Annotated in this window: 50 protein-coding genes, 1 tRNA gene and 3 pseudogenes; 34 read left to right on the forward strand and 20 right to left on the reverse strand. The window is 68.9% G+C overall.

Features of this window, described 5'->3' with window-relative positions:
• A pseudogene (locus tag E3T37_RS07080) lies at positions 1-361 on the forward strand (transposase); the annotation flags it as partial.
• A gap of 142 nt (positions 362-503) precedes the next feature.
• Here the strand turns inward: E3T37_RS07080 and E3T37_RS07085 are convergent.
• Complete coding sequence (locus E3T37_RS07085) at positions 504-2,537, reverse strand: M3 family metallopeptidase (protein WP_134366107.1); 2,034 nt, start codon at positions 2,535-2,537, stop codon at positions 504-506.
• A 48-nt stretch (positions 2,538-2,585) separates the two neighbouring features.
• Here E3T37_RS07085 and E3T37_RS07090 point away from each other — a divergent pair, with 48 nt between their 5' ends.
• Positions 2,586-3,419 (forward strand): class I SAM-dependent methyltransferase, encoded by an 834-nt coding sequence (locus E3T37_RS07090; RefSeq protein WP_134366108.1) that lies wholly within the window; start codon positions 2,586-2,588, stop codon positions 3,417-3,419.
• 117 nt (positions 3,420-3,536) lie between these two features.
• On the opposite strand, the gene E3T37_RS07095 is transcribed toward E3T37_RS07090, so the two are convergent.
• The 3 genes from E3T37_RS07095 to valS are packed head-to-tail and all read right to left on the reverse strand — an operon-like array spanning position 3,537 to position 6,843.
• Entirely contained in the window at positions 3,537-3,797 is a 261-nt protein-coding gene (locus E3T37_RS07095; RefSeq protein ID WP_241994546.1) for a hypothetical protein, read from the reverse strand.
• Between the two features lie 7 nt (positions 3,798-3,804).
• Positions 3,805-4,251 (reverse strand): GNAT family N-acetyltransferase, encoded by a 447-nt coding sequence (locus tag E3T37_RS07100; protein WP_134366110.1) that lies wholly within the window; start codon positions 4,249-4,251, stop codon positions 3,805-3,807.
• Positions 4,252-4,260: 9 nt separating this feature from the next.
• A complete protein-coding gene (gene valS, locus E3T37_RS07105) occupies positions 4,261-6,843 on the reverse strand; it encodes a valine--tRNA ligase (protein ID WP_134366111.1) in 2,583 nt (860 codons plus the stop codon).
• A gap of 172 nt (positions 6,844-7,015) precedes the next feature.
• On the opposite strand from valS, the gene E3T37_RS07110 reads away from it, so the two are divergent.
• Positions 7,016-7,708, forward strand: a complete 693-nt coding sequence (locus E3T37_RS07110; RefSeq protein WP_338145000.1) for a cation transporter — start codon at positions 7,016-7,018, stop codon at positions 7,706-7,708.
• A gap of 209 nt (positions 7,709-7,917) precedes the next feature.
• On the opposite strand, the gene E3T37_RS17710 is transcribed toward E3T37_RS07110, so the two are convergent.
• Genes E3T37_RS17710 through E3T37_RS07130 form a run of 4 tightly spaced genes read right to left on the reverse strand, consistent with a single transcriptional unit; the run spans position 7,918 to position 13,331 of the window.
• Positions 7,918-9,804: an ABC transporter ATP-binding protein gene (locus tag E3T37_RS17710; protein WP_134366112.1), complete on the reverse strand. Its 1,887-nt coding sequence runs from the start codon at positions 9,802-9,804 to the stop codon at positions 7,918-7,920.
• On the reverse strand, positions 9,801-10,685 hold the full coding sequence (locus tag E3T37_RS07120) for an ABC transporter permease (protein ID WP_134366113.1): 885 nt from the start codon (positions 10,683-10,685) through the stop codon (positions 9,801-9,803). The genes E3T37_RS17710 and E3T37_RS07120 overlap by 4 nt, the downstream gene beginning before the upstream one ends.
• Entirely contained in the window at positions 10,682-11,662 is a 981-nt protein-coding gene (locus tag E3T37_RS07125) for an ABC transporter permease (RefSeq protein WP_134366114.1), read from the reverse strand. Before E3T37_RS07125 ends, E3T37_RS07120 begins: the two co-directional genes overlap by 4 nt.
• Before the next feature lie 19 nt (positions 11,663-11,681).
• Positions 11,682-13,331: an ABC transporter substrate-binding protein gene (locus E3T37_RS07130; RefSeq protein WP_134366115.1), complete on the reverse strand. Its 1,650-nt coding sequence runs from the start codon at positions 13,329-13,331 to the stop codon at positions 11,682-11,684.
• A gap of 101 nt (positions 13,332-13,432) precedes the next feature.
• Between E3T37_RS07130 and E3T37_RS07135 the strand changes: the two genes are divergently transcribed.
• The 5 genes from E3T37_RS07135 to ndk all read left to right on the forward strand — a co-directional run bounded on the left by E3T37_RS07135 (position 13,433) and on the right by ndk (position 19,988).
• Entirely contained in the window at positions 13,433-14,062 is a 630-nt protein-coding gene (locus E3T37_RS07135) for a TetR/AcrR family transcriptional regulator (protein ID WP_134366116.1), read from the forward strand.
• Between the two features lie 254 nt (positions 14,063-14,316).
• Positions 14,317-17,808, forward strand: a complete 3,492-nt coding sequence (locus E3T37_RS07140) for an isoleucine--tRNA ligase (RefSeq protein ID WP_134366117.1) — start codon at positions 14,317-14,319, stop codon at positions 17,806-17,808.
• Positions 17,801-19,177: a folylpolyglutamate synthase/dihydrofolate synthase family protein gene (locus tag E3T37_RS07145; protein ID WP_134366118.1), complete on the forward strand. Its 1,377-nt coding sequence runs from the start codon at positions 17,801-17,803 to the stop codon at positions 19,175-19,177. Before E3T37_RS07140 ends, E3T37_RS07145 begins: the two co-directional genes overlap by 8 nt.
• The gene (locus E3T37_RS07150; RefSeq protein WP_241978645.1) at positions 19,174-19,569 is read left to right on the forward strand and encodes a DUF4233 domain-containing protein; all 396 of its coding nucleotides are present in this window, start codon (positions 19,174-19,176) and stop codon (positions 19,567-19,569) included. The genes E3T37_RS07145 and E3T37_RS07150 overlap by 4 nt, the downstream gene beginning before the upstream one ends.
• Positions 19,566-19,988, forward strand: coding sequence for a nucleoside-diphosphate kinase (ndk, locus tag E3T37_RS07155; protein ID WP_134366120.1), 423 nt, complete (start codon positions 19,566-19,568; stop codon positions 19,986-19,988). The genes E3T37_RS07150 and ndk overlap by 4 nt, the downstream gene beginning before the upstream one ends.
• 301 nt (positions 19,989-20,289) lie before the next feature.
• Here ndk and E3T37_RS07160 read toward each other — a convergent pair whose 3' ends face one another.
• The gene (locus E3T37_RS07160; protein ID WP_134366121.1) at positions 20,290-20,889 is read right to left on the reverse strand and encodes a vitamin K epoxide reductase family protein; all 600 of its coding nucleotides are present in this window, start codon (positions 20,887-20,889) and stop codon (positions 20,290-20,292) included.
• Between the two features lie 296 nt (positions 20,890-21,185).
• Between E3T37_RS07160 and E3T37_RS07165 the strand changes: the two genes are divergently transcribed.
• The gene (locus tag E3T37_RS07165; protein ID WP_134366122.1) at positions 21,186-23,996 is read left to right on the forward strand and encodes an Rne/Rng family ribonuclease; all 2,811 of its coding nucleotides are present in this window, start codon (positions 21,186-21,188) and stop codon (positions 23,994-23,996) included.
• A 99-nt stretch (positions 23,997-24,095) separates the two neighbouring features.
• Here E3T37_RS07165 and E3T37_RS07170 read toward each other — a convergent pair whose 3' ends face one another.
• The gene (locus E3T37_RS07170) at positions 24,096-24,398 is read right to left on the reverse strand and encodes a DUF4031 domain-containing protein (RefSeq protein ID WP_134366123.1); all 303 of its coding nucleotides are present in this window, start codon (positions 24,396-24,398) and stop codon (positions 24,096-24,098) included.
• 192 nt (positions 24,399-24,590) lie between these two features.
• Between E3T37_RS07170 and rplU the strand changes: the two genes are divergently transcribed.
• From rplU to E3T37_RS07230, 12 genes are all read left to right on the forward strand, one after another.
• A complete protein-coding gene (gene rplU / locus E3T37_RS07175) occupies positions 24,591-24,899 on the forward strand; it encodes a 50S ribosomal protein L21 (RefSeq protein ID WP_134366124.1) in 309 nt (102 codons plus the stop codon).
• Between the two features lie 18 nt (positions 24,900-24,917).
• Entirely contained in the window at positions 24,918-25,175 is a 258-nt protein-coding gene (rpmA, locus tag E3T37_RS07180; RefSeq protein WP_104169636.1) for a 50S ribosomal protein L27, read from the forward strand.
• A gap of 115 nt (positions 25,176-25,290) precedes the next feature.
• Complete coding sequence (gene obgE, locus E3T37_RS07185; protein WP_134366125.1) at positions 25,291-26,871, forward strand: GTPase ObgE; 1,581 nt, start codon at positions 25,291-25,293, stop codon at positions 26,869-26,871.
• Complete coding sequence (gene proB / locus E3T37_RS07190; RefSeq protein ID WP_134366126.1) at positions 26,868-27,674, forward strand: glutamate 5-kinase; 807 nt, start codon at positions 26,868-26,870, stop codon at positions 27,672-27,674. The genes obgE and proB (E3T37_RS07190) overlap by 4 nt, the downstream gene beginning before the upstream one ends.
• 22 nt (positions 27,675-27,696) lie before the next feature.
• The gene (gene proB, locus E3T37_RS07195; protein ID WP_134366127.1) at positions 27,697-28,494 is read left to right on the forward strand and encodes a glutamate 5-kinase; all 798 of its coding nucleotides are present in this window, start codon (positions 27,697-27,699) and stop codon (positions 28,492-28,494) included.
• A 62-nt stretch (positions 28,495-28,556) separates the two neighbouring features.
• Positions 28,557-29,825 (forward strand): glutamate-5-semialdehyde dehydrogenase, encoded by a 1,269-nt coding sequence (locus E3T37_RS07200; RefSeq protein WP_370262498.1) that lies wholly within the window; start codon positions 28,557-28,559, stop codon positions 29,823-29,825.
• A 64-nt stretch (positions 29,826-29,889) separates the two neighbouring features.
• Positions 29,890-30,108, forward strand: a complete 219-nt coding sequence (locus tag E3T37_RS07205) for a hypothetical protein (RefSeq protein ID WP_134366128.1) — start codon at positions 29,890-29,892, stop codon at positions 30,106-30,108.
• Between the two features lie 14 nt (positions 30,109-30,122).
• Complete coding sequence (gene nadD / locus E3T37_RS07210) at positions 30,123-30,719, forward strand: nicotinate-nucleotide adenylyltransferase (RefSeq protein WP_134366129.1); 597 nt, start codon at positions 30,123-30,125, stop codon at positions 30,717-30,719.
• Between the two features lie 239 nt (positions 30,720-30,958).
• A complete protein-coding gene (locus E3T37_RS07215; RefSeq protein WP_134366130.1) occupies positions 30,959-31,744 on the forward strand; it encodes a hypothetical protein in 786 nt (261 codons plus the stop codon).
• A 40-nt stretch (positions 31,745-31,784) separates the two neighbouring features.
• Complete coding sequence (rsfS, locus tag E3T37_RS07220; protein ID WP_134366131.1) at positions 31,785-32,162, forward strand: ribosome silencing factor; 378 nt, start codon at positions 31,785-31,787, stop codon at positions 32,160-32,162.
• Between the two features lie 71 nt (positions 32,163-32,233).
• Positions 32,234-32,309 (forward strand) — tRNA-Ala (locus tag E3T37_RS07225).
• A gap of 183 nt (positions 32,310-32,492) precedes the next feature.
• On the forward strand, positions 32,493-33,881 hold the full coding sequence (locus tag E3T37_RS07230) for a phosphoribosyltransferase family protein (RefSeq protein WP_134366132.1): 1,389 nt from the start codon (positions 32,493-32,495) through the stop codon (positions 33,879-33,881).
• A gap of 31 nt (positions 33,882-33,912) precedes the next feature.
• Here the strand turns inward: E3T37_RS07230 and E3T37_RS07235 are convergent.
• Positions 33,913-34,317, reverse strand: a pseudogene (locus E3T37_RS07235) (STAS domain-containing protein); the annotation flags it as partial.
• On the opposite strand from E3T37_RS07235, the gene E3T37_RS07240 reads away from it, so the two are divergent.
• The gene (locus E3T37_RS07240; RefSeq protein ID WP_134366133.1) at positions 34,291-34,482 is read left to right on the forward strand and encodes a hypothetical protein; all 192 of its coding nucleotides are present in this window, start codon (positions 34,291-34,293) and stop codon (positions 34,480-34,482) included. The pseudogene E3T37_RS07235 and the gene E3T37_RS07240 sit on opposite strands and share 27 nt — an antisense overlap.
• Positions 34,483-34,498: 16 nt before the next feature.
• Here E3T37_RS07240 and E3T37_RS07245 read toward each other — a convergent pair whose 3' ends face one another.
• Complete coding sequence (locus E3T37_RS07245; protein ID WP_134366134.1) at positions 34,499-34,864, reverse strand: metalloregulator ArsR/SmtB family transcription factor; 366 nt, start codon at positions 34,862-34,864, stop codon at positions 34,499-34,501.
• Between the two features lie 100 nt (positions 34,865-34,964).
• On the opposite strand from E3T37_RS07245, the gene E3T37_RS07250 reads away from it, so the two are divergent.
• The 3 genes from E3T37_RS07250 (at position 34,965) to E3T37_RS07260 (ending at position 36,601) form a co-directional block, all read left to right on the forward strand.
• Positions 34,965-36,014, forward strand: coding sequence for a permease (locus E3T37_RS07250; protein ID WP_241976155.1), 1,050 nt, complete (start codon positions 34,965-34,967; stop codon positions 36,012-36,014).
• Between the two features lie 26 nt (positions 36,015-36,040).
• Positions 36,041-36,283 carry a thioredoxin family protein gene (locus E3T37_RS07255; RefSeq protein ID WP_134366136.1) on the forward strand — a complete coding sequence of 81 codons (243 nt, stop codon included), beginning with the start codon at positions 36,041-36,043 and terminating at the stop codon, positions 36,281-36,283.
• Positions 36,284-36,355: 72 nt separating this feature from the next.
• Complete coding sequence (locus E3T37_RS07260; RefSeq protein WP_134366137.1) at positions 36,356-36,601, forward strand: thioredoxin family protein; 246 nt, start codon at positions 36,356-36,358, stop codon at positions 36,599-36,601.
• Between the two features lie 151 nt (positions 36,602-36,752).
• Here E3T37_RS07260 and E3T37_RS07265 read toward each other — a convergent pair whose 3' ends face one another.
• The 4 genes from E3T37_RS07265 to E3T37_RS07280 form a co-directional block, all read right to left on the reverse strand.
• On the reverse strand, positions 36,753-37,412 hold the full coding sequence (locus tag E3T37_RS07265) for an arsenate reductase ArsC (protein WP_134366138.1): 660 nt from the start codon (positions 37,410-37,412) through the stop codon (positions 36,753-36,755).
• A 12-nt stretch (positions 37,413-37,424) separates the two neighbouring features.
• Positions 37,425-37,835 (reverse strand): arsenate reductase ArsC, encoded by a 411-nt coding sequence (locus tag E3T37_RS07270; protein WP_134366139.1) that lies wholly within the window; start codon positions 37,833-37,835, stop codon positions 37,425-37,427.
• Between the two features lie 194 nt (positions 37,836-38,029).
• The gene (locus E3T37_RS07275; RefSeq protein WP_134366140.1) at positions 38,030-38,683 is read right to left on the reverse strand and encodes a YigZ family protein; all 654 of its coding nucleotides are present in this window, start codon (positions 38,681-38,683) and stop codon (positions 38,030-38,032) included.
• A gap of 12 nt (positions 38,684-38,695) precedes the next feature.
• Positions 38,696-39,034, reverse strand: a complete 339-nt coding sequence (locus tag E3T37_RS07280) for a hypothetical protein (protein WP_134366141.1) — start codon at positions 39,032-39,034, stop codon at positions 38,696-38,698.
• A gap of 220 nt (positions 39,035-39,254) precedes the next feature.
• Between E3T37_RS07280 and E3T37_RS07285 the strand changes: the two genes are divergently transcribed.
• The 3 genes and pseudogenes from E3T37_RS07285 to E3T37_RS17815 form a co-directional block, all read left to right on the forward strand.
• Positions 39,255-39,794 carry a TetR/AcrR family transcriptional regulator gene (locus tag E3T37_RS07285; protein WP_241976153.1) on the forward strand — a complete coding sequence of 180 codons (540 nt, stop codon included), beginning with the start codon at positions 39,255-39,257 and terminating at the stop codon, positions 39,792-39,794.
• Positions 39,795-39,871: 77 nt separating this feature from the next.
• Positions 39,872-40,363, forward strand: coding sequence for an FBP domain-containing protein (locus tag E3T37_RS07290; protein ID WP_134366143.1), 492 nt, complete (start codon positions 39,872-39,874; stop codon positions 40,361-40,363).
• A 12-nt stretch (positions 40,364-40,375) separates the two neighbouring features.
• Positions 40,376-40,465 (forward strand): annotated as a pseudogene (locus E3T37_RS17815) (type I methionyl aminopeptidase); the annotation flags it as partial.
• A 30-nt stretch (positions 40,466-40,495) separates the two neighbouring features.
• Here the strand turns inward: E3T37_RS17815 and E3T37_RS07295 are convergent.
• Positions 40,496-41,299 carry a phosphotransferase gene (locus tag E3T37_RS07295; protein ID WP_134366144.1) on the reverse strand — a complete coding sequence of 268 codons (804 nt, stop codon included), beginning with the start codon at positions 41,297-41,299 and terminating at the stop codon, positions 40,496-40,498.
• A gap of 197 nt (positions 41,300-41,496) precedes the next feature.
• Between E3T37_RS07295 and E3T37_RS07300 the strand changes: the two genes are divergently transcribed.
• Positions 41,497-41,898, forward strand: a complete 402-nt coding sequence (locus E3T37_RS07300) for a YchJ family protein (RefSeq protein WP_241976151.1) — start codon at positions 41,497-41,499, stop codon at positions 41,896-41,898.
• A gap of 11 nt (positions 41,899-41,909) precedes the next feature.
• On the opposite strand, the gene E3T37_RS07305 is transcribed toward E3T37_RS07300, so the two are convergent.
• Positions 41,910-42,290, reverse strand: coding sequence for a hypothetical protein (locus E3T37_RS07305; RefSeq protein ID WP_134366145.1), 381 nt, complete (start codon positions 42,288-42,290; stop codon positions 41,910-41,912).
• Between the two features lie 167 nt (positions 42,291-42,457).
• Here E3T37_RS07305 and E3T37_RS07310 point away from each other — a divergent pair, with 167 nt between their 5' ends.
• Positions 42,458-43,495, forward strand: a complete 1,038-nt coding sequence (locus E3T37_RS07310) for an LLM class flavin-dependent oxidoreductase (RefSeq protein ID WP_134366156.1) — start codon at positions 42,458-42,460, stop codon at positions 43,493-43,495.
• Here the strand turns inward: E3T37_RS07310 and surE are convergent.
• Together surE and E3T37_RS07320 are read right to left on the reverse strand one after the other, a co-directional pair.
• Complete coding sequence (gene surE, locus E3T37_RS07315) at positions 43,447-44,301, reverse strand: 5'/3'-nucleotidase SurE (RefSeq protein ID WP_134366146.1); 855 nt, start codon at positions 44,299-44,301, stop codon at positions 43,447-43,449. The genes E3T37_RS07310 and surE overlap by 49 nt on opposite strands.
• Positions 44,298-45,278 carry a PfkB family carbohydrate kinase gene (locus E3T37_RS07320; RefSeq protein WP_134366147.1) on the reverse strand — a complete coding sequence of 327 codons (981 nt, stop codon included), beginning with the start codon at positions 45,276-45,278 and terminating at the stop codon, positions 44,298-44,300. The genes surE and E3T37_RS07320 overlap by 4 nt, the downstream gene beginning before the upstream one ends.
• A gap of 105 nt (positions 45,279-45,383) precedes the next feature.
• Here E3T37_RS07320 and glgX point away from each other — a divergent pair, with 105 nt between their 5' ends.
• The 4 genes from glgX to E3T37_RS07340 form a co-directional block, all read left to right on the forward strand.
• Positions 45,384-47,588 (forward strand): glycogen debranching protein GlgX, encoded by a 2,205-nt coding sequence (gene glgX, locus E3T37_RS07325; protein ID WP_134366148.1) that lies wholly within the window; start codon positions 45,384-45,386, stop codon positions 47,586-47,588.
• A complete protein-coding gene (gene treY / locus E3T37_RS07330) occupies positions 47,585-49,933 on the forward strand; it encodes a malto-oligosyltrehalose synthase (protein ID WP_134366149.1) in 2,349 nt (782 codons plus the stop codon). The genes glgX and treY overlap by 4 nt, the downstream gene beginning before the upstream one ends.
• Positions 49,923-51,674, forward strand: a complete 1,752-nt coding sequence (gene treZ / locus E3T37_RS07335) for a malto-oligosyltrehalose trehalohydrolase (protein ID WP_134366150.1) — start codon at positions 49,923-49,925, stop codon at positions 51,672-51,674. Before treY ends, treZ begins: the two co-directional genes overlap by 11 nt.
• Before the next feature lie 396 nt (positions 51,675-52,070).
• Positions 52,071-52,766: DUF222 domain-containing protein (locus tag E3T37_RS07340; protein ID WP_134366151.1), on the forward strand; the 696-nt coding region annotated here is incomplete at its 3' end.

A 52,766-nucleotide genomic window follows, 5' to 3' on the forward strand; every position in this document is an offset into this window, starting at 1 on the left:
CGACGCTCCGGCCCGGCCTCACAGCGAGCACGCGAAGTTGATGATGAACTCCCGCTACGCGCTCTGGAAAAACCCGGAGAACCTCACCGAGAAACAACAGATAAAGCTGGCTTGGGTCGTTCAAACCAACCCGGCCCTGGGCCGGGCCTACTACCTCAAAGAAGGCCTCCGACTGGTCTTCAAACTGCCCCACGCCGAAGCCGCCGAGGCCCTGGACAAGTGGGTCGGATGGGCGCGCCGCTGCCGGATCCCGTCGTTCGTGAAGCTGCAGCGCTCGATCGTGAAGCACCGCGCTGCGATCCTCGCCTCGATCGAGCACGGTCTCTCAAACGGCCGCATCGAATCCGTCAACACCAAAATCNGATTTTGCCCAAATCGAGCCCCAGCAGCCCGGAAAGCTGTTTTTAGAGCAGTATCTCCGTCGAATTGGTTCACGGGCGGGGTGATCGGAGCCGGGGCCGGTGCCGGTGCCGGGGCCGGGACCGGCGCCGGGCCGGCTGCCGCTAGTTCAGGCCGCGCCGGTCGAGGAGCGGCTGGATGCCCGCGTCCCGTCCCCGGAAGTCCCGGTAGGCCGCCAGCGGGTCGGCGCTGCCGCCCACACCGAGCAATCGACGGCGAAACCGATCCCCGTTGGCCCGCGTGAGCCCGCCGTTGTCCTCGAACCATTCCCCGGCGTCGGCGTCCTGCACCTCGCTCCAGATGTACGAGTAGTAGCCGGCGTCGTAGCCGCCCGCGAACGTGTGGGCGAAGTAGGTGCTGGCGTAGCGCGTGGGCACGGCCGGGTTGTCCAGGCCCGCGGCGGTGAGCGCGGCGGCCTCGAACGCGGCGACATCCGTCACCGTGTCGTCGGCGTCGATCCGGTGCCAGGCCTGGTCGAGCAGCGCGGCGGCCAGGTATTCACTGGTGGAGAAGCCCTCGTTGAAGGCGGTGGAGTCCTGGATCCGGTCGACCAGGTCCTGCGGCATGGCCTCACCGGTCTCGTGGTGAACGGCGTAGTGGGCGAGCACCTCCGGCCACAGCATCCACATCTCGTTGACCTGGCTCGGAAATTCGACGAAGTCTCGGTAGACGTTCGTGCCCGCGAACTTCGGGTAGGTGACCCGCGCGAACAGCCCGTGCAGCGCATGCCCGAACTCGTGGAACAGGGTGGTGACCTCGTCGAAGCTGAGCAGGGTGGGTTCGCCCGCGGCCGGCCGGGGCACGTTCAGGTTGTTGCAGACCACCGCCGACGAGTCCAGGAGCGCCGACTGCGAGACCAGCGAGTTCATCCACGCGCCGCCCCGCTTGGAGTCGCGGGTGTAGAAGTCGCCGATGTACAGGCCGACGGGGGAGCCGTCGGCCTCAGTCACCTCGAACACGCGGGCCTCCGGATGCCAGGCGACCAGGTCGGGGCGCTCGGTGAACGTGACCCCGTACAACCGGCTCGCCGCGTAGAACACGCCGACGCGCAGCACCCGCTCGAGCTCGAAATAGGGCCGCATGGCCGCGGTGTCCACATGATACCGGGCCCGGCGCACCTGTTCGGTATAGAACGCCCAGTCCCACGCGGCGAGCTCGAAACCGCCGCCGTCCTGGTCGATCCGGGCCTGCAAGTCGGCCTGCTCGACCAGGGCGTTACGGGCCGCAGCGGGTGCCAGGCGCCCGAGCAGGTCGGCGATGGCCTGCGGCGTCTTCGCGGTCTGGTCGGCGGTCACCGCGGCCGCGTGGCTGTCGAAGCCGAGCAGCCGGGCGCGTTCGGCGCGGAGCCGGGCGATCGACAGCACCAGCTCGCGATTGTCGTGGTCGCCGCCACGGATGCCGCGGGACCGCGAGGCCGCCAGCAGCCGCTCCCGCACGCCGCGGTTCGTGAGCTGAGCCAGATACGGGTGACCGGTCGGCAGCACGAGGGTGATCACGTACCGGCCCGGCAGCCCGCGCTCCGTCGCAGCCTCCGCCGCGGCCGAAATCTGCCCGGCGGTGAGGCCGTCGAGCTCGGCGACGTTCTCGAGCACGAGGGCCAAATCGTTGGTGTCGGCCAGCAGGTTCTTCTCGAACCGGGTGGTCGCCGTGGAGAGCCGTGCGTTGTAGTCCCGCAGCTCGGCCTTGGCGGCGTCGGTCAGGCCCGCGCCGGCGAGCGTGAACTCCGTGTGGTATCGCTCGACCAGGTAGCGCGATTCCGCGTCCAGCTGCAACCGGTCCAGCTGCGCGTGCAGGGCGGCCACCCGAGCGAAGAGCTCCGGGTTCAGACGGATGGCGTCCGCGTGCGCGGCCAGCAACGGCGCCAGCTCCTCCTCGAGCGCGTCGGTCAGCTGGTTCGAGTCCGACGAGCTGCGGTTGAAGAACACCGCCGCCACCCGGGTGAGCAGTTGCCCGCTAAGTTCGAGCGGTACCATGGTGTTGTCGAACGTGGGCGCATCCGGAACCCCGCAGATCGCCGCAACCTCGAGGATCTGCTCCGCCATTCCCTGCAGGAAAGCGGGCCGGTAGTGCTCCTCCCGGATCAGCCCGAACGGGGGCAGCTCGTAGGCCAGCGTGCTGGGGCTGAAGAAGGGGTTCATCCGCTCACCCTGCCACACCGGTTGCCCCCGCGCGAATAGGATCTGTTCATGACCGACGAGCCGGACCGCCAAGAGACCGCGCAGCGAGAGCAGTACACGCACGGGCACCACGAGAGCGTGCTGCGCTCGCACACCTGGCGCACCGTGGCGAATTCGGCGGCCTACCTGGTTCCGCACCTGTCGCCCGGCCGGTCCCTGCTCGACGTGGGTTGCGGCCCCGGCACGGTCACGGTCGACCTGGCGCGCCGGCTGTATCCCGGGCAGGTCACCGGCATCGACGCGTCGGAGCAGATCGTGCGTCATGCCGCGGGACTCGCCTTCGACGAGGGCGTGCGGAACGCCTCCTTCCACGTCGGCGACGCCTGCGCGCTCGATTTCCCCGACGAGAGCTTCGACATCGTGCACGCGCACCAGGTGCTGCAGCACCTGGCCAACCCGGTTGCCGCGCTTCGGGAGTTCCGCCGGGTGTTGAAGCCGGGCGGAGTCTTCGCCGGCCGCGACGCCGATTACGGGGGCGTGATGTACCACCCGAAGCTGCAGGGGCTCTCGCTGTGGCTGACGGCGTACCGGGACGTGCACTACTCCAATGGCGGCGACCCCGACGCCGGGCGTTCCCTGAAGGCGTGGGCGCGCCAGGCGGGGTTCGGCGCGGTGACGAGCTCGGCATCCATCTGGTGCTTCGCCTCGGATGTGGAACGTGAGTGGTGGGGCGGGTCCTGGGCCGACCGCGTGACGGAATCCGCCTTCGCCGCACACGCCATCGAGGTGGGGGCCGCCGACCTCGCCGACCTGAACAAGATGAAGGCCGCCTGGCTCCAGTGGGCCGGGGACCCGGACGGCTGGTTCGGCATCCCGCACGGAGAGGTCGTCGCCCGCAAGTAGCGGCAGAAAACCCTCCGCCGAACCGTGAGTAGCGCCCCCGTTTTCCGAATTTTAAGGGGCGCTTCTCACGGCTCGGCGGAGTCGGCCAGGCCAGAGCCAGGCCAGGGCCAGCAGAGCCTAGATCCAGTCGTCCTCGTCTTCGAGGGCGATCGCCGGTTGGGTGATCGTGGCGCTGTCCTCGGCCGGGTTGTAACGGATGACCGTGCCGTCGTCCAGCTCCAGCACGGGGTTGCCCTCGAGCCAGGTCAGCGTCCAGCGCCAGGCTTGCGTGTCCTCCGCCAGGGCCGTGAGATCTTCCTCGACCGCCCTGACGGCGATCTCGACCACATGGGGCAGCCGTGCGGGCATCGGGCCGCCCAGCGGCCAGCGTGTTCCCATCTGCATGTTAGAGCTCGATCTCGTAGGTGACCCAGTCGGTGCGGGTGGCCACGTCGTCGTACAGGCGCTGCGCGGTCTCGTTGTCGGCGGCGGTCAGCCACTGCACCGTGGTCAGGCGGTGCGCCGCGGCGTACTCCTTGGCGAACTCGATCAGGGCCCGGCCGATGCCCGTGCTGCGGGATTCCGGCACCACGAACAGGTCGTCGAGGAACAGGCCGCGGGTGGCGGTCAGGGTGTTCGGAACCTCGCGGTAGTGGGCGAATCCGACGAACTCGCCGTCGTCGTCGACGGCAACGGCGCCGGTGAGCGACTCGTTCTTGTCGATGATCCAGCTCCAGACCTGGAGCGCTTTCTGGTCAGTCAGTTCGCACTTGTAGAACTCGCTGTAGCCCTCGAAGAGTCCCAGCCACGAAAAAAAGTCCTTGTCGCCGAGCGCGCGTACCTTGATTGACATTCGGTTCTCCTAGTTCTCCGGCACCGTGGCGAGCACGATGTCGGTGACAGCCAATTCGCTGCCTTCAATAAAAACCAACTCCGAGATACGGCCAACGGCACTCAGATCGGCGGCAGCCTGCCTGAGCAGGGCAATCTCTGCAGCCGTACCGCTAATTACAGCAGATTCGACGTCCGTTTTCTGGGAAGCCTTCGCATCGGTTTTTGCGCGGCGGATGCCGGTGAGCGCCCGGCTGGACAGGTCCAGCAGAGCGACGTTGCCGCCCTGCCCTCCGCTGAGCTCGGACTGGACGGGCCAGGCCGCGTGGTGGATCGAGTCTTCGGTGGACCAGGACCAGGCTTCCTCGGTCGCGAACGGCACGAACGGGGCGAACAGGCGCAGCAGGGTGGACAGCGCGGTGCGGAGGGCGGCGACCGCCGATGCCTGGCCGGGACCGGCCTCGCCGTAGGCGCGCTCCTTGACCAGCTCGAGGTAGTCGTCGCAGAACGTCCAGAAGAAGCTCTCGGTCAGTTCCAGCGCCCGGGCGTGGTCGTAGCCCTCGAACGCGGCGGTGGCCTGGCCGACCACGACGCTTAGCCGGGCGAGCATGCTCTGGTCGAGCGGCTCGCTGACGGGGGCCTCCGCGCCGCCGTCGAAGCCGAGGATGAACTTCGACGCGTTCAGGATCTTGATCGCCAGGCGGCGGCCGATCTTGATCTGGGTCGGGTTCTTGGGGTCGAACGCGGCGTCGGTGCCGAGGCGCGACGACGCGGCCCAGTAACGCACGGCATCCGAACCGTGCTGCTCGAGCATGTCCGCCGGGGTGACGACGTTGCCCTTGGACTTGGACATCTTCTTGCGATCGGGGTCCACGATGAAGCCGGACAGGGCCGCGTGCTGCCACGGCGAGACGCCGTGTTCGAGTTCGGCGCGAAGCAGGGTGGAGAACAGCCAGGTGCGGATGATGTCCTGGCCCTGCGGGCGCAGCGAGTACGGGTAGACGAGTTCGAACAGTTCGGGGTCGCGCTCCCAGCCGCCGGCCAGCTGCGGGGTGAGGGAGGAGGTCGCCCAGGTGTCCATCACGTCGACCTCGCCGACGAAACCGTTCGCCTGGCCGCGCTGCCCGGCCTCGTAGCCGGGGGCGGTGTCGGAGGACGGGTCGACCGGGAGCATCTCGCGGGTGGCGACGATGGGCTGGTCGAAAAGCGGGTTCGCGTCGGCATCCAGCGGGTACCAGATCGGCAGCGGAACGCCGAAGAACCGCTGGCGGGAGACGAGCCAGTCGCCGGTGAGGCCGTTGACCCAGTTCTCGTAGCGCACGCGCATGAATTCCGGGTGCCACTGCAGGTCGCTGCCGTGCGTGATCAGGCGGGCGCGCAGCTTCTCGTCGCGGGCGCCGTTGCGGATGTACCACTGGCGGGTGGAGACGATTTCGAGCGGTTTGTCGCCCTTCTCGAAGAACTTGACCGGGTGCACGATCGAGCGCGGTTCGCCGATCAGGTCGCCGCTGGTGCGGAGCAGGTCGACCACGGCCGCCTTGGCGGAGAAGACGGTCTTGCCGGCCAGCTGCGCGTATGCGGCCCGCCCGGCCTCGCTCGTGATCGCTTCGGGCGCCTCGGCGATGATGCGGCCGTCGAAGCCCATGATGGCGCGGTTGGGGAGGTCCAGTTCACGCCACCAGATCACGTCGGTCACGTCGCCGAACGTGCAGATCATGGCGATTCCGCTGCCCTTGTCCTTCTGCGCGAGGTGGTGGGCCAGGATCGGCACCTCCACGTCGAACAGCGGCGTGCGAACGGTTGAGCCGAACAGGGCCTTGTAGCGCTCGTCGTCCGGATGCGCCACGAGGGCCACGCAGGCGGGCAGCAGTTCCGGGCGGGTGGTCTCGATCTCGATCGCGCCGCCGCCGGGCTGGGCGAAGGAGACTCGGTGGTAGGACGCGGGCATCTCCTTGTCCTCGAGCTCGGCCTGGGCGACCGCGGTGCGGAAGGTGACGTCCCACAGCGTGGGGGCCATGGCCTGGTAGGCCTCGCCGCGCTCGATGTTGCCGATGAACGCCGACTGGGAGGTGACGAGGGAGTCGTTGCCGATCGTGCGGTAGGTCTGGGTCCAGTCGACGCTGAGGCCGAGCATGCGCCAGACGGCCTCGAACTGCTTCTCGTCTTCGATGGTGAGGCGTTCGCACAGCTCGATGAAGTTGCGGCGGCTGATCGGCAGCTGGTCGGCGGCCTTGGTGCTCTTGCCGTCGCCGCCCTCGAACGGCGCGGTGAAGTCATCGACGTAGGGCAGGGACGGGTCGCAGCGCACGCCGTAGTAGTTCTGCACCCGGCGTTCGGTGGGCAGGCCGTTGTCGTCCCAGCCCATCGGGTAGAAGACGCTCTTGCCGCGCATGCGCTGGAAGCGGGCGATGACATCCGTGTGCGTGTAGGAGAAGACGTGCCCGATGTGCAGCGACCCGGAGGCGGTCGGCGGCGGGGTGTCGATGGAGAAGATGTTCGCGCGCGTGGCCGAACCCCGGTCGAACCGGTAGGTGCCCGCGTCTTCCCAGGAGCCGCCCCACTTGGTTTCGAGCCCTTCGAGGGCAGGTTTTTCCGGAACGCTGGCGGCGGTCATGTTTCTCCGATTCGTATCTGCGGCACCGTGTCGGTGGTGAAGTGCCTGAGTATTGGGCGGTACCTAACTTACCGGATGCCCCGTTCCAGACCGATTCCGGGCCCAGCCCGGCGTTTGGGAGCCGCCCCCGGTCGGTCGGCGAGTGGCAGGATTGGAGGCGGAGAGGGGTACCGTGACCGGTCCAAATGATGACGACACGAGGCCTGACGGCACGCCGGATGGCGACGCCCTGGCCGGCCCGCGCACGCTCACGGATGCCCGCCGCACGGCGCTGCGCCGCAAGGTGCGCCTGATCGTCGGCTTCACGATCGGCTACAACGTGCTCGAGGCGGTCGTGTCGATCGCGGCCGGTGCCGCGGCATCCTCGACCGCGCTGGTCGCATTCGGCCTGGATTCCGTGATCGAAGTGCTCTCCGCCGCGGTCATCGCCTGGCAGTTCTCGCGCCGCGACCCCGACCGGTGGCAGAAACCTGCCCTCCGCGCCATCGCGGTCGCTTTCTTCGCCCTGGCCGGCTACGTCATCCTGAACGCCGGCCTCGGCCTCATCGGGGTGATCGAGGCCGAGCCCAGCCCGGTGGGCATCGTGATCGCCTGCCTGAGCCTGGTGATCATGCCGGGAGTGGCGGGCGTGGAACGCCGGGCCGGGACCGAGCTCGGCTCGAAGAGCGTGCTGGCGGACTCCCGGCAGCTGCTGCTGTGCGCGTGGCTGTCCGGGTCGGTGCTGCTCGGGCTGGTGCTGAACACGCTGCTGGGCTGGGCCTGGGCGGACTCGCTCGCGGCACTCGTGATCGCCGGCTTCGCGATCAGGGAAGGCGTCGAAGCCTGGCGCGGCGAGGCGGAATCCCCGGTCGCGCTCCTGTCGTAGACACGGTCGCCGCCCGTCCGTCCGTCCCCCCGGCCGCTCGCCCGTCCCCCCGCCCGTCCCCCGCCCGTCCCCCCGGCCGCTCGCCCGTCCCTCCGGCCGCTCGTCTGTCCGGCCGGCCGCTCGCGGCGCAGGTTATTCCCGCGGGCGCAGGCTCGAACCTGCGCCGCGGGCCACAACCTGCGCCACGAGCGCGGGGTCGTGGAGTCCGGCTAGCCGAGGCGGGGGACCGCGCCCAGCAGGGCCCGGGTGTACGGATGCTGCGGCGCCCCGAAGACCTGTCCGGCCGCGCCCGATTCGACGATCCGGCCGTCCCGCATCACGGCCACCCGGTCGCTGACGTGCTGGATCACCCCGAGGTCATGGGAGATGAACAGCACGCTGAGGCCGAGGTCCCGTTGCAGGTCGTCGAGCAGGTCGAGCACCTGGGCCTGCACCGTGACGTCGAGCGAGGAGACGGGTTCGTCGCAGATCAGGATCTGCGGCTCGGAGGCCAGCGCCCGGGCGATGCCCACCCGCTGGCGCTGCCCGCCGGAGAGGGACAGCGGCCGCCGGGTGAGCAGGCTCGCGGGCAGGCCCACGGCGTCCAACAGCTCCCGGATGCGCCGGCCGGCGGCATCGGACCTGTCGACCGATCCGCCGCGGGATCGGAGGCCGTCGCGACCGCGGGACCGGCCGGCGCCGGTCGTGTCGACGGTCGTGTCGACGGTCGTGTCGACGGTCGTGCCGACGGTCGTGCCGCCGGTCCTGCCGCCTACTGCGTCCCGCAGCACGTCGCCGACCGTGAGCCGGGGGTCGAAGGAACTGAGCGCATCCTGGTAGACCGCGCCCAACTGGGGGCGCAGCAGCCGCCGCGCCTTCTCGGCGCCGGCTCTCTCGCCGGCGACGCTGAACGGCTCGCCGAGCACTCGCACCTCGCCCGCGTCCGGCCGGGCGAGCGCCAGCACGAGCCGGGCCAGGGTGGTCTTGCCCGAACCGGACTCACCGACGATGCCGAGGGTCGTTCCCCGTTCCAGCCGGAACGACACGTCGTCGACGGCGGCCTGAACGCTGCCGTCGGGACGGGTGAACCGCTTGACCAGCCCGGTGGCCTCGAGCACGACCTCTCTGGCCGCGGCGGGAGCGGCCGGGTGCGCCCCGGCTTCGGCGTCGACCGCCCGGGCCGGCTCCGCGTCGCGCAGGGCCAGCTGCGCGGTCAGAGCCGGGGCCAGCTGCGCGGTCAGGCGCAGGCCGCGTGGTTTGTCCACGGGGACGGCCGCCAGCATCCGCCGGGTGACCGGATCCTCCGGCGCGGCCAGAACCGCGGCGGTCGGCCCCTGCTCGACGATGCGTCCCTCGGAGAGGACCGCGATCCGGTCGGCGATGCGGCCCACCACGGCGAGGTCGTGGCTGATCAGGAGGATCCCGGTGCCCCGGCGTTTCAGGTCGGCCAGGAGGTCCAGGATCTGGGCCTGCACGGTCACGTCGAGGGCGGTCGTCGGCTCGTCGGCGATCAGGAACGGCGGGTCGAGGGCGATCGCGGCCGCGATCAGGGCGCGCTGGCGCTGGCCTCCCGACAGCTCCCCTGAGCGTTTCCGGGCTTGGTTCTCCCCGTCGGGCAGCCCCACGCGTGCCAGCAGCTCGAGCACGCGCGCATGGCGGGCCGCGGCGCCCAGCCGGGTGTGCAGCCGGAGCGAGTCGGCGATCTCCCGGCCCACCGGGCGCAGCGGGTCCAGGGACACCAGGGCGTCCTGCAACACCAGGCCCACGTCGCGTCCGCGCCGGCACCGCCACGCGGCCTCCGAGATTTCCAGCACGCCGGACGCGCCGAGAGTCAGCTCGTCGGCGCGCAGCCAGGCGGTGTCCCCGGCGAGGCCGAGCAGGCTGCGCGCGGTGACGGACTTGCCGGAACCGGACTCGCCCACCAGGGCCAGGCACTCGCCCGGCGCGACGTCGAACGAGATGCCCTCCACCACCGGCGATGCGCCCGGTTCCGGGCCGAACCCCACGCTCAGGTTGCGCACGCGCACGACCGGCACGATCGGCGCGGCCGCGGCCGCGGTCGCGGGCAGGGCGGCTGCCGGCCCGGGTGCCAGGCTCTCCGCGCTCTCCGCGCTCATGCGTGCCTCAGCCTGCGGTCGATGCCGCGGCCCAGGGCCGTGGCCGACACCGCGGCGAGCACGATGAACAGGCCGGGGAAGAAGCTCATCCACCAGGCCGAGCCGATGTACGTGCGCCCGGCGGAGAGCATGGCGCCCCATTCGGCGGCCGGCGGCGTGGCGCCCAGCCCGAGATAACTGAGGGCGGAGGCCCAGACGATCGCCTGGCCGATCCCGAGGGTGCCGAGCACGAACAGGGGAGCGAGGGTGTTCGGCAGGATGTGGCGCGCCAGGATCCGGCCGCGACCCAGGCCGAGCACGGTGGCCGCCTCGACGAACGCGGACGAGCGCACCGAGACGAGCTGGGCCCGGATGATGCGGGCGTACCCGGGCGCCGTCGCCAGCCCGACCGCCACGGTCGCGCTCGCCACTCCGGGGCCGAAGACCAGGATGAACAGCAACGCCAGCAGCAGCCCCGGAAAGGCGAACAGCACCTCGAGCAGCCGGTTCACGGTGAAGTCGACGACCGGGCCGAGCATCCCGGCCAGGGTTCCGAGCACGAGTCCGAGGCCCAGCCCGATCAGGGTCGCGAGGGTGCCGATCAGCAGGGAACTGCCGGTGCCGTGTACGACCCGGGTGAAGATGTCCCGGCCGGACTCGTCGGTGCCGAACCCGTGCACGAGCGACGGAGCCTGGAACGCGGACAGGGGATCGATCCCGAGCGGGTCCCCGGGCGCCACCAGGGCCGGCGCGAGCGCAGCCGCCACCAGGAACAGCGCGAACAGCCCGCTCAGCGTCTCGGCGACCCCGATCCGGGGTCGCCGGCCGCGCCGGGGCGGGTGGGCCGGGCGGGGCGCGCGGGCGGACCGGCCGAGGCCGGCCTGGATCTCCAGGTCGCTCATCGGGTGCGCAGCCGGGGATCGGCCAGGCGCTGGGCCAGGTCGGTGAGCAGGGTCATCAGGATGTAGCCGAGCGCCACGACCAGCACGGTGCCGACCACGACCGGCACATCACGCACCGTCACGGCGTTCAGCAGGGTGCGTCCGAGTCCGGGCCGGGCGAAGATCGTCTCGACCACCACCGCGCCGCTGATCAGGGACCCGAACGCCCAACCGGACAGGCTGATCGCCGGCAGGGCGGCGTGGCGCAACGCGTGCACCCAACGGATGCCGCGCTCGCCCTCACCCCGCGCCCGCGCCGACAGCACGAAGGGCGACTCCAGTGCGGCGAGCAGGGACTCCCGCATGATCTGGCCGAGGAACCCGGCCAGCGGGACCGCGAGGGTCAGCACCGGCAGCACCAGCCCGGCGGGCCCGGCCGTGCTCACCGGCGGCAGCCAGCCCAGCCAGACACTGAACAACACGATCAGCGCGGTCGCCAGCCAGAAATGGGGGAGCGCGGCGGACACGATCTCCAGCCCCGACCCGAGGAACCAGGCGAACCGGCCGCCGCGGGTCGACCAGGTCGCCAGCACGAGGGCGAGGAGCCAGGCCACGGCCAGGGCGAGCACCGCCAGCAGCAGGGTGCCGCCGAGCTGCCCGGCCAGAAGCGGGGCGACATCCTGGTTCAACGCGTACGAGCGGCCCAGGTCGCCGGTGACGAGCCGGCCGAGCTGCGCCAGGTACTGCGTGAACACGGGCAGGTCGAGGCCGTACTCGGCGCGCACCGCGGCGAGCGCCGCCGGCGAGGTCTGCGAACCCGGACCGCCGAGGATGGCCTCGGCCGGGTCGCCGGGGATCAGCCGCACGGCGAAGAAGGTGAGCGTGGCCACCATCCACAGCACGAAGCCGGCCCCGACCAGACGCACCAGGATCAGGCCCGGCACGCTCCGGCGCAGGGCGCGGAGGGTGGACCGAGCCTGCGCCGCCGCGTCAGGCATGGGCTGTTCCCGGCATCCGCTACTTCAGCCACGCATCGTAGAACGTGGGCGTCGACACGGTCGGCAGGGCGCGGGCGCCGGTGACCTTCGCCCCGAGCAGGAAGTGGTTCTGCTGGTCGTAGAGGGGCAGGATGTAGTAGCCCTCGAGCACCTGGTTCTGCGCGTCCGTGTAGAGGGCCTTGCGCTTGGAGGCATCCGTGACCTGGCCGGCCTCGGTCAGCAGCGCGTCGATGGCCGGGTCGTTCACCTGCGCGTGGTTGGCGAAGTAGCCGCTGGGCGCGGGAACGATGCCGGCGGAGTGGAACAGGATCCGCAGCACGTCGGGTCCGACCTTGGTGTACGGCGCGCTGACGGCGTCGTAGTTGTTCTCGCCGAGGGCCGTGTACCAGCTGGAGAGGTCCATCGGGACCAGGCGCACCTCGAAGCCGGTCTTCTTCGCGGTGGCCTGGATCTGTTCGAACAGGGACTGCTCCGCGGGGATGGACTGGTTGGTGCTCACCGGGAAGGTGACCGTGAGCCGCACGCCGTCCTTGACCCGGTAGCCGCCCGCGTCGCGCTTCGTCCAGCCCGCGGAATCGAGGAGGGTGCCGGCGTCCTTCGGCTCGTATCCGAACAGTTCGGGGCGCGGTACCGCGAGGGACTCCGCACTGGAGAGGGCCGCGTAGGAGCGGGTGGCTGTGCCCTGGAACAGGCTCGCGACCGCGTCGTCGACATTGGCCGAGCGGATGAACGCCTCGCGCACGAGCGGGTCGTTGAACGGGGCGCGTCCGGAGTTCAGTTCGATCCGGTTGGAGGCGCCGGGGCGCGGTGCGTCGAGGTGACGGATCGAGTCGCCCTTCTCGGTCTGCACGATCGTGTCGGGCTGCGCGTTGTCGATGACGTCGACGTCACCGGACTGCAGGGCGGCGTACCGCGACGCGGAGTCGGGGATGAAGCGCCAGACGATGGAGTCGAGGTACGCCGGTCCGCTGTGCGCGGCATCCGCGGGCGGAGAGGAGTAGCCGTCGTTCCGCACGAGGGTGATCGAGTCCTGCTTGACCCAGGTCTTGACCTGGAACGGGCCGGTCCCGACCGGAGCCGCGCAGTTCTCCTCCTGGCTGCGGGCTAGCGCCTGCTTTGATTCGATCGCGAGCCACGGCTGGCTCAGGGACTCGAGCAGGGCGCTGTCCGGTTCGCCGAGGGTCAGGCGCACCACGTTCGGGGCGACCGCCTCGGTACCGGTGACCTTCTGCAGCGCCAGGTAACCAGTCGACGAACCCGTCTTCGGGTCCTGGAGGTGAGCGATGTTGGCCTGCACGGCGGACGCGTCCAGAGGCGTGCCATCCGTGAAGGAGACCCCGTCGGCGAGCGTGAATTCCCAGTCCAGGCCGTCGGCGCTCTCGGTCCACGAGTCCGCCAGCCACGGGATGATTTTCCCGTCGGCGTCCCGGGAGACCAGGGACTCGAGGTACTGCGTGCTCACCAGCGCCTGCGGGTAGTTGCCGCCCACGTGCGGGTCCAGGCAGGTGGGTTCCGCGTCGCCGGAGGCGTAGGTGAGGGTGCCGCCGGTGACGGGCCCCTCAATCGTGGGAGACTCCGCAGGGCTGGCGCAGCCGGTGAGGAGAAGGCCGGCGGCGACCAGGCCGGCGACGGTGCGCGAAGCGCGGTGGGTGTGCCCCGAGGCGATCATGTCAGGTCTCTTTCCGCGGCGCGACTCGGCCGAGTGTGCAATTGTTGGACTCGGTCCAAGAATGTTCCGGACCGACCACCATCGTAGAACACGGAATCACCATGACGAATCACCCGCCGAGCCGAGTCGGGCGCCCGCGCGGCTCGTCCCGGATGATGCTCGAGGAGGCCGCGGCGGAACTCTTCCTCGAGCAGACCTACGCGGGCACCACGATCGAGCAGATCGCGCGGCGGGCCGGAGTGAGCCGCAACACCTTCTTCAACTACTTCGCCGCGAAGAGCGACCTGCTCTGGGTCGAGGTGGACGCCGGACTGGCCGGACTGCCGGCGGCGCTCGCCGAGTGCGCCGGCGCCGCCGGACCGGCCGAGGCGGTGTCCGCCGTCGAGCGGGCCCTGCTGCAGATATCCGCCGGGTTCGGGCCCGGTCACGTGCCCTGGGCGCTCACCCAGTCCGAGCTGATGGGCACGACGGGGGAGCTGGAGGCATCCGCGCTGTCCCGGTTCATGGCGCTGGTGACGCTGGTCGAGCGTTTCGTCCTGGCGCGCACGCCCGCCGGTGCCGAAGCGGCGCTGGTCGGTCGGAGTTTCGCGATGGCCGTGTTGGCCGCCGCGGCCGCCGCCGCCGGGGTCTGGGCGCGCGCGGGCGTCTCCCGCGGGCCGCTGGGCCCATATCTGCAAGCGGCCATCGCGCCGGTCTGCTCCGGCTACCGGGCCGTGCACGCCGCAGGCTAGAATCGTTCCTGCATGACTGTGATCCGGCCATCACCGGTGAGTCTTCGGAAGAACGGAACCGCCTCCGGGCGGCTTCCTGGTAGAACCGAACGGGTCGGGCCCGTCACAGCCTCAGAACAAGCGGTTGCCCGGGTCCACCTGCCCAGGCGGCAAGCGAGGTGGTACCGCGGCGGATCCCTTTTCGGGTTCGGCGTCCTCGTGGAACAGGGCGGCTCTGCACCAAGCAGAACCTGCCCGACTCGTCCAGGAGAAGCATGACGTACCCCAAAGGCCGGCACCCCGGTTCGGCAGACCAGCAGCCCGGCAGCACCGTTCCCTCGGGCAGCGTGCCCTCCGGCATCGTGCCGTCGCCGAGTTTCCCCCAGATCGAGACCGACGTGCTCAAGTTCTGGGCCGAGGACGGCACCTTCCAGGCGTCGATCGACAACCGGGCGGATGCCCCGGAGTGGGTCTTCTACGACGGCCCGCCCTTCGCCAACGGGCTGCCCCACTACGGGCATCTGCTGACCGGGTACGCCAAGGACCTGTTCCCCCGGTTCCAGACCATGCGCGGCATGCAGGTGCACCGCCGCTTCGGCTGGGACACGCACGGCCTGCCGGCCGAGCTGGAGGCCGAACGCGAACTCGGCATCACCGACAAGAGCGAGATCGAGAAGATGGGCATCGGCGCCTTCAACGCGGTCGCCCGCAGCTCGGTGCTCAAGTACACCAAGGTCTGGGAAGAGTACGTCACCCGCCAGGCCCGCTGGGTCGACTTCGAGAACGACTACAAGACCCTCGACATCACGTTCATGGAATCCGTGATCTGGGCGTTCAAACGCCTGCACGACAAGGGCCTCGCCTACGAGGGCTACCGGGTGCTGCCGTACTGCTGGCGCGACCAGACGCCGCTCTCCAACCACGAGCTGCGGATGGACGACGACGTCTACAAGATGCGCCAGGACCAGACCGTCACCGTGACGTTCCCGCTGGTCGGGGCGAAGGCGGAAGCCCTCGGGCTGACCGCCGTGCGCGCCCTGGCCTGGACCACGACACCCTGGACCCTGCCCACGAACATGGCGCTGGCCGTGGGGCCGCAGATCACGTACGCCGTCGTCCCCGCCGGGCCGAACGGCACCCCCGACGCGACCGTGCTGCGGGAGGCCGGGCCGGACGGCGGCGCGGCATCCGTCGCCCCGGTGTCCTCCGCCCGGGTCGAGGTGCTCGGCGCCGAATACCTGCTCGCGATCGACCTCGTCGGCAACTACGCCAAGGACCTCGGCTACGACTCCGCCGTCGACGCGCTGGCGGCGATCTCCCGCACGGTGCCGGGCGCGGACCTCGAGGGCGTGTCCTACGACCGCCTCTTCGACTACTACGCGGACACCGAGGTCTGGGGCACGCAGAATGCCTGGACGATCATCGTCGGGGACTACGTCACCACCGCGGACGGCACCGGGATCGTGCACCAGGCCCCCGCCTACGGCGAAGAGGACCAGAAGCTCTGCGAGGCCGCCGGCATCCCGGTGATCATCTCCCTCGACGCGGGCGGCAAGTTCCTCGCCGACGTACCCGAGGTGGCCGGCCAGCTCTGGTCCGACGCGAACAAGCCGCTCACCCAGCTGATCCGCGCCGAGGGCCGCCTGCTCCGTCAGGCCAGCTACGAGCACTCGTACCCGCACTGCTGGCGCTGCCGCAACCCGCTGATCTACAGGGCCGTGTCGAGCTGGTTCGTGCGCGTCACTGACTTCCGCGACCGGATGGTCGACCTCAACCAGGACATCACCTGGGTGCCGGAGAACGTCAAGGACGGCCAGTTCGGCAAGTGGATCGGCAACGCCCGCGACTGGTCGATCAGCCGCAACCGGTACTGGGGTTCGCCCATCCCGGTCTGGAAGAGCGACAACCCCGACTACCCGCGCATCGACGTCTACGGCTCGCTGGACGAGCTCGAGGCCGACTTCGGCGTGCGCCCCACCGACCTGCACCGGCCCTACATCGACGAGCTCACCCGCCCGAATCCCGACGACCCGACCGGGCAGTCCACCATGCGCCGCATCACGGATGTGCTCGACGTCTGGTTCGACTCCGGCTCGATGCCGTTCGCCCAGGTGCACTATCCGTTCGAGAACGCCGACTGGTTCGACAGCCACAACCCGGCCGACTTCATCGTCGAGTACATCGGGCAGACCCGCGGCTGGTTCTACATGCTGCACACGCTCTCGACCGCCCTGTTCGACCGGCCGGCCTTCAAGAACGTCGTCAGCCACGGCATCGTGCTCGGCAACGATGGGCAGAAGATGTCCAAGTCGCTGCGCAACTACCCCGACGTGAACGAGGTGTTCGACCGCGACGGCTCGGATGCCATGCGCTGGTTCCTGATGAGCTCCTCCGTGCTGCGCGGCGGCAACCTGATCGTCACCGAGGAGGGCATCCGCGAGGGCGCCCGCCAGGTGATGCTCCCGCTCTGGAGCACCTGGTACTTCTTCTCGCTCTACGCGAACGCGTCCGGTGAGAACGGCTACGACGCCACCTGGCGCGCCGACTCCACCGACGTGCTGGACCGGTACCTGCTGGCCAAGACCCGCGACCTGATCGTGGACGTCACGAACGACCTGGAGAACCTGGACAGCAGCCTCGCGGCCGCCCGGCTGCGCGACTTCGCCGACGTGCTCACCAACTGGTACGTGCGCCGCTCGCGCGACCGGTTCTGGGCCGGCGCCGCGGCCGGCGGCTCCACCGAGGCGTTCGACACGTTGTACACCGTGCTCGAGACCGTCACCCGGGTCGCCGCCCCGATGCTCCCGCTCGTCACCGAGCGCATCTGGCAGGGCCTCACCGGCGGCCGCAGCGTGCACCTCACCGACTGGCCGGACGCCGACCTGTTCCCCGCCGACGCCGACCTCGTCACCGCGATGGACCAGGTGCGCACCATCAGCTCCACCGTGCTCTCCCTGCGCAAGCAGGCCGGGCTGCGCGTGCGGCTCCCGCTGGCGACCCTGACCGTGGTCACCTCCAACACGGCGGCACTCGCGCCCTTCGAGGGCATCCTGCGCGACGAACTCAACGTGAAGAGCGTGCGCCTGGTCGAACTCCAAGGCGACAGCGCGAGCGCCTACGGCATCACCTCCCGACTCACCGTGAACGCCCGGGCGGCCGGACCGCGCCTCGGCAAGCAGGTGCAGCAGGTGATCAAGGCCGCCCGATCCGGCGACTGGAGCGAAACCGACGGCGTCGTCACCGCCGGGGGCATCGCCCTCGCCGAGGGCGAGTACGAACTCGTGCTGCAGACCGGTTCGGGCGCCGAGGCCGACGCGTCCGAGACCGCAACGGATTCCCCCGCCCTGGCCCTGCTGGCCGGCGGCGGTTTCGTGCTGCTCGAGACCAGGACCACGCCCGTGCTCGAGGCGGAGGGCTTCGCCCGGGACCTGATCCGCGCCGTGCAGGACACCCGCAAGTCCGCCGGCTTCGAGGTGAGCGACCGCATCCGTCTGGACCTGGTCTTCTACTCGGACGTGGATGCCGCCACGTTCGCCCTGGCCCCCGGGGTGGACCTCGCCGCGGAGACCCTGGCCACCCGGTTCGCCACCCACGTGTCGACCGAGGTCCCCGCCGACAGCCTGGCCAACGGGCTGCCGTCCGAATGGCTGGCGGGCCTGGTCGGGTTCCCGGTCGAGCACTACGTGCTCTACACCGCCGGTCAGTACGCCAACCGCGGCACCGTCCTGGTCGCCGTCGCACGAGAGAACGGACTCGTTCATGTCTAAGCCCCGGCCGTCCGCGGCAGATCCCGACCGCGAGGCCGGCGACTCCGTCCTCGCCGCGCTCCTCGAGCGGGTCGGCGAGGGCGCGCCCCGGCCCCGCCTGGCGCCGACCCGGCGGGCGCTGGAGCTGCTGGGGGACCCGCAGACCGTGTACCCGATCATCCACGTCACCGGCACCAACGGGAAGACCAGCACGAGCCGCATCGCGGAGAGCATCGTGCGCGCCTACGGCCTGCGCACCGGTCTGCTGATCAGCCCGCACCTGGTGCGGCTGAACGAGCGCATCGTGATTGACGGGGAATCGATCACCGATGAGGCCCTCGCCGCGAACTGGGCCGACATCTCGCCGTTCCTGCAGATGGTGGACGCCGAGCTCGTCGCCGCCGGGGAGGGTGCGCTCACCTTCTTTGAGGCGCTCACCGTGCTCGCCTTCGCCTGCTTCGCCGACGCTCCCGTCGACGTCGCGGTGATCGAGGTCGGCATGGGCGGCGAGTGGGACTCCACGAACGTGGCCGACGGCCAGGTCGCCGTCTTCACGCCGATCGCCCTCGACCACACCCTGCGGCTCGGCGCCACCATCGCCGAGATCGCGCGCACCAAGGCGGGCATCATCAAGCCCTCCGCCTCCGTGGTCTCGGCCCGGCAGGTCGAGGAGGCCCAGGCCGAACTCGAGCGCGCCGCCGAACTGACCGAGTCCACCCTGGCCAGCGAGGGCGAGGACTTCGCGCTGCTGAGCAGCCAGGTCGCCGTGGGCGGGCAGCTCATCTCCGTGCGCGGCCTGGCCGGCACCTACTCCGACCTCTTTCTGCCGATGTACGGCACCCACCAGGCCCAGAACGCGGCCGTCGCGATCGCCGCGGTCGAATCCTTCCTCGGCGCCGGCGCCACGGCGCTCTCGTACGACCTGGTCGAGGAAGGGCTGGCCTCGGCCACCTCGCCCGGACGCCTCCAGCTGGTGGGCGTCGAACCGACCGTGCTGGTGGATGCCGCGCACAACCCCCACGGCGCCACCGCCCTCAGCGCGGCCCTGGGCGACTACTTCGACTTCGACGAGATCGTGGCGGTGGTGGGCATCCTCGCCGACAAGGACGCCGACGGCATCGTCACCGCGCTGCTGCCGTCGGTGAGCCGGTTCCACGTGACCCAGTCGCACTCCGAACGGGCGATCGGCGTCGACGACCTCGCCGACCTGGTGGCCGAGACCGCCGGCGAGGTGAGCACCATCCGCTTCGACGACCTGGCCGCCGCGCTCGACTCCGCCCGCGACTGGGCCCTGGAATCGCCCAAACGGGCCGTGATCGTGACCGGTTCGATCACGCTCGTCGGCGAGGCCATCACCCTGGCCGATTCCCGCGAATGGATGACCAAGTGACCCTCGCGCCCGAACCCGACGAGACGCCGGATCCCGGCGCATCCGTTCGCCCCGCCGTCCCGCGGTCGATCAAGCGCTCCCTGGCCTCGATCGTGCTCGGCTTCGAGACGATCGTGGTGATGCTCGGCGCGCTCGTGATCTTCGGGCTCGGCGCGCTGCCGCCGCTGCTCGCCCTCGGCGGCGGAGCGCTTTTGTCGCTGGCCATGGTCGCCGTGATCGCTCTGCTGCGCTACCCGTGGTCGTACGTGATCGGCTGGATCCTCCAGGCCATCGTGCTGCTCTGTGGCTTCCTCAACCTCGCCATGTTTTTTGTCGGCGCCATGTTCACCGCCATGTGGGCGTACTGCATGATCGCCGGTTCGAGAATAGACAACCAGAAAGAGAACTCATGAGCACCCAGGTCCAAGAAACCCTCGTATTGGTCAAGCCCGACGGCGTGGCCCGCAATCTCTCCGGCGAGATCCTGCGCCGGATCGAGCAGAAGGGCTATTCCCTCGTCGACGCGAAGCTGGTGCAGGCGGACCGGTCCCTGCTGGCCGAGCACTACGCCGAGCACCAGGGCAAGCCGTTCTTCGACTCCCTGGTCGAATTCATGGAGAGCGGGCCCATCCTCGTGCTGCGGATCGCCGGCGAACGCGTGATCGAGGGCTTCCGGTCCCTGGCCGGCACGACCGACCCCACGACGGCGGCCCCCGGCACCATCCGCGGCGACTTCGGCCGTGACTGGGGCACCCGCGTGCAGCAGAACCTCGTGCACGGCTCCGACTCGCCCGAGTCCGCCGCCCGCGAGCTCGCCCTCTGGTTCGACTAGCGAGACCCCCACCCGGTCCCCATCCAGGACCCCACCCCCACCCCATCCGCCGAGCCGTGAGTTTGGCCCCTCTTTTTCGTCTGCGGAGGGTCGCAACTCACGGCTCGGCGACGTTTTTCGGCCGTGCGGACCTGCGTCCCGCCTTCGCCGCCGCGTCACCGTCGTCGCAGCGCCACGTTCGCCGAGCCGTGAGTTTGGCCCCTGTTTCGCGTCTGCGGAGGGTCGCAACTCACGGCTCGGCGCGATGAAACTCACGGCTCGGCGAGCTTTCGGCGGCGCGGGCGGCGAGGGTAGCCGGGGCTTAGAGGCGGTGCAGGAAGTCCATCTGCAGTTGGGCGATGACGGCCGCCACGAGGTAGCAGCCGATCGTGATCACCACGATCCACGAGTACGCGCCCGCCGCGAAACGCCGAACGCCCGGCGACGCGGGCAGGTTGCCGACGGTGAGATTGTGCAGGGTGACGGCCAGGAACGTGGGGATCGTGACCACCCAGGTGACCATGCACCAGGGGCAGAGCACGTCGAGCACGAAGAAGCTCTGGCCCATCAGCCAGATCACCAGGGCGAGGGCGCCCGTGACACCGATGTTCAGACCGATCCAGAACCAGCGCTTGAAGCGGGCGCCGGCCAGGATCGCGACGCCGATCGTGATCACGACCGTCCAGGCGATCAGCCCGATCAGCGGGTTGGGAAAGCCGAAGATGGCACCCTGCCAGGACCCCAGATTCGTGCTGCAGCCGACCAGGACGCTGAAGTTGCAGGACAGCTGCGCCTGCGGGTCCTCGAGAATGCGGAATTTGTCGATGGTCAGCAGGAATGCCGCGGTGAGGGCGATCAGTCCACCGACGATGAGGAAGATTGCGAGCCCGACGGGGCGCTTGGACTGGTCGGCTGCTGGCACCTTCGGATTATGTCATGTGCCTCGCACGTGATCCTGAGAATGCATGCGATAATCGAAGATGTCGCTTGAGCCGCGCTCAAGTTGATGCCAGAGAAGGCTTAATCACACATTTTTATAAATGGGCCGCACTAGCCCGGATTCATTGGTCCCACGACCAAAGGTATTAGCAGCCAGAGCCAAGAGCCGGTTGCGAACGAAGAGGATTCCCGAGGGTTTCGCGTAAGCAAAATCCTCCCACGAGAGAGTAGCCGGATGGGTGGCGCGGTCGCCCACACCGGTCAAGGAGCGCACCAGTGATGGTGGAAGACAACGAAAACATCAAAAAACGCAAGGGTTTGTTCGGCAGTCGCCGCACAGCGCGCCGTGCTGCCACACCGGTGTCCCCGGTCGTGACGGATGACCCGAGCAACACCCCACAGGACGAGGTTCCGGTCGTCGCCGCGGCGACACGCGAGCCCGCCCCGACCGAGCCACCGGCTCCGGTCCTCCCCGTTGATTCCGCGACCGAGCCGGCATCCGCCGCACCGTTCGGCGGAACCCCCGACACAGAACAGGACGCTGACGTGGATCTGACGCTGCCGCCCACCCCCACAACCGACGTGGTCCGCCGGCCCTCGACCTCCCTGGTCTTCCAGGCTCCGGTCATCGTGCCGCTCCCGGCCCGCACCGGCGTTCGCCGCGACAGCCGTGACAGCTACCAGCAGGACGCCCGGCCGGACCGCTCGGACACCCGGCAGACCCACGACGACGAGGGCGACGAGTCGTCGACCGTTCGCCGTCGGGCCCGCCGCCGCACCGGCGACGAGAGCCGTTCGGGCTCCGACGACCCCGCGAACACCGTCGTGCGGGTGCGCGCCCCCCGCGAGCCCGAGCTGATCACCGAACCGCAGCGCATCAAGGGCTCCACCAGGCTCGAGGCCAAGAAGCAGCGCCGGCGTGACGGGCGGGATGCCGGTCGCCGTCGCCCGGTGATCACGGAGGCCGAGTTCCTCGCCCGCCGCGAGTCCGTCGACCGCGTCATGGTCGTGCGCGCCAAGCACAACAAGATCCAGATCGGCGTGCTCGAGGACAGCGTCCTCGTCGAGCACTACGTGGCCAAGAACCAGGATGCGTCCCTGATCGGCAACGTGTACCTCGGCCGGGTGCAGAACGTGCTCCCGAGCATGGAGGCCGCCTTCGTCGACATCGGACGCGGCCGCAACGCCGTGCTCTACGCCGGAGAGGTCGATTGGGAGGCCGCCGCCGAGACCTCCGGCAACAGCAGCCAGGCCCGACGGATCGAACTCGCACTGAAGCCCGGCGACAAGGTGCTGGTGCAGGTCACCAAGGACCCGATCGGCCACAAGGGCGCTCGGCTCACCAGCCAGGTCTCCCTGCCGGGCCGCTACCTCGTCTACGTGCCCAACGGCTCCATGAACGGGATCAGCCGCAAGCTACCCGACACCGAGCGTGCCCGCCTGAAGAAGATCCTCAAGGAGGTCCTGCCCGAGAACGTGGGCGTCATCGTGCGCACCGCGGCCGAGGGGGCCACCGACGAGCAGCTCACGCTGGACGTCAACCGCCTCACCGACCAGTGGGCGTCCATCGCCAGGCTGGTCGAATCCGCCTCGGCACCGGCCCTGCTGCACGGCGAGCCTGACCTGCTGATCAAGATCGTGCGGGATGTCTTCAACGAAGACTTCCAGAAGATGGTCATCTCCGGCGACGAGGCACGCGCCACCATCGAGACTTACCTGGGCCAGGTGGCCCCTGACCTGGTCGAGCGGGTCGAACGTTTCGAGGGCGAGATGGACGCCTTCGACGAGTACCGCATCTCCGAGCAGATCGAGAAGGCGCTCGACCGCAAGGTCTGGCTGCCCTCCGGCGGATCCCTGGTGATCGACCGCACCGAGGCCATGACGGTCGTCGACGTGAACACCGGCAAGTTCGTCGGCTCGGGCGGAAACCTCGAAGAGACCGTCACCAAGAACAACCTCGAGGCCGCCGAGGAAATCGTGCGCCAGCTGCGTCTGCGGGACATCGGCGGCATCATCGTCGTCGACTTCATCGACATGGTGCTCGAAACCAACCGCGACCTGGTGCTGCGCCGCATGCTCGAATGCCTGAGCCGCGACCGCACCAAGCACCAGGTGGCCGAGGTCACGTCGCTCGGACTCGTGCAGATGACCCGCAAGAAGCTGGGCCTCGGACTCCTCGAGTCCTTCAGTGAGAACTGTGAGGCCTGCGCCGGCCGTGGAATCGTCATCCACCACGACCCCGTGCTCAAGCACCGCCAGACCGCTCAGCCGGCGATGGAGCGTCGCCCGCGCAGCAAGTCGGGCGGCAACTCCGGCGGCGACAACGGAAACACCGGCAACGGCGGCAACGGACACCGCAACGGCGGCAACAATGGCGGCAACTCCGGTGACGGCAGCAACAACTCCGGCAGTGCGGCCGCGGCCACCCAGGCCGACGCCAGGGCCGGTCACGGCACCCACGGGATCACCGAGGACGCCAAGCACGCCCTCGCGCTGATTGCCGCACGCACGATCACCCGTTCGCTGACCGGATCCATCCCGATCATGCCGTCCGTTGAAGCCACGCCGGAAACCAAGCCTGCAACCGCGCAGGAGACTGCCGTACCCGCGCAGGAGGTCGAGCAGGCTCCCCGCGATGTCAACCCGATCGAGGCGGCCGTCAACGAGGTGGCCGCCCCGGAAGCGACCGCTGCGCCGGCACGCCGCAGCCGGCGGGCATCCTCCGGGTCGGGCCAGTCGACTCAGGCCAGGCAGCACGTTCAGCCCGCGCAGACCGAGCCCGTCCAGGCGGCCGAGTCCGCCCCGGTGGCACCGGATGCGGCCACCGAGTCGTCGGCGTCGGCGTCGGCCTCGGAAGATTCATCCGAGTCGGTCGCGATTCTCGACATCCCGATCAAGAAGTCCTCGCGCAGCCGTCGCACGGTGAGCAAGCAGGTCACCGAGCAGCTGCTGGACTCGGTGCTCGACTCACTGCCCGAGCCCAAGCAGCCCGGCCAGGGGCGCGGGCGCAGCCGCCGGGTCACGACGGCCGGCGGGTCCACCGCCGGCCTTCAGCCGATCGTCACGTCGTCCCCGGACGAGAAGCAGTAACTGCATCGAATGATCGCCGGGCGACCGGCGGCGTGAGCGGCCGATCGCCGCCTCGCCGCCGGTCGCCCGTCTTCGTGGTTCAGGCCCTCGCGCAGGGGATCAGGCGTTGTCGTCGCGTGGGGGAGCGGGCGGCAGGTGAGCGCGCTGCCTGCCGGTCACTCTCAGCCCGCTGGCCCGCAGCCGCACGACCAGCTCCCGATTGCTCACCGGATGCGCCCCAGCGGCCACCAGGGCCTCGTACAGGCGCGCGGGGACGTCGTAGTGGTCCAGGTCGAATCCGCGCCGGGGAATCCCGTTGGCGGCCGCGAATGCGTGCAATTCGGCCAGGGAAGTGTCGCTGACCAGATGAGACCAAACCGTACTGTGGGCGGGCCACGTAGGCTGGTCTATCAACACCGTCATGTTCAGATTCTACGATCCCGTCTCGGTTTGACCGGGGCTGGATGATCAGCTAAAGTCGACTGTTGGTGTGCGTTGGGCCTTAGCTCACGCGGTCATCAAGGTTTTCTGAAAGCGAGTGGGCCGGCTTGGCCTGTTCAAAGCAGTAACTTTCCATCATGGGGCCTCACGGCTCCCCAGAGATAGGTACGTAACTTGGTTTACGCAGTTGTGCGCGCCGGTGGGCGGCAGGAAAAGGTCGAGGTCGGAACCATCGTCACGATGGACCGAATCAAAGCCAATAAGGACGGCAACGTCGAGCTGGCCGCCGTGCTTCTCGTCGACGGCGACAAGATCACCTCTGACTCACAGTCGCTGGCCAAGATCACGGTTACGGCCGAGGTCTTGAACGACCTCCGTGGTCCGAAGATCGTCATCCAGAAGTTCAAGAACAAGACCGGGTACAAGAAGCGTCAGGGGCACCGTCAGGAGCTCACTCGCGTTCAGGTTACCGGCATCGCCTAGGCCTGAGGAGAAGAACAGATGGCACACAAAAAAGGTGCGAGTTCCACTCGCAACGGTCGCGATTCCAACGCCCAGCGCCTCGGCGTGAAGCGCTTCGGTGGTCAGGTTGTCAGCGCGGGCGAGATCATCGTCCGTCAGCGCGGCACCCACTTCCACCCCGGCGTCAACGTCGGCCGTGGTGGAGACGACACGCTCTTCGCCCTCGAGCCCGGCTCGGTTGAGTTCGGCGCGAAGGGTGGCCGCAAGGTCGTCAACATCGTGGTGGCTGCCGCGTAGGCATCCACAACTTGTAAGCGTGAGGGCGGGCTTCGGCTCGCCCTTTGCGTGTTTCACGGCACCATCGTTTTCGTTTTTGTGCACATAGTTTTTGCCACCTGAAAGGGGCACCCCCATGGCCACGTTTGTTGACCACGTCACTCTCCACCTGCGAGCAGGCAACGGAGGGAACGGTTGTGTCTCCGTCAAGCGTGAGAAGTTCAAGCCTCTCGCCGGCCCCGACGGCGGCAACGGCGGGAGCGGCGGCGACATCGTTCTCGTCGCGGACCCCAATGTGACGACCCTCCTGGGCTACCACCGGTCCCCCCACCGCAGTTCCGCCAACGGCGGCCCCGGTATGGGCGACCACCGGGCCGGTTTCGGCAGTGAGCTGATGGAACTCGCCGTGCCTCTCGGCACCGTGGTGAAAGACGCCGAGGGCAACGAGCTCGCCGACATGACCGAACCGGGCTTCCGGATCGTCGTCGCGCCCGGCGGACAGGGCGGGCTCGGCAACGCGGCCCTGGCGTCGCTCAAGCGCAAGGCCCCCGGCTTCGCCCTGCTCGGCACCTACGGCTGGGAAGGCGACATCCAGCTCGAGCTGAAGACCGTGGCGGATGTCGCACTCGTGGGCTACCCCTCGGCCGGCAAGTCCAGCCTGATCGCGGCCATCTCGGCCGCCCGCCCCAAGATCGCGGACTACCCCTTCACGACCCTGCACCCCAACCTCGGCGTCGTGGACGCCGGCGAGGTGCGCTACACCGTCGCCGACGTGCCCGGCCTGATCGAGGGCGCCAGCGAGGGCAAGGGCCTCGGCCTCGAATTCCTGCGCCACGTGGAACGCTGCACGGCCCTGCTGCACATCCTCGACTGCGCCACGCTCGACCCCGATCGTGACCCGCTCAGCGACCTCGACGTCATTCTCGGCGAACTCGCCGCCTACCCGGTGCCCGAGGGCCAGAAGCCGCTGCTGGAACGCCCCCAGCTGATCGCCCTGAACAAGATCGACGTTCCCGAGGGCCGCGAACTCGCCGAGTTCGTCAAGCCCGACCTCGAGGCGCGCGGCTACCGCGTTTTCGAGATCTCCACCGTCAGCCACGAGGGCCTCAAGCAGCTCAACTACGCCCTGGCCGAGACGGTCGAGGCCGGCCGGGTCGAGGCCGCCGCGGCGCAGGCCGTCAAGCCGCGCATCGTCATCCGTCCCAAGCCCGTCGACGACAGCGGCTTCGTCGTCAAGGTCGAGGGTGGGTCGTTCGGCAACATCTACCGCATCATCGGAACCAAGCCCGAGCGCTGGGTGCAGCAGACCGACTTCAAGAACGACGAGGCCGTCGGCTTCCTCGCCGACCGGCTGGCGAAGCTGGGCATCGAGAACGAACTGTTCAAGGCAGGCGCGATCGCGGGCTCGACGGTCATCATCGGTCCGGGCAACGGCGTGGTCTTCGACTGGGAGCCCACTCTCACCTCGACCGCCGAACTGATCACCGCCCCGCGCGGCACCGACACCCGCCTGGACGACTCCAAGCGCCGCACCAGCAACGAGCGCCGCGAGGAATACTTCGGCCGGATGGACGCCAAGGCGGCCGCGCGTGCCGAACTCATCCGCGAACGCGAAGCCGGCATGTGGTCGACCGGGGAAGAGGAATTCAACGGGGACGTCCTGACCGGAGACGGTTCCGTGCCGCGGAACAAGGCAAAGGAGAGCGACGCCGAATGAGTTCGCGCGCACGTGCCCAGGTCTCGTCCGCACGGCGCATCGTGGTGAAGGTCGGCTCCTCGTCGATCAGCGGCGACAACGCCGACCAGATCGCACCCCTGATTGAAGCACTGGCCGAGACGCACGACCGTGGCGTCGAGGTGGTCCTGGTCTCGTCCGGCGCTGTCGCGAGCGGTCTGAGCTACCTCAACCTCGACGAGCGGCCGGCCGACCTGGCCACCCAGCAGGCGGCCGCCTCCGTCGGGCAGAACGTGCTCACGGCCCGCTACCAGGAGACCCTGGATCGTCACGGCATCGCCGCCGGCCAGGTCCTGCTGACCGAGGGCGACCTGCTGAACGAACCGCACCGCAGCAACACGCGCCGCGCGGTGAATCGCCTGCTCGACCTGCGGATCATGCCGATCGTCAACGAGAACGACACCGTCGCCACCTACGGACTCCGGTTCGGGGACAACGACCGGCTCGCTGCCATGCTGTCCGTGCTGATCCGCGCCGACCTGCTGCTGCTGCTCAGCGACGTCGACTCGCTCTACACCAGGCCCCCGCACCTGCCCGGCGCGGAACGGATCGACCTGATCGGATTCGACCAGGAACTGGCCGGAATGGAGTTCGGGACCTCCGGCGCCGCCGGCGTCGGCACCGGCGGTGCCAGCACGAAGGTCAAGGCCGCCCGGCTGGCGGCCGCGGCCGGCACCGCGGTGCTCGTGACCGCGACCGGCCTGGCCGGCGACGCGCTCAACGGGGCCGAGGTCGGCACCTGGTTCGAACCGATGCCCCAGGCGCCAGGGCGCGCGCTCCTGTGAGTGCGCGAGAGGGAACCGCATCATGGGCGTGATCACCCGCGACCAGATCGGGTCAGCGGCCCGGATCGTCGTGAAGGTCGGGTCCTCCTCGATCAGCGGCGAGAACATCGGCCAGATCACCCCCCTCGTCGACGCCCTCGCCGGCGCCCACGGCCGCGGTGCGGAGATTGTGCTGGTCTCGTCCGGTGCCATCGCCACCGGCATGCCCTACCTGCAGCTGGACGAGCGGCCCACCGACCTGGCCACCCAGCAGGCGGCCGCATCCGTCGGCCAGAACCTGCTCGTCTTCCGCTATCAGGACAGCCTCGACCGGTACGACATCATCGCCGGACAGGTGTTGCTGACCGCCGGAGACCTCGACAACCCGGCGCACCGCGGCAACGCTCACCGGGCCATGGACCGCCTGCTCGGCCTGCGCATCCTGCCGATCGTGAACGAGAACGACACGGTCGCCACCCATGAGATCCGGTTCGGCGACAATGACCGGTTGGCGGCGCTCGTGGCCACGCTGATCAACGCCGACCTGCTCGTGCTGCTCAGCGACGTCGACGCCCTGTACACCCGGGCCCCGCACCTGCCGGGGGCTGAACTCATCGACCACGTCGCATCCGGCGACCCGCTCGTAGGCGTGGAGTTCAGCGAGAGCCGATCCGGGGTGGGAACCGGTGGTGCGAGCACCAAGGTGTCCGCGGCCCGGATCGCGGCCGACGCCGGAACCGCGGTCCTGGTGACCTCCACCGGGCTGGTCGCCGAGGCCCTCCGCGGCGATCGGGTGGGAACCTGGTTCGAACCGATGCCGGGCGTGCGCCCGGTGCGCTGACCGGCAGCATCCGTCAGTCGTCGCTTCGGGTGCAGCCCCGCCCGGTCGCGTAAACTACCGGGATGATGCAGCCCGCGACCGACTCCGTCCTGATCACGCCCACCCTCGAAGCCGCCCGGGACGCAGCCCTCGTGCTCGCGGCCACGCCAACGCGGTGGAAAAACCAGGCGCTCGAGGCCGTCGCCGCCTCCCTCCGGACCAGCGTCGCCGAGATCCTCGAAGCCAACGCGCTGGACCTGGCCGCCGGTGAGGCGAACGGGCTCAGCACGGGCATGCTGGACCGGCTCAGCCTGGATCTTGCCCGGATCGATGCCCTCGCCGACGCCGTGCTGCAGATCGCCCTGCTCACCGACCCGGTCGGCGTCGTGGTGCGCGGCAGCAGCCTGCCCAACGGGGTGAAGATCAGCCAGGTCCGCGTGCCCTTCGGCGTGGTCGGCGTCATCTACGAGGCCCGGCCGAACGTCACCGTGGACATCGCCGCGATCGCCCTGAAGAGCGGCAACGCCGTCGTGCTCCGCGGCGGCTCGGCCGCGGAGAACACCAACCGCGTGCTCGTTCGCCTGCTGCAGGCCGCGGTCGACGGCGTCGGGCTCCCCGCCGCGTCGGTGCAGACCATCGACCCGTTCGGTCGCAGCGGCGCCACCGAGCTGATGCAGGCGAGAGGCTACGTGGACGTGCTCATCCCGCGGGGGAGTGCCGGGCTGATCCAGGCCGTCGTCACCCAGTCGAAGGTCCCCGTGATCGAAACCGGCGCCGGCGTCGTGCACATCTTCCTCGACGAGAGCGCCATCGAGCAGATGGCCGTGGACATCGTGCACAACTCCAAGGTGCAGCGGCCCAGCGTCTGCAACGCCCTCGAGACGCTGCTGGTGCACGAGGCCGCGGCCGACCGGCTCCTGCCGGCGGTGCTGGCGAAGCTGGCCGCGTCCGGGGTCACGATCCACGGCGACGACCGGGTGCGCGCGCTCTTCCCGGCCGCGGTGCCGGCCACGGACGAGGACTGGGGCACCGAGTATATGTCCCTGGAGGTCGCCGTGGCCGTCGTCGATTCCCTCGACGACGCGATCCGTCACATCCGCCGGTACTCGACCGGGCACACCGAGTCCATCATCACAAACGACTTAGTCAACGCCGAACGGTTCCTCGCCGAGGTGGACTCCGCCGCAGTCATGGTGAACGCGTCCACCCGGTTCACCGACGGGGGAGAATTCGGGTTCGGTGCCGAGGTCGGCATCTCCACCCAGAAACTGCACGCCCGCGGCCCGATGGGACTGCCCGAGCTGACCAGCACCAAGTGGATCGTGCGCGGCTCCGGGCAGGTGCGCGGCTAGGCCCCGCTAAGATAGTGGCCGTGGCCCAAGGTTTTGCCGTCTGTGCCCCTGAATGGAGATCCCCATGTCGTTCCTGACCACTGTGCTGGCCGAAACTGCCGTGCTGGCCGAAGTCGAACACGCCGCCCTGCCCATGCCGACCTTCGTCTACGGCCTGATCGGCCTGGTCCTGTTCGCCGCCCTCGCCGCGGTCGTCTGGTCGTACCGTGACGTCGCGAACCGTCACCAGTCCAAGGCGAAGGCCTACGCCGACGCTCACGGCGGCGCGCGCAGCGGCCACTAGACGATACAGCTCCCATCGAGACTCCCCGCCGCCCCCGCATCGGCGTGATGGGCGGAACTTTCGACCCGATCCACCACGGGCACCTCGTTGCCGCCAGTGAGGTGGCGCAGAGCTTCGACCTCGACGAGGTCATCTTCGTTCCGACCGGGCAGCCGTGGCAGAAAGCGGATGTGACGGCGAGCGAACACCGTTACCTGATGACGGTCATCGCCACGGCGTCCAATCCCCGCTTCACGACAAGCCGGGTCGACATCGACCGCACCGGCCCCACCTACACGATCGACACCCTGCGCGACCTGCATGCCGAACGGCCCACCGCCGAGCTGTTCTTCATCACCGGCGCGGACGCGATCCTGCAGATCCTCAGCTGGAAAGACGTGCAGGAGCTGTGGGATCTCGCGCACTTCGTGGCTGTGAGTCGTCCGGGACATGAGCTCAACATTTCGGGATTGCCCAACCAGGACGTAAGCTTGTTGGAGGTTCCGGCTCTGGCGATTTCGTCAACGGACTGCCGGGCGCGTGTGAATCGGGGATTCCCGGTCTGGTATCTGGTCCCCGATGGGGTCGTCCAGTACATCTCAAAGCATCATCTGTATCGGAGTGTGGCATGACGTCGGGTAACAACCCACAGCCACTGACGCGCCGGCAAGCGCGGGAGTTGGCACACGGGAATCAACCTGCCGTCACGGATGTCGGCGCGCCCGCCGCGCCTGCGCCCGCGGCCCCACAGCCGTCTCCCGTCGCCGCTCCCGCCCCTCTGGCGCCGGCACCCTCCGTCTTCGCGCCTCGTACGCCTGACGCCCCCGTGCGGGAACAGGCTGTTGCCGTCGACACGACCTCCGAACACACGATGACGCGGCGAGAGCTGCGCGCCCAGCAGGCCGCCCTGTCCGCAGCCGCGGAGACTGCGCAAACCGATATCGTGCCGGCCGAGACCGCACCCGCCGCGCAGTTCCCGCCGGTGGCCCCGGCCCCGGCCTCCCTCGGCCTGTCCGACCCGCGCGCTTTCGACATCGACATCGTCAACATTCCGGCGGCCCCGGCCCCGGTGGCTCCGCGCGTCGAATTCATGGTCGAAGCAGCGGGGAGCAAGGTCGGCAAGGCCGGCAAGTCCCGTCCCGGCGTTCTTCACCCGCCCGTCGGCCACTGGTCGCTCGCCCGGGACGAAGACGTCGACTCGCTTCCCGGAGTCACCCAGCTCGAGCCGTTCGACCAGATAGTGGCCCGCGGTATCAGTGCGGGCGGCATCCCGACCACCACGAACGCCCTGATCCTGCCGTCCATCCCGCACCAGGGCAACGCGTCCGGGCCGTTCACGAGCACGGGCGAGATCATGGTCACCGGCTCGATCGACCTGCCGCGCAGCCTTGGCTCCACCGGACAGCACCCGAACGTCTACGACTCGTCCGACATGGACCAGCTGCTCGACCAGCTCGACGACGTGGGACACCACAACGACGTCGCACCGGTGAGCGCCAGCCGTGCCGTCAGCACGCACGCGTCCACGCGCGGCGTCATGGCCCCACCGAGCAAACCCGGACTGACGCTGCCTATCGTGCTGACCATCACGGCTGGAGTGCTCGCCTTCGGCGTGCTGGCCCTGCTCGTCGCCGGCTACGTCTTCCGAATTTTCTAATGCCACCCATTTCACATTCACTAACTCAGGGATTCATTCGATGACCGCTTCTGCCCATGCTCTCGAGCTCCTCAAGGTGGCCGCCGCCGCCGCAGACTCGAAAGCGGGGGAGGACCTCGTCGCGATCGATGTGTCCAACCCCCTTCCTCTCACCGACATCTTCCTGATCGTCACGGGGCGCTCCGAGCGCAACGTCGTGGCTATCGCCGGTGAGATCGAAGACAAGATGACCGAGGCCGGGTTCAAGCCCCTGCGCCGCGAAGGACGCGCCGAGGGCCGCTGGGTCCTGGTCGACTTCGGCGACCTCGTCGTGCACATCTTCCACGAGGAAGAACGCGTCTACTACTCCCTCGAACGCCTCTGGAAAGACTGCCCGGTCATCCCCATCGAACTCCCCGCCCCCCGGGTCGCCGAGTAACAGTGGTCAACGGCACTCAAAACGTGTCGTAGACTAGACAAGTTGTTTCGGAGAGATCCGAAACACTATCTGGGTCCGTGGCGCAGCTGGTAGCGCACCTGCATGGCATGCAGGGGGTCAGGGGTTCGAATCCCCTCGGATCCACCAAGTAGCACAGTTACGACAGAAAAGGCCCCGACTTCGGTCGGGGCCTTTCTTTGTTGCCCGGTGCTCTGCCGCAGATTCTTTCGGGTTGCGCCTTCGGGTTATTCTTCTACCCTCCGGAATCCGTGCAGCCCTAGCGCCCGTCCGCGCCCGGGGCGACCATGGCCGTATCGAGGAGGTGCGACGATGGTCGTTTTCACAGATCGAGCGGATGCCGGGCGCCAGCTGGCCGAGCAACTCGAGTACCTGCGCGGGCAGGACGTGGTGGTGCTGGGGCTTCCCCGTGGCGGGGTGCCCGTGGCCGCCGAGGTGGCCGAAACCTTGGACGCTCCGCTGGACGTGATCGTCGTGCGGAAACTCGGTGTGCCCTACCAGCCGGAACTGGCCATGGGCGCGATCGGCGAGCACGACGTGCGGGTGCTCAACACGCCGGTGCTCAATCTGACCCGGGTCACGGACGAGGAACTGGCCGACGTCGAGGCCGTGGAGCGCGCCCAGCTGCACGATCGCGTGGCCCGGTTCCGCAAGGGCCGGCAGCGCGTCGACCTGACCGGCCGGATCGCCCTCATCGTCGACGACGGCATCGCCACCGGGTCCACGGCCCGGGTCGCCTGCCTGGTCGCCCGGCAGCTCGGAGCGAAAAAGGTCATCCTCGCCGTACCGGTCGGTCCCGCCGACACGATTCATCACTTTCCGGGAGCCGACGAGGTCGTCTGTCTCTACGTGCCGGCGCAGCTGATCGCGGTCGGCAACCACTACTACGATTTCAGTCCGACCAGCGATTCCGAAGTGACCGTGCTGCTGGACGCAGCCGCAGAACGGATGCGCCGGATCACCACCGACACCGGCGACCCCGACCGGGAAGTCGAGATCCCCGCCGACGGTGTGCATCTGGGCGGTCACCTGCGCCTTCCGGCCGGAGCCACCGGGGTGGTGCTGTTCGCCCACGGCAGCGGCAGCAGCCGCTACAGCCCCCGCAACCGGTTCGTCGCCGAGGTGCTGAACCGGGCCGGCCTGGGCACGCTCCTGCTCGACCTGCTCACCCCGGAGGAGGAGCCCGACCGGGCCAAGGTCTTCGACATCGGGCTGCTCGCGAACCGGCTGGCCGCGGCCACCCGGTGGCTGGGCACCCAGCCGGACACCCGCACCCTCCGGGTCGGCTACTTCGGCGCCAGCACCGGGGCCGGAGCCGCTCTGTGGGCCGCGGCCGATGCCGCGCTCGGCACAGGCACAGGCACAGGCACGAGCACGGGCACCCAGGTCAGCGCCGTGGTGTCGCGGGGAGGACGCCCGGACCTCGCGGGGCCGCGGCTGGCCGGAGTCCGGGCCCCCACCCTGCTGATCGTCGGCGGGGCGGACACGCTTGTTCTGGAACTCAACCGCCAGGCCCGGGCCCTGCTGCGCTGCCCCAGCGAGCTGGCCGTCGTCCCCGGGGCCACGCACCTCTTCGAGGAGCGGGGCACCCTCGGCGAGGCCGCCGCCCTGGCCCGAGACTGGTTCCTGGAGTACTTGGCCCCGGCCGGTTCCGAAACGGAGCAGTCCCCGGAAGCCCGCGCCACGGGGTCGACGGAATGAGCCGGAAAACCGGGACGCCGCGTTGGGCCGGCTAGTGTCCGCCGCCGAGGTTTCCGGCCAGGCGGGCGCGGATATCGGTGCTGGCTTCGTTCATGCCCACGATGACGGCGCGTTTGCCGTGGCGCTCGTACTTGTTCGTGATGGCGTCGAGCGCGGCGACGGTGGAGGCGTCCCAGATGTGGGAGGCGGACATGTCGAGGACCACGCGGTCCGGGTCGTCCGCGTACTCGAACTGGGTGGTGAGGTCGTTGCTTGAGGCGAAGAAGAGTGCCCCGGTTACGGTGTAGTACGCGGTCGGCACGGGCTCATCGGTCGAGACGGTCCGTTCCACATCCACGAGGTGGGCGACCCGGCGGGCGAAGGCGACCATGGCCATGAGCACACCCACGACCACGCCGATGGCGAGGTTGTGGGTGAGCACGACGACCGCCACTGTGGCAAGACCATCGACACCCTGGAAGGCGCCAGCGAGGGTGCCGACACTGTCGCCGTGCGATCAGACCTGGATTCCTTCATCAGGCAAGCCGAAGAGCGGCGCCAAAAGCTGCAGGATCAGCTCGCGATGGCCGACGAATTCCTTGAGCTCCTGCGCCAGCAGTGAGACGGCGTTCCGACGCTCACCGCGCCCAGGCGCCGGTGTCGAGGGTTCGGGCGATGGCGTGAATGGCCTCGGGGATGACGCGGTAGTGCACGCTCATCCCGTGACGCTCCTTGGTCAGGATCCCGCTGGTCTGCAGCTTCTTGAGGTGATGACTGACCGTGGGCTCCGACAGTTTCACGACCGGGGCCAGGTCGCAGGTGCAGGCCTCTTGATTCGGCTGGGCCAGGAGGTATGCCAGCAACTGGAGGCGCACTGGGTCGGCCAGGGCCTTCAGGCGCACGGCGAGGGCGATCGCATCGTCAATTTCGAGGGTGGCGCTGTTCCCCAGCGGACCGCAGCAGATCGGCGAGACGTCATCGAGGAGCGGAAGCGTTTTGGGCATGGGAACAGTCTGTCACCTTCTTGACACATATCAAAGAGGTGGACATACTTGTAATTAGATGAACGTCGAAGAATTCGGCGTTCCCGGTCAAGGAGCAGTTGTGAGCATCGCGGAACGGATACCGACCACCACCCGTGGGCGGGTCGCCATCCTGATTGCAGGGGTGGGCCTCTGGGCTCTGGCCTACTGGGTCAACGAATGGTTCTGGGACGTCGTTCTCTACGACGCATTCGGCCTCGACCCGAAGAGTCGGGTCACCGAGACCATCCACTTCTTCATCTACGACTCGCTCAAGATCCTGCTGCTCCTGGCCATCATCATCTTCGCCTCGACCGTGCTCCGCTCCTTCATGAGCGTCGAGCGCACCCGGGCCTTCCTCGGCGGCAAACGCGAGGGAGTCGGCAACATCCTCGCCGCCGGCCTCGGCGTGATCACCCCGTTCTGCTCCTGCAGCGCCGTGCCCGCATTCATCGGCTTCGTCGCCGCCGGCGTGCCGATCGGCGTCACGATGAGCTTCCTGATCGCCAGCCCCCTGGTCAACGAGATCGCCATCGGCCTGCTGTTGACACTGTTCGGCTGGGAGATCACCGCCCTCTACATGGTATCGGGCCTCCTGATCGCGATCGTGTCCGGCTGGATCCTGGGCCGCCTGCACGTCGAGAAGTGGGTGGAACCCTTCGTCTTCGACGTCAAACTCGGAGGCCAGGTCATCGACCCCTCGCTCGGCCTCACCTTCGGGCAGCGGATGCAGATGGGCGTCGAAGAGGTCAAAACCATCATCCAGAAGATCTGGATCTACCTGCTCGTCGGCATCGGCCTCGGCGCCCTCATCCACGGCTGGGCCCCGGCCGATTTCTTCACCACCTACGCCGGCGCCGACAACCCCTTCGGCGTGCTGATCGCGGTCTTCATCGGCATCCCGCTCTATTCCAACGCCGCCGGCATCATGCCGCTGGTCGCCGCCCTCTACGACAAGGGCCTCCCGATGGGAACCCTGCTCGCGTTCATGATGGCCGTCGTCGCCCTCTCACTGCCGGAGATGATCCTGCTCCGCCGGGTGCTGAAGCCGCAGCTGCTCGCCATCTTCATCACGACCACCGGCCTCGGCATCATCGCCGTCGGCTACCTCTTCAACGCCATCCTGGCCTAACCATCACCTCTGAAAGGAACCATCCCATGATCATCAAGATCCTCGGTCCCGGCTGTGCCAATTGCGTCAACCTCACCAAGGCCGCCACCGTCGCCGTCGCGGAGCTCGGCCTGGACGCCACCATCGAAAAGGTCGAAGACTATGCCGCGATCGTCGGCTACGGCGTGATGAGCACCCCCGCGCTCGTCATTGACGAGAAGGTCGTCGTGTCCGGCCGGGTGCCGAACCTCGCCGAGGTGCGCACCCTCCTCACCGCCGCAAGCCAATAACCCCACCGAGGCGGGATGCTCAGCGCGCCCCGCCTCGATGCCGCCGCTCCAAAAAAAGGGAATCGTCAGACCATGAACATCAAGATCCTCGGCGCGGGGTGCACCAAATGCGTGAGTCTTTACCGTGTCACCACCCAGATTGTGCAGGAACTCGGCCTGGACGCCACCGTCGAGAAGATCGACGACTATGCCGTCATCCTCGGCTACGGCGTGATGAGCAGCCCCGGCCTCGTCATTGACGAGAGGGTCGTCTCGGTGGGCCGAGTTCCGACACCCGCTGAGCTCCGGAAACTATTGGACGCTCAGGCCTCGCGGTGACGACCGCCGTTCACGCCTGCTCTCCGACGGTACCGGCCGCTTGGGCCTCCTCGGCAGGTCCGGCACCCTCACCCGGCCAGGGGCAGTTACGTTGCGGCGCTGTAACCGGCCAGGCCGGAGCCGATGACAGTGACGTTCTCGATGCTCATGGTTACCGGTCCCGGGGTGTGAGGGTGTCCAGCAATCGTTCGACCCGGTCCGTGATCTCGTCCCGAATCACACGGACTTTCTCGAGCGAGCGGCCGGCCGGGTCCGTCAATGCCCAGTCCTGGTAGGTCTTCCCTGGATAGACCGGGCAGGCGTCACCGCACCCCATGGTGATGACGACATCCGCGGCCTGCACGACATCGTCGGTGAGGGGCTTCGGGAAGGCCTCGGTGAAGTCGAGCCCGATCTCGGCCATCGCCGCGGCGACCGTGGGATTCACCTCACGCGACGGGGCAGAACCGGCTGAGCGAACGTGCACGGCCCCGCCGGAGAGGGCGTTCGTGAACACGGCCGCCATCTGCGACCGGCCGGCGTTCTGCTCGCAGACGAACAACACCTCGGGCACAGAGCGCGCGATCGCACCCTTGGCCTGAGCCAGTGCGGTCACCCGGTCCGTGGCGAACCGGATCGTGTTGGTGGCCAGGTGCGCCTTCACCGTCGACGTGCGCAGCAGGGCCGTGAAGGACTCGAGCACATAGCGTTCGACCGTCTCGGCACTGAAGACGCCCGCGAACCTCACGGTCAGGTCGCGGGCAAGGCGCTTCAGATACTCCTCGGGGTAGGTCAGGCCCGGCAGTGACCGGCGAGCGCCGGTGTCGCTCATCGTGCGCTGGCCTTAGGCCGTGGCGGGGAGGATCTCGGCGAGCAGGGCCTGGATGCGGGCCTTGATCTCGTCGCGGATCGGGCGCACGGATTCGATGCCCTGGCCGGCCGGGTCGGCGAGTTCCCAGTCCTCGTAGCGCTTGCCGGGGAAGATCGGGCAGGTGTCGCCGCAGCCCATGGTGATCACGACATCCGATTCCTTGACGGCCTCGGTGGTGAGGATCTTCGGCACGTTGTGGGCGATGTCGATGCCCTCCTCGGCCATGGCCTCGATCGCGACTGGGTTGATCTGGTCCTTGGGCGCCGAGCCGGCGGAGAGCACCTCGACGCGGCCCGCGGAGAGAGCCGTCATGTAGCCGGCGGCCATCTGGGAGCGGCCCGCGTTGTGCACGCAGACGAAGAGAACGGTGGGCTTGTCACTCATGAGTGGTCATTCCTTCTTGATTTCTTGAGGGCGGCGCGGATCGGGGGGCCACCTCTGCGACGACAAAATCGATGCGTGTCGAGGTGAAGTCTCGACAATACATCGATGGATGTCAATTTATAGAGATGATGTTCACATGTCGTTCACCCACCGCCACCGCAGTGCACCTCGCGGGGCGCCACGCCACAACCGGACTACCGTTCGACGTCTACCCATTCGTGGCCGAGGGCCTCCAGCTCCGCGCTGCCGGCCGTTGCACCGGCCACGATCGCGGCGAGCCGCGCGGCGTCGTCACCGGCGATGTGCAGTACCGCGTCACGCCCATAGTCCGTCCCCAGGATGAGCACTCCGCGCTGGCGCAACTCGGCCTCGATGCGACCGGCATCCGCGTGGGAAAGTGCAAGCCTGAACAGTTCGCGGCGCTCGCGCCCCACCACCAGCCCGCCGGACTGGGCCTCGTCGATCGTGGTCAGAACGGCCTCCGAGTAGGCGCGCACGAGGCCGCCGGGACCGAGAAGTACGCCACCGAAGTAGCGGGTGACGACGGCCACGCAATCGACGAATCCGCGCCCGGACAGTGCCTCGAGCATGGGCCGACCCGCCGTTCCTGACGGTTCGCCATCGTCATTCGAACGCCGCACCTGGTCTGGTGCGCCGCTCGGCCCGAGCACGAATGCCGAGCAGTGGTGGCGAGCACTCCAATGCTCCTTACGCGCGTCGTCGATGGCGCCACGCGTGGAATCCTCTGTCTCGGTGCGAACGAGGCGGCAGAGAAATTTGGATCGCTTCACTTCGATCTCGGTGTCAACGCGGCTGCCGACGCCGCCGTGCAAAGTGAGATCGGGCATACGCCCAGTCTTTCAGTCCGACTCATCACCGGCGCGCTGGTGAGGACTGCGTGCGAGACTCACATTCACCAGTTCGATCCCGCGGGGTTGCATGGATTCATCGGTCATCTCAACGATGATGCCGGGATCGAGCGCCGGCGGGGTGCCGCCGTCAAACTTGTAGTGCAGGTCACAGCTCGGGTGAATCCACACCGAACTGCGGCCATTTCCGACCTGTGCCGACTCTCGCCAGGAGAGTAGGAAACTCTCACCGCGACGCAGCTTCGTCGTGATGACGGCCTTCAGATGAGCCAGCACGTGATCATCGATTCGAATCGGGGTTCGCCCGGATCCGTAGAACAAGGTGCGCATGGATGCTCCCGCCTGAGCGCGACCGCCGCCGCGCCCGTGTGCCCCACACACTAACCCGTTCGGGGTTTCGCAGTCTGCCGGATCCGACCAGGCAGCTTCCGGTTCGAGGCTGATTCGGCTGGCCGGTCGTGCGCCTAGAGATATTAGGCAATTATATTGGTATCGTAGGATTAACCGGAAAGGGGCCACCATGGCACGAAGAGGACTGACCACGCAACGCGTGACCGTCGCAGCGGCTGATCTGGCCGACGAGATCGGTTTCGAAGGCGTGACGGTCTCGGCTGTGGCGCGCCTTTTCGGAGTCAGGGATGCGAGCCTCTACTCCCACATCAAGAACGTGCAGGATCTCCGGACACGGGTGGCCGTGTTGGCTCTGGCCGAACTCGCCGACCACGTAGCCGCCGCTTTGGCCGGCCGTGCGGGCAAGGACGCGCTGGTCGCATTTGCCGACGCCTACAGGGCTTACGCCAAAGAATATCCCGGGCGTTACGCCGCGACTCGGCTGGAGCTCGATCCTGAGGTGGCTGCCGCCAGTGCGGCGGGTCGGCACGCGGCGATGACCCGGGCCATCCTTCGGGGCTATGCACTCGAGGAACCGGACCAGACCGATGCGGTGCGGCTGCTCCACAGTGTGTTTCACGGCTACGTGAGCCTGGAACGTTCCGGAGGCTTTCAGAACACGCAACGAGCAGCGGATGCTTCGTGGTCCCGGGCCTTGGATGCCCTCGACGTTGTCTTGAACAATTGGCCGCCGGCCTGACGGCACCACACTGCCCATCACTGCCCATTCCCCGCATTCAACAGTTCTGCTACAGAGACAGAAGGCATCGCCACCTCATGCTCCCGCTCACCGCCCCAGACATCCGGTCATCCTTCATCAACGCTTCGCTCCGGGAGCGAAAGGCTCTCACCCTTCCCCGTGACTTCGAAACCCTGTCCTGGGACAACCTCGACTACCTCGGCTGGCGGGATCCAAAGGTCCCTGGGATCGGTTACGTCATCGTCGACCTCGTGGAGGGCCCGGTCGGGATTCTATTGCGTCAGGCCGACGGGAAGACCAGAACGCGGCCCCAGTGCTCATGGTGCGAAGACGTGCATCTTCCGAACGACGTGGTGTTCTTCAGTATCAAGCGTGCCGGCCAGGCGGGTCGCAACGGCGACACGGTCGGCACCCTGGCATGCGCCGGCTTCGAATGCTCGGGAAACGTCCGCAAGCTCCCCCCGGTCGCCTACATCGGCTTCGACGTGCAGGCAGCGCGCCAGCGACGCATCGAAGCGCTCAGGGCCCGCGTTCAGAATTTCGCTCGGAGCGTCCGCGACGGAAAGTAGGGGCGCCCGCACGACGGTTGGACCCTGCGGAGCGCAGACGGAAGCCGCACGGCGCACTCAGACAACACCATCGCCATCGTCATCACCGGGCCGATCATCCTCCAGCGGCCGCGCCGATATTCCTGCGGACGCTCAGCTGCCGGCGGGAGGGCCCGCAGGACTGGTCGGCGGGATTGCGCTTTCCGATAGCGAGAGCGCTCGCTCCCAAGCCGTTTGGTTTCGATTGACGTACTCGGCCGCTCCACGCCAGAATTCACCGTGCCCGTTCACGTACATATCGGCCCAGGGCTGAAGACCGGTCTCATAGGAGGTGCACAGGAGTTCGAACATTGCCGCGGTCCGTTTCGCCATTGCCGCCGGAAGCGCCTCGCGGAGCAAAGCGTCGGCCTCATACCCATCGATGAACGCCCGGAGCCTCGACGCGGCGGACTCGACGGGTTCACCGTTAACCAGCAGGGCGAACGCCTGGGCGGCGTAGGCCAGGTCCCACAGCCGGGTGCTCGGCCCCGCACCATCCCAATCGATGAATACCCAGCGCTCGCCAATGACGAGGTTCCACGGCGCAAGATCGTTGTGGCACATCAGGTTCGGCTTGTCCGCTGGCAGCAGCATCTTCCAACCCTCAGGGTCGGGGACCGGAATAGATTCGCTCACATCGTGGATGCGGCGGATCATCCGACCGACCCGGCGCAGGTCCTCGGCATGAAGCGGCATCTGACTCAGCGCGATCGCGCCTTCCACATACTCGACCGTCTGACGACCGGTCTCATCGCGGCCGAGCGGGTGCGGAGCGTCCACTCCGTGCGAACGGAGCGCCGCAAGGTAACTCTGCACGACCAAGCTGTTGTCGATCCAGGGCTTTCGCACCGTGCCGCCCACTCGCACAACACGGCCGGACGCGTTGCCCCCGGTCAGTTCTTGCTCTGCCTCACCCATACCAGCAGGCTAGTGGCCGCACGGGTCTCGGTGGAGCTTCGCAGTGACGCGTGAGAGGGCAAAGACCACCGTTGAATGCCCTCATTCTTCCCTTCGGGGTGATCTCGCGGGTCCAGGACCGTCAACCTGCCGCCGTCTTTCCCTGTGTGTGTCGGCCCGTCCGCGGATGCCGCCAGGACCTGACGGATACTGGAACGGTGCAGATTCCTCCGACCCCCGAGTCCCGCCCCCTGCGGTGTCCCTGCCTGAGCGGCAACCCTTATGCCGAGTGCTGTGGACGGTTCCACCGCAGGGAGGCCGCCGCACCCACCGCCGAGGCGCTGATGCGTTCCCGCTATGCGGCGTTCGCGGTCGGCGACGCGGCGTACCTGTTGGCGACGTGGCATCCGCGCACCCAGCCGGAGACGTTCGCACTGGACGACGAGCTGCGGTGGACCCGCCTCGAGATCGAACGGACCGTGGCGGGCGGCCCGTTCGACACCGAGGGGGTGGTGGAGTTCACGGCGTACTGCCGGGACCGGGGCACGCCGTCGACGCAGCACGAGGTGAGCCGGTTCGTGAAGATCGATCGCCGCTGGGTCTACCTGGACGCGGTCTGAGCCGGCCTCGTCTAGGCGAACGGCAGGAACAGGGCCGCGAGCAGGGCGATGTAGACGATGACGAACACCCCGGGGGTGCCGAAGCGCACAATGTCGATCCAGGCCTCGGACGCCACGATCCGCTTGCCGAGTGTGCTGAGCACCGGCACGGCGCGCAGATCCTCGATGATCGCCAGCCCCTCGTTCGCGGCGGCGATCTGGGCGAGGGCGCCGAGCACACCGGAGGCCAGCAGGATGCCGGCGGCGGCGATGCGCACGCTAACCGCCGCGGTGTCGAGGCCGAGGGAGAGGAGCGCCACGAGGGAGGTCAGCAGGAAGGTCGGTGCGAACTGGGACACGATGATGTGCCAGCGGGCCTTGGTCCACAGGGTGATGAGGTCGAGTTCGGTCATGTCGGAGGCTCCTGCCTTGGTGGCGACCGATTCGCGGCCGCCGGTTTCATTCTGCCCGACCGTCCGCCCGGCCTCACGTCTGCACCGGAATATCCTGACGGCAGCCACGGTTCTCCCTATCTATACATTTGCATAGACTTTGTACCATGATCAAGGAGCGCAACCACATGACGCAGAAGTTCGAACTCGGCCTGGACACCTTCGGAGACGTCACGTTCGACGCCTCGGGAACGCGCCTCTCCCAGGCTCAGGTGCTGCGCAACGTGGTCGCCGAAGCGGTGCTGGCCGACCAGGTGGGCCTGGACTTCTTCGGAATCGGTGAACACCACCGGGAAGACTTCGCGGTGTCCGCCCCCGAGGTGGTCCTGGCCGCGATCGCCGGGCAGACCACCGGCATCCGTCTCGGCTCGGCCGTCACGGTGCTCAGCTCAGACGACCCGGTGCGCGTCTTCCAGCGGTTCTCGACCCTCGACGCCGTCTCCGGCGGCCGTGCTGAGGTGATCCTCGGCCGGGGATCCTTCACCGAATCGTTCCCCCTCTTCGGGTTGGAGCTCTCCGACTACGAGAAACTGTTCGAGGAGAAGCTCAACCTGTTCACCGAGCTGCTCAAGGAGGCGCCCGTCACCTGGGCCGGGGAGACCCGCGGCGGCCTGACCGATCAGCGCGTGTTCCCGCCCACCGAGTCAGGGGCCCTCACCACCTGGATCGGGGTGGGTGGAAGCCCGCAGTCCGTCGTGCGCGCCGCCCACTACGGCCTGCCGCTGATGCTCGCCATCATCGGCGGTTCCCCGCTGGCCTTCGCCCCGCTGGTCGAGCTCTACCACCGGGCGCTGGCCCAGTTCGGGAAGCCGACGAAGCCGATCGGCGAACACTCCCCGGGGTACATCGCCGGCACGGATGCCCAGGCCCGGGAGGAGATGTGGCCGCACTACGCCGCCATGCAGGACCAGATCGGGCGTGAACGCGGCTGGGGTCCCGTGACCCGGGAACGTTTCGAGCACGACGCCAGCCCGGACGGCGCCCTTTTCGTCGGATCGCCGGAGACCGTGGCCCGCAAGATCGCCGCCGCCGCGCAGGGACTGGGGCTCTCCCGCTTCGACCTGAAGTACAGCCTCGGCACCCTGGCGCACGAGAAACTGATGACCAGCATCGAGCTCTACGGCACCGAGGTTGCGCCGCTCGTGCGTGAGCTGCTGGCCGACTGACGTCCCGGCCCCGGCGGGGCCGCGCTCGTCGCCACCGGGACCGGCTCCAGCACGAGGTCCGCGAGCGGGCGTTCCTCGACCGAGCGGAGGCTCGTGACGGTGGCGTAGCCCAGGCGGAGCAGGTCGGCGTCGCTCCCGGACTCCGCGTGGGCCGCGTTATCGGCCACGGCCAGGCGGATCTGATGCCGGTCCTGCTGCGTCATCGTGGTTTGCACGATGCCGAAGCGGGCCAGTTTGGCCGTACGGACCTCCGGCGGCTCGTCGCCCACGATTATGGGCACGTTCAGGTTCAATACGGTGCCGGTGGGCTGGTCGAGCAGGAATGGGATCAGCCGGGCGGCCAGGCGTGACGCGACGCCCCAGCGCGGGGTCGTCGTGTCCGGGGCAACGTCCAGGGACACGGCCAGGCCGCGACCGCCGTTGACGCCCGCGGTGAGCGCGGCCCCCACCGTGCCGGAGTGCAGGATGGCCCGGCCCACGTTGGCGCCCGGATTCACCCCCGAGAGAACCAGCTCGGGCGCCTGGCCGAATGCGCCGTGGCTGGCGATCAGGCTGATCAGGGCGGGGGCGGCGTGTACGGCGTAGCAGGGCACCCCGTCGAGACCCTCCAGGTGCCGACGGTCGACGACGATGCGGCCCTCGGTTCCCGTGGAAGTGATGGAGGCCCCGCTGCCGCTGGATTCCGCCGCCGGAGCGGCGACCACCACGTCCAGGCCGGCGTCGAGGGCCGCCAGGGCGAGCCGGAGCAGGCCGGGGGAGTTGATGCCGTCGTCGTTGGTGATGAGGGTCGTGAATGCCGGGATCATTCGTTCTGCACCGTCTGTGCGAGTTCGTCCGGGGTGAGCCTCTTCGCGAACGCGGGGACCCACTCCACCGGGTAGACGCGCACATGGTCCCGCAGCAGCCGCACGGTCTCAGCCTTGCCGGTGCCCAGGCCGTGCCGGGTCACGTTCAGGGCGCCGGCGGCCGCACCGACCGATACGGCCTCCTCGATGGTGCCGCCCGCCGCCAGGGTGGCCGCCACACCGGCCGTGAGGGAGTCACCCGCGCCGTGCGGATCGGCGATCTGCATCGTGGGCACGCAGACCTCGCTGAGCGTGTCGTCGGCCAGCAGAAGCAGGGGCTTCTTCGCCCGGCTGATGATGACCGTGTCCGCTCCCTCGTCCCGCAGGCTGTACGCGGCGGCGAAGAGCTGCTCCTCGTCGGGCGCGCTGATGCGGCCGTCGGCCAGCAGCTCGTCGTCGCTGACCTTGACGACACTGACCTTGCCGCCGAGGGCCGCGGTGAGGCGCTCCCCGGCGAGGTCGGCGATCACGAACCGGCCGGTGGAGCGCAGGTCGGCGGCCAGGCGCCGGTAGACATCCGCCGGCACGACGTCTTCTCCGGCCGGCCCGCTGAGAACGGTGGCGTCCGCGCCCAGCCCGGCCCGCAGGGTGAGGTCGTAGAGCTCGTCGAGGTCATGGCGGGAGAGCGGCTCACCCTGGGTCGCAGCGACCTGGCTGCGCTCGCCGCCACGCCGGTCGTGCACATAGGCGGCACCCCGGCCGGCCCGGCGCACGGCGAGCACCCGGATGCCCTCATCGGCGACGAGGTGACCGAGCACCTGGCCGGTCTCACCCGTCAGCACGCAGCACATCGTGACCGACGCGCCGAGGGCCTGCAGCATCCGTGCCTGCCAGACGCCCTGCCCACCGGCGTGCAGATGGATGTCGGCGTGGTCGGCCCGGCCCTCGACGGTGACGGTCAGGACCGGGGACGGCGCGAAGATGACGACCTCGTTCACACGGGCATACTACCCAGACGGGGCCACAGGAACACTGCTGTAGCGTACTGATGGGCCCGAGGCACGCTTTGAACCGCAGGTCCACTCGAAACTTGAGGAGCCCCTTTGGAAACCTGGCCCGGTACCGCTTACCCGCTTGGCGCAACCTACGACGGAAGCGGCACGAACTTCGCCCTGTACAGTGAGGCCGCCCACCGGGTGGAACTCTGCCTGTTCGACGACGACGGAATCGAGACCCGGGTCGAGGTGATCGAATCGGATGCCTTCATCTGGCACTGCTACCTGCCGCTGATCCAGCCGGGGCAGCGCTACGGCTACCGCGTGCACGGTGAGTACAACCCGGCCGAGGGCAAGCGCTCCAACGCGAACAAGCTGCTGCTCGACCCGTACGCCAAGGCCACCTGCGGCAGCATCGACTGGGACCAGTCGCTGTTCTCCTACAACTTCGGCGACCCCGATTCCCGCAACGACGAGGACTCCGCCCCGCACATGATGCTCGGCGTGGTCGTCAACCCGTTCTTCGACTGGGTCGGCGACCGACCGTTGCGCACGCCCTACCGTGACTCCCTCATCTACGAAGCCCACGTCAAGGGGCTGACGAAGCTGCAGGAGCTCGTGCCGGAGTCGCAGCGGGGAACGTACGCGGGCGTCGCGCATCCGTCGGTCATCGACCACCTGCAGAAGCTCGGCGTGACCGCGATCGAACTGATGCCCGTGCACCAGTTCGTCAACGACGGCACCCTCGAGGAAAAGGGCCTGAACAACTACTGGGGCTACAACACCATCGGCTTCTTCGCACCCCACAACGCGTACTCGTCGACCGGGGACCTCGGAAACCAGGTGCAGGAATTCAAGGGGATGGTGCGGAGCCTGCACGACGCGGGCATCGAGGTCATCCTCGACGTCGTCTACAACCACACCGCGGAGGGCAACCACCTCGGCCCGACGATCTCCTTCAAGGGCATCGACAACGAGGCGTACTACCGCCTGATGGACGATGACAAGCGCTACTACATGGACTACACGGGCACGGGCAACACCCTGAACGTGCGCCACCCGCACTCGCTGCAGCTCATCATGGACTCGCTGCGCTACTGGGTGATCGAGATGCACGTCGACGGTTTCCGGTTCGACCTGGCGTCGGCGCTGGCCCGCGACCTCTACGACGTGGACAAGCTCTCCACCTTCTTCGAACTCGTGCAGCAGGACCCGATCGTGTCCCAGGTCAAGCTCATCGCCGAGCCGTGGGACGTCGGCCCCGGCGGCTACCAGGTCGGCAACTTCCCGGCCCAGTGGACGGAATGGAACGGCAAATACCGCGACACCGTGCGCGACTTCTGGCGCGGCGAACCGTCGACGCTGGGCGAGTTCGCCTCGCGCATCACCGGATCCGCCGACCTGTACGAACACTCCGGACGCCGCCCGGTGGCGTCGATCAACTTCGTCACCGCGCACGACGGGTTCACCCTCTCCGACCTGGTCTCCTACAACGAGAAGCGCAACGACGCCAACGGGGAGAACAACCAGGACGGCGAGTCCCACAACCGGTCCTGGAACCTCGGCGAGGAAGGGCCCACCTCCGACCCGGAGATCCTCGTCCTGCGCGCCCGCCAGCAGCGCAACTTCCTCGCCACCATGCTGCTCTCGCAGGGCGTGCCGATGATCCTGCACGGCGACGAACTCGGCCGCACCCAGAACGGCAACAACAACACCTACGCGCAGGACAACGAGCTGAGCTGGCTGCACTGGGACGAGGCGGACCACCCGCTGATCGAGTTCACGGCCGCCGTGTCCCGGCTGCGCCGCGAGCACCCCACCTTCCGCCGCAGCCGCTTCTTCGACGGGCACCCCGGCAAGCGCAACCCGGCCGACGCCCTCAGTGACATCGTCTGGCTGACCAGCGACGGCACCGAGATGCAGTCCTACGACTGGGACGAGAACCGCACCCGCACGGTCGCGATGTTCCTCAACGGGGACGGCATCCGGGAACGCGACTCCCGCGGCCAGACCGTGACCGACGTGAACTTCCTGCTCTGCTTCAACGCGGAAGGCGAAGACGTCGAGTTCACCCTGCCTCCGGTCGAATACGCCCCGGAGTGGGAGGTCGTCGTCGACACCGGCGGCGAGGGTGCCGACTCCATCCCGCGCCCGGCCGGCGCCAAGCACACGGTCACCTCCCGGTCGATCGTGGTCCTCCGCGCCTACCACGCGCCGGAGACCCCGCCGGATCACTCCGTGGCCGCCTCGCTGGCCGCCGGCCACACCGGCGCCATCACCGTGGTCGACGCCGAGTTCCTGGCCAACCAGTGAGGATCCCGCTCTCCACCTACCGGCTCCAGATCACGGCGGCGTTCGACCTGGACGCCGCGGCATCCGTGCTCGACTACGTGACCGAGCTCGGCGCCGACTGGATCTACCTGTCCCCGCTGCTCGCGGCCGAGGACGGCTCTGACCACGGCTACGACGTGATCGACCATTCCGGGATCGACCCGGTGCGCGGGGGCGCGGAGGCGCTGGCCCGCCTAACGGCCGCGGCGACGGATGCCGGCCGCGGCATCCTCGTGGACATCGTGCCCAACCACATGGGCGTCGCGACCCCGGCCGGCAACGCCTGGTGGTGGGACCTGCTCCGGCTCGGCGGCTCGTCCCGCTATGCGGAAGCCTTCGACGTGGACTGGGCCGCGGGCGGCGACCGCATCCTGCTGCCCGTGCTCGGCGACGGCGCGGACGAACTCGACCGGCTGAGCGTGGTCGGCGACGAACTGCACTACTACGACAACCGGTTCCCCCTGGCACCCGGCACGGCCGACGACGGAGCGGATGCCCGCACCGTGCACGGGCGGCAGAGCTACCAACTCGTCGGCTGGCGCCGTGCGGACGCGGAGCTGAACTACCGGCGGTTCTTCACGGTCAGCACCCTGGCCGGGCTCAAGGTTGAGACCCCCTGGGTCTTCGACGAATCGCACCGGGAGATTCTCCGCTGGGTGCAGGACGGTCTCGTTCAGGGGCTGCGGGTCGACCACCCGGACGGCCTCGCCGACCCGGGCGGCTACCTGGACCGGCTGCGGGATGCGACCGGCGGGGCCTATGTCCTGGTCGAGAAGATCCTCGAGGGCGGCGAGCAGCTGCCCGCGAACTGGGCCACGAGCGGCACCACCGGCTACGACGCCCTCGCCGACTTCGACCGGCTCCTCGTCGACCCGGCCGGCCAGGGGGCGCTGGACGCCCTCGAGGCCCGGCTGCAGGCCGAGACCGGGGGCCAGGCGGACTGGCCGGAGCTGGTGCACACGCAGAAACGCGCCATCGCCGACGGCAGCCTCCGCGCCGAGGTCGAGCGTATCGTCCGGCTCCTGCCCGCGATCAAGAACGCCGACGACGCGGTGGCCGAGCTGTTCGCCTGCTTCCCGGTCTACCGCTCCTACCTTCCGGTCGGTGCCGAGAAGCTGCACGCGGCCGCGGCTACCGCGGCAGACCGACGGCCCGACCTCGCGCCCGTGATCGACGCGTTGCTGCCCATGCTGGCCGACCCGGGGCATCCGGCGGCCGTGCGGTTCCAGCAGACGTCCGGCATGGTGATGGCCAAGGGGGTCGAAGACACCTCCTACTACCGCTACAGCCGGCTGACCTCCCTCAACGAGGTCGGGGCCGACCCGGGGGAGTTCGCCGTCGACGCGGCCGAGTTCCACCGCCGGCAGCAGGTGCGCCAGGCCACCTTCCCCGCCTCGATGACCACCCTCTCCACCCACGACACCAAGCGCGGCGAGGACGTGCGGGCCCGCATCTCGGTGCTGGCCGAGATCCCCGCCGAGTGGGAAAACGCCCTGCGCGCCCTGCGCGCCGCCGCGCCGCTCGGCGACGCCCCGTTCGAGAACCTGCTCTGGCAGGCCATCGTCGGCGCCTGGCCGGCATCCCCGGACCGGCTCATCGCCTACGCGGAGAAGGCCGCCCGCGAGGCCGGCACCTCGACCACCTGGACGGCGCAGAACGCGGAGTTCGAAACCGCGATGCACCGCCTCGTGGCCGCCACCGTCGACAACCCGGCTGTCCGTACGACCCTGACCGCCTTCGTCGACCGGGTGCGCCAGGCCGGCTGGAGCAACGGCCTCTCCAACAAGCTCGTGCAGCTGACCGCGCCCGGCGTGCCGGACGTCTACCAGGGCAGCGAGCTCTGGGAGGACTCCCTCGTCGACCCCGACAACCGGCGCCCGGTCGACTACGGCGTGCGGCGCGACTACCTGGCCCGCATCGCCGGCGGCTGGCTGCCGCCCGTCGACGAGACCGGCGCCGCGAAACTCCTGGTCACCACGCGCGCCCTGCGGCTGCGGCGGGAAGCGCCGGAACGCTTCTTCCGCCACCTGCCGGTCGAGGCTCTCGGCGCCCGCGCCGAGAACGTGATCGCCTTCGACCGCGGCGACGCGGTCACCATCGCCACCCGACTGCCGCTTGGACTCGCGGCGGCCGGCGGATGGAACGACACCACCGTGGTGCTGGCCGGTCATCCCGTGATCGACCTGCTCACCGGGGCCCGCCACCCCGGGGGCATCACCCCCGTCGCCGCGCTGCTGCAGCGCTACCCGGTCGCCCTGCTCGTTGCGGACGACGGAACCGCACCCGCCACTGCCACCGCCACGGAAGGGGCCGTCGATGCCCGCTGAGTACTTCGAGGTCTGGGCGCCGACCGCCACCACCATGGCCGTCGCGCTGTCCGACGACACCCAGGTGCTGACGCGTCAGGCAGACGGATGGTGGCGCGCGCCCCGCCCGGCGGGCGACGGGCCGGTCGACTACGGCTTCCTGGTCGATGGCGAGGGGCCGTTCCCCGATCCGCGCTCCCGGCACCAGCCGAACGGCGTCCACGGCGCCACCCGCACCTTCGACGCCGCTGAGCACGTCTGGGGCGACCAGCGCTGGACCGGTCGCCAACTGGCCGGCAGCACCATCTACGAAATGCACCTCGGCACCTTCACCCCGGAGGGCACCCTGGCGGCCGCGGCCGAGCGGCTGCCCCACCTGGCCTCCATCGGCGTGGACTTCGTGGAACTGCTGCCGGTCAACGCCTTCAACGGCACCCACAACTGGGGCTACGACGGCGTGCTCTGGTACGCCGTGCACGACGGGTACGGCGGGCCCGCGGCCTACCAGGGCTTCGTGGACGCCTGCCACCAGGCCGGCATCGGCGTCATCCAGGATGTCGTCTACAACCACCTCGGACCCAGCGGCAACTACCTGCCCCAGTACGGCCCTTACCTGAGCCAGGCGGGCGGCACCAGCTGGGGGTCCTCGCTCAACCTCGACGGGCCGGACTCCGACCCGGTTCGGCAGTACATCATCGACAACGCCCTGATGTGGCTGGGCGACTACCACGTCGACGGCCTCCGGCTCGACGCCGTGCACGCCCTGCACGACGAGCGCGCCACCCACCTGCTCGAGGAACTCGGCTCCGCGGTCGACGCGCTGAGCGCATCCGTCGGGCGGCCGCTCAGCCTGATCGCCGAGTCCGACCTCAACGACCCCCGGATGATCACCCCGAGGGAAGCCGGCGGCTACGGCCTCACCGCCCAGTGGAGCGACGACTTCCACCACGCGGTGCACGTCTCGCTCACCGGGGAGACGTCCGGCTACTACGCCGACTTCGAGCCGCTCGGGGCCCTCGCCAAGGTGCTCACCCGCGGTTTCTTCCACGACGGCACCTTCTCCAGCTTCCGCGCCCGCACGCACGGCCGCCCGATCGACACGAAGAAGACGCCCGCGTGGCGCCTCGTCGTCGGCAGCCAGAACCACGACCAGATCGGCAACCGGGCCACCGGCGACCGGCTGCCCGCGACCCTGGATGCCGGCCAGCTCGCGATCGCGGCGACGCTGACCCTGCTCGGTCCGTTCACCCCGATGCTCTTCATGGGGGAGGAGTGGGGCGCCGGCACACCGTGGCAATTCTTCACCTCGCATCCGGAACCCGAACTCGGCGAGGCCACCCGCAAGGGCCGAATCGGCGAGTTCGCCCGGATGGGCTGGGACCCGGCCGCCGTCCCCGACCCGCAGGACCCGGCGACGTTCACCCGGTCCAAGCTCGACTGGGACGAGACCGCCCGGCCGGAGCACGCTCGTCTGCTCGCCTTCTACCAGGCCCTGGCGGGCCTGCGCCGCTCCCAGGCGGGGTTCACCGACCCCAGCCTCGACCGGGTCGCGGTGGACTTCGACGAGCACGAGCGGTGGCTGCGGGTCACTCGCGGCGACACCCAGATCCTGCTGAACCTGGCCGCGGTCGCCCGGCGTGTGCCGGCCGAGGCCGGCGCCGTGCTGCTCGAGTTCGCGGCCGAGGGCGAGGCCGTCCGGGGCCGCGACGCGAGCGCCGTGCTCCTGTCTCCGCACGCCGTCGCGATCCTGGCCGCCTCCTAAGCGGTCGCCGGTCCCGGTTCCTGGTTTCCCATTCCCATTCCCGGTCCCGGTCCCGGTCCCCGGTGCCGTTCCCCGGTCCCGTTCCCCGTTCCCCGTTCCCCGTTCCCCGTTCTCGATCTCGCCGAGCCGTGACTTCCGCCCCTCTTTTTCGTCTGCGGAGGATCGCAACTCACGGTTCGGCGGGGTCTGGGCGAGCCGTGACTTCCGCCCCTCTTTCGTGTCCGGAGAGGGGCGATACTCACGGCTCGGCGAGGTTTTGGGCAGCGTGCATCACGGCCTCGCGAGCCGGCGAGTCCCACGAGTAACACCAGCCTCATTCGTAACTATCTGCGAAATACTTTGGTAAATAGTTGAGATAGTCTCGACACCACGTACGCTTTTTGCTAAAATCGGGGCATGGCAGGAGCATCCGCATCGCAGTCACCAGCCGCCCCGGCAGAGGCGGCCGCCCCGGCAGAGGCGGCAGATTCACCTGTGCAGCTGATCCGGCAAGTCGCCTTGGCCCTCGCCACGGTCCTCGACGACATCACGTTATCGCGGCTCACCGACACCGACGCCCTGGCCGTCCTTGGCGCGGTGGAGCAGCTCGGCCGCCGGGTCGACGCGGCACGGGTGGCCACGGCGACGGATGTCGCGGACCGCTCCCGCAGCATCCTCGGCCACGACTCCCTGGCCTGGAAACAGGGGGCCAGCAACGGCATCGACCTGATCACGCGCCTCACCCGGGTCTCCGCCCGCGAAGCGAACCGGCGGGTGCGGCTCGGCGGGAACGTCTCGGATCGCCGGGCCGGCACCAGCATGCTGCCCCCGTACTACCCGACCGTCGCCGCGGGACTGACCGCAGGCGACCTGGGTGTCGACGCGGCCGAGGCCATCGTCACGGCCCTCGACAAGGTCAGCCCGAGCGTCGCCCCGGACGACCTCCTCACCGCGGAACGCGCACTGGTCGCCGCCGCTACCGGCGCCATCACCGAAGAAACAGCGGGGCTGCCCGGGGAGGGGTTCGCGTTCCCCGCGGACCTGATCCGGGGCATGGCCCTGCAGTGGCAGGCCCGGCTCGACCCCGACGGCACCGCCCCGAACGAAGACGTC

The sequence above is a fragment of the Cryobacterium sp. TMT2-10 genome (assembly GCF_004403075.1).
Lineage (GTDB): Bacteria > Actinomycetota > Actinomycetes > Actinomycetales > Microbacteriaceae > Cryobacterium > Cryobacterium shii.

Excerpts from the sequence above, each read along its gene's own strand:
- E3T37_RS07085 (WP_134366107.1), bottom strand. The coding sequence starts at position 2,537 with ATGAACCCCTTCTTCAGCCCCAGCACGCTGGCCTACGAGCTGCCCCCG.
- E3T37_RS07090 (WP_134366108.1), top strand. The coding sequence starts at position 2,586 with ATGACCGACGAGCCGGACCGCCAAGAGACCGCGCAGCGAGAGCAGTAC.
- E3T37_RS07095 (WP_241994546.1), bottom strand. The coding sequence starts at position 3,797 with ATGGGAACACGCTGGCCGCTGGGCGGCCCGATGCCCGCACGGCTGCCC.
- E3T37_RS07100 (WP_134366110.1), bottom strand. The coding sequence starts at position 4,251 with ATGTCAATCAAGGTACGCGCGCTCGGCGACAAGGACTTTTTTTCGTGG.
- valS (WP_134366111.1), bottom strand. The coding sequence starts at position 6,843 with ATGACCGCCGCCAGCGTTCCGGAAAAACCTGCCCTCGAAGGGCTCGAA.
- E3T37_RS17710 (WP_134366112.1), bottom strand. The coding sequence starts at position 9,804 with ATGAGCGCGGAGAGCGCGGAGAGCCTGGCACCCGGGCCGGCAGCCGCC.
- E3T37_RS07120 (WP_134366113.1), bottom strand. The coding sequence starts at position 10,685 with ATGAGCGACCTGGAGATCCAGGCCGGCCTCGGCCGGTCCGCCCGCGCG.
- E3T37_RS07125 (WP_134366114.1), bottom strand. The coding sequence starts at position 11,662 with ATGCCTGACGCGGCGGCGCAGGCTCGGTCCACCCTCCGCGCCCTGCGC.
- E3T37_RS07130 (WP_134366115.1), bottom strand. The coding sequence starts at position 13,331 with ATGATCGCCTCGGGGCACACCCACCGCGCTTCGCGCACCGTCGCCGGC.
- E3T37_RS07135 (WP_134366116.1), top strand. The coding sequence starts at position 13,433 with ATGACGAATCACCCGCCGAGCCGAGTCGGGCGCCCGCGCGGCTCGTCC.
- E3T37_RS07140 (WP_134366117.1), top strand. The coding sequence starts at position 14,317 with ATGACGTACCCCAAAGGCCGGCACCCCGGTTCGGCAGACCAGCAGCCC.
- E3T37_RS07145 (WP_134366118.1), top strand. The coding sequence starts at position 17,801 with ATGTCTAAGCCCCGGCCGTCCGCGGCAGATCCCGACCGCGAGGCCGGC.
- ndk (WP_134366120.1), top strand. The coding sequence starts at position 19,566 with ATGAGCACCCAGGTCCAAGAAACCCTCGTATTGGTCAAGCCCGACGGC.
- E3T37_RS07165 (WP_134366122.1), top strand. The coding sequence starts at position 21,186 with ATGGTGGAAGACAACGAAAACATCAAAAAACGCAAGGGTTTGTTCGGC.
- E3T37_RS07170 (WP_134366123.1), bottom strand. The coding sequence starts at position 24,398 with ATGACGGTGTTGATAGACCAGCCTACGTGGCCCGCCCACAGTACGGTT.
- rpmA (WP_104169636.1), top strand. The coding sequence starts at position 24,918 with ATGGCACACAAAAAAGGTGCGAGTTCCACTCGCAACGGTCGCGATTCC.
- obgE (WP_134366125.1), top strand. The coding sequence starts at position 25,291 with ATGGCCACGTTTGTTGACCACGTCACTCTCCACCTGCGAGCAGGCAAC.
- proB (WP_134366126.1), top strand. The coding sequence starts at position 26,868 with ATGAGTTCGCGCGCACGTGCCCAGGTCTCGTCCGCACGGCGCATCGTG.
- proB (WP_134366127.1), top strand. The coding sequence starts at position 27,697 with ATGGGCGTGATCACCCGCGACCAGATCGGGTCAGCGGCCCGGATCGTC.
- E3T37_RS07200 (WP_370262498.1), top strand. The coding sequence starts at position 28,557 with ATGATGCAGCCCGCGACCGACTCCGTCCTGATCACGCCCACCCTCGAA.
- E3T37_RS07205 (WP_134366128.1), top strand. The coding sequence starts at position 29,890 with ATGTCGTTCCTGACCACTGTGCTGGCCGAAACTGCCGTGCTGGCCGAA.
- E3T37_RS07215 (WP_134366130.1), top strand. The coding sequence starts at position 30,959 with ATGACGCGGCGAGAGCTGCGCGCCCAGCAGGCCGCCCTGTCCGCAGCC.
- rsfS (WP_134366131.1), top strand. The coding sequence starts at position 31,785 with ATGACCGCTTCTGCCCATGCTCTCGAGCTCCTCAAGGTGGCCGCCGCC.
- E3T37_RS07230 (WP_134366132.1), top strand. The coding sequence starts at position 32,493 with ATGGTCGTTTTCACAGATCGAGCGGATGCCGGGCGCCAGCTGGCCGAG.
- E3T37_RS07245 (WP_134366134.1), bottom strand. The coding sequence starts at position 34,864 with ATGCCCAAAACGCTTCCGCTCCTCGATGACGTCTCGCCGATCTGCTGC.
- E3T37_RS07255 (WP_134366136.1), top strand. The coding sequence starts at position 36,041 with ATGATCATCAAGATCCTCGGTCCCGGCTGTGCCAATTGCGTCAACCTC.
- E3T37_RS07260 (WP_134366137.1), top strand. The coding sequence starts at position 36,356 with ATGAACATCAAGATCCTCGGCGCGGGGTGCACCAAATGCGTGAGTCTT.
- E3T37_RS07265 (WP_134366138.1), bottom strand. The coding sequence starts at position 37,412 with ATGAGCGACACCGGCGCTCGCCGGTCACTGCCGGGCCTGACCTACCCC.
- E3T37_RS07270 (WP_134366139.1), bottom strand. The coding sequence starts at position 37,835 with ATGAGTGACAAGCCCACCGTTCTCTTCGTCTGCGTGCACAACGCGGGC.
- E3T37_RS07275 (WP_134366140.1), bottom strand. The coding sequence starts at position 38,683 with ATGCCCGATCTCACTTTGCACGGCGGCGTCGGCAGCCGCGTTGACACC.
- E3T37_RS07280 (WP_134366141.1), bottom strand. The coding sequence starts at position 39,034 with ATGCGCACCTTGTTCTACGGATCCGGGCGAACCCCGATTCGAATCGAT.
- E3T37_RS07290 (WP_134366143.1), top strand. The coding sequence starts at position 39,872 with ATGCTCCCGCTCACCGCCCCAGACATCCGGTCATCCTTCATCAACGCT.
- E3T37_RS07295 (WP_134366144.1), bottom strand. The coding sequence starts at position 41,299 with ATGGGTGAGGCAGAGCAAGAACTGACCGGGGGCAACGCGTCCGGCCGT.
- E3T37_RS07305 (WP_134366145.1), bottom strand. The coding sequence starts at position 42,290 with ATGACCGAACTCGACCTCATCACCCTGTGGACCAAGGCCCGCTGGCAC.
- E3T37_RS07310 (WP_134366156.1), top strand. The coding sequence starts at position 42,458 with ATGACGCAGAAGTTCGAACTCGGCCTGGACACCTTCGGAGACGTCACG.
- surE (WP_134366146.1), bottom strand. The coding sequence starts at position 44,301 with ATGATCCCGGCATTCACGACCCTCATCACCAACGACGACGGCATCAAC.
- treZ (WP_134366150.1), top strand. The coding sequence starts at position 49,923 with ATGCCCGCTGAGTACTTCGAGGTCTGGGCGCCGACCGCCACCACCATG.